We start from the raw sequence: 57,671 nt of genomic DNA, 5'->3' as shown, positions 1-57,671 counted from the left end.
GTTTGAAATGTCATCAAACATTTAGTATTCTCACGGGCACTATATTTTCAAAGTCCCAAACGTCTTTAATATCTTGGTTTTATCTCATCTTTAGATGAATAAACACCAAACATGGAATTCCATCAACTGATGTTGCAAAAGAATTGGGAGTGACCTTGAAAACAGCTTGAAGAATGGGTCATAAAATCCGAAGTGCCATTGCTAAACAAAAACCTCAATTCATTGTTGAAGGGATAGTGCAAATAGATGAAATGTATCTTTCACATATGGGTTTTAAAAAACAAGGAAGATCCTTGTTAAACAAAACCTTGATTGTTGGCATTTATCAAAAAACAACCAATAATTTAATTGTGAAAGTATTGAAAAACGCAAACAGTAAAAATCTTTTGCAGTTTGCAAGAAACCACATGTCTTCAAAGTGTGATGTACATACTGATTTGTGAAAAGGATATCGCGATTTGAAATCGGTTTTCACTAAGCATGAAACAGTTAACCATCAAAATGGCTATGTTTCAAAAACTGGTGTAAATACCAACCAAATTGAATCAGTATGAAAACATATACGAAGAACATTTAAAACACATATCAAAGTTGCAAAACATCATGTTCATTTATATGCAAAAGAATCAGCATATAAATTCAATAACATACCTAGTTTTGAAACTGTAATGCTATGTTTGATTTAAAACTGTGGGGAGAAGTCCGTAGATAGGCTTTTCTCAGCATTTATGTGATAAAATTTAATAGTACATAAAGGGAGAAAAGCCTAATTTAATATAACATAGAATGATTTTAAATAATAAATAAGTGCTTTAATCAATCTTGTAGTTGTTTTTTATCTTTATTTGTTAACAAATTAGTATTAACGGTTATTACTCTTTTTGTTGCATTAGTAATGGTAAAATTAATTTCTATGTACATATGTTGTTGTCAATTAATAGGTAGTTTATCAGGTCATTCAATAATCATAAAATTATTAGCCATGATTTCATAGTATTCTTCAAGATGGGTCACATTATTTAAACGATAAGCATCCATATGAATTAAGTTTCATTTATGTTTAGTTGCATATTGATTTCAAATAATAAAAGTCGGTGAATTAATAATATCACTAACACCAAGTTCTTCACCAATTAATTTTGTTAATTGTGTTTTTCCACTACCAAGTGTCCCGTTTAACAATAAGATTAAATTAGGTTGGGCAATATTGGCAATTATTCTTGCTAATTGTTTGGTATCTTTTAAATTATTTAAAAGATATGAATTATGGTTCATAAGTTTTATGTTGTCCTTTCTAATAACTAATTCTTAAATTGTTGTGGTGTTTCATATTTTAATATTTCGTTTTTAGTTTTTTCTGTTAATTTCTCACGACTACGAACAAAGAATCATTGATAACACCCAAAACATGAGTTACCAAGTGCTACTATTCACATAATTAACAAATTAATATCTATAGTACTATGAGCAATTCCAGAATACATTGTTATTTGCAGTATATTAACAATAATTCAAAAAATTCATTGTTCACGAAAACGCATTAACATTAAAATTTGGGCAGCAATACTCAAACCATTAGTTAAAGAATCAAGAACATGTGGTAATAATTTGGATCAGTTTTTTCCTTCAAAATCATAAGTACCTAATATAACACGAGAAAACTCGGGAATTTCAAAATAAAAGAAAACAGTTAAGATAATGGAAAAATAAATTGTTACCATACCTGTTTTTAAATTAAGACGTTTTGAAATAATGTCTTGTTGGGAATCTAAGTTAAATTTTCATAAACTATAACCAATAAATTGGAATGGTAAAAAGAAAAATAAATTTAACTGCATATCGCCAACGTAATCTCATGTTAAAGAAAATAAACCATATACGGTTACAGAAATAAATCCTCAAAAATAGTTAGATATTTTACCTAATGCTATTAAAATGACACAAATTATATTGGTAAAGGCAGCCATTCCATTTAGCATTAGTAATACTTGTTTTCAAGTTTCTTCTTGTTTATTATTAACAATTTTCCAAATTGATGGAAAATGTTTAGGGTTAAGAAAATGGTTAAAATCAAAGAATATATTTCAAACCATAAATAATCCTAAGCAAATAATGGCTACTTGAGCCGAAAAAGGAATAGATTTTAAATCACGAGGAATAGTTAATAAGAATTGCTGAATATTTTTTACTTTTTGTTTTACTATTGTTTTTTTATTTTTAAACATTTAGTTATTACCTTTACATAATTTGTGGATGGATTATTATTTTATTTAAACATAATTTGGCATAAATTGCTAGTGCTAGTGTATCATTAACGCCAACAAATTCTTTTTGATTAACAAAACTACCATTAATACCACGCTCACCTTTACTATTATCGCCAGGACCAAAATAAGTTTCTTTTAAATCCAAGTTTAAACTAGAAATATCAAGGGCATACAGATGTCATAATTTGATAGAGGTTTTATTAGCATAGTAACTACCAACAGCATAAATGTTTTCTTTAGACAGTGCTGTGATATCAATCCCTGTTTCTTCTAATACTTCATCCATAACTGTTTGTAAAACTGTTTGTTCTTTTTTACAGCCACCAGTTAAAGTTCCGTATTTAGTTTCTAATTTAGTTTCAAATAAAGGATTTTTTTCATTAATTAATAAAAATCAAGATTGATTATGTTGGAACACAAATGGTAAATATAGCTACACCTTCATTATTGCACCAAGGTTCACTAACTCCTTCCATATGACCTTTTTTAATTATTTCTAAAAATTTATGCATAATATATAACCTCCTTTTTAGTTAACTATTTATTAAATTATAACACTAACTCATTATTAAAAAACTAAAAATAATTTTACAAATTACTTTTGTGTTATCAAATTACCGTTTATTAAAAATAATTAGGATAGTTAATATACTATTCTTAATAGTTAATATATAATTATTTTACTATATAAAATTATAAGGAGGAAGCACAATGATTTATACCATTAATAATTTATTTATTAATACTAATGAAAAATCAAATCGAAAATTACCAGAACAAATAACTATTAATGGGTGAATACGATCTAATCGTAATGGTAAAAATGTTGGATTTTTAGATGTAAATGATGGTTCTTCTGTCAATAACTTACAAGCAGTTTATAATATGAAACTTGAAAATTGAAAAGCATGTACAAGCCTTACTACTGGCAGTGCTATTAGTGTTAGTGGTAACTTATTATTAACACCAGGTAAAAGCCAACCCTTTGAATTACAAGTAACTAATATTATTATTTATAATGTTGCTGATCCTAATTATCCTATTCAAAAGAAAGAACACACTAATGAGTTTTTACGAGATAATGCCCATCTCCGTGGTCGTACTAATACCTTTTTAGCAGTGTTTAAAATTCGTGACCAAGTATCGTGAGCTATTCATAAATTTTTCCATAACCAAAACTTTGTCTACTTACACAGTCCCATTATTACAGCCAATGATGCTGAAGGAGCAGGTGAAAACTTTATTGTGACAACAATTACTAATAACAAGTATCAAGATGATTTTTTTGGTCAAAAAGCGTCGTTAACTGTTAGTGGTCAGTTAAATGCAGAAGCTTATGCCCAATCATTACAAAAAGTATATACTTTTGGTCCTACTTTCCGTGCTGAAAATTCTAATACTTCACGTCATGCTGCTGAATTTTGAATGATTGAACCAGAATTTACATTTGCCAATTTACAAGATAATATTAAATTAGCCCAAGCATTAATTAAAAGTGTGATTAACGATGTGTTAGATAATTGTTTACCAGAACTAACTTGATTAAACCAAAAACAAGTAACTAAGGAGCAACCATTAATTGATAAATTAAAAGTTGTTGCTGGTGCAAAATCTGACTTTAAAGTTATTACTTATAGTGAAGTCATTGACTTACTAATTAATGCTCAAGGAGCAGGGAAAGAATTTGAGTTTAAAGATATTAAATGAGGAATTGATTTACAATCTGAACATGAAAGATATTTATGTGAAGAAATTACCAAACAACCAACATTTGTTATTAATTATCCACAATCCATTAAAGCATTTTATATGAAATTAAATGCGATGGACGTTAACCATCCTGAACAAAAAACAGTAGCTGCTATGGATTTATTAGTACCTGGGATTGGTGAGTTAATTGGTGGTTCAGTTCGTGAAGACAATTATGAACAGTTATTAAGCAATAAGAAGCAATTTAAAATAGCAGGTGATGGCTTACAATGATACTTTGATTTACGTAAGTATGGTTATGCTCCTAGTGCTGGCTTTGGTTTAGGACTAGAACGTTTACTAATGTTTATAACAGGAATTAGTAATATTAGAGACGTAATTCCTTTTCCAAGAACACCTAATAATTTATCATTTTAAAGATTAGGCTTATTTACTGAAGGTTGGGTAGTTTTTCAATATTTAAGTATCATCATATCAGTTTTCAAAATTTTTTATTTAGCAATTGAATTAATGACAAAAAAAATGAGCAATTGCTCATTTTTTAATAAAATTTGAAGATATAATTATCCCAAGTTAGGGTCGAATCTATTCTTAGCATTATTTGTTAATTCTTTTCTACGGTTATCGAATTCTTGCTTTAATTGTTAAGTCAAAGAAAGAATTTGTGTTTTCAGTAGTTTTGGCTGCGACTGTTTACTTGTTCTTTTTGCTCATCTAACGCTTTGAGATTGTCGTTTAAATGTTTTAATTTATAAAGGTATCATATAAATATTTCATTTAGTGTCTATCAACAATAAGTTTTTAATTGCTTTTAGTTTCTCTTTTTGTGTTTAAATGAATTCATATTTCCTGACTTTCCTTTTGATTATGTCCCAACCTAAGATTAAAATATAATTCAAAATAATTTGACAGAAAATTAAACAAACAAATTTTTTTACTAATAAGTGTTATAATTAAAATAAGCGGTTACTATTTTAAATGAAAAGGGAGGAAAAATAATGAATGAAAAAGTTTTTGCTTTAAAGCAAAAATTACGACCACATAAATTTTTAGGTTCACAATATTTTATTTTAACATTTTTTTGATTAATATTTATTGGTCTATTAATGACAGCTTTAATCTTATTCTTACAAGAACGAGCACAAATAAAGATTATAAGTTGGATGCTGCAAAAACTGGTTGATATCAACAATTACTAGCAATCAAATATCCTTTAATTGACTTTTCTTTATTGTCATTTCAATTTGTAAAAGGTAAAGAAACACCAATTAGTGATTATAGCGCTGCTTGAACCCAACGTGTAAATAGTGTTAATACTGCCTATTCATACATCTTTATTGCTTTAATTGGATTTGTTTATTATATTGTAGTAATTATTAAATTATACAAATGTAATCACTTTGAAAAGAAATACGGTTTAAGTACCCAATTTTCTAATGATTATCCTATCTATGATACTAAAATGTATTTAGGATTTGTTATTAATTTAGCTATTGTTTTTAGTTTCTTTAATTTTTTAACAACATTAATTGTTTTAATTTATGGTGTAGTATTAGTTTTAAATTCATATTTTTTCTGATATATCTTAAAAACTAAAACAGAAGTATTAGTAATACATAAATGATGAAAATCACCTAATTTTGTATTATTTACTACAATATAATAAACAAATCCAATTAAAGCAATCTTTGTTCAACAATTCAATGTTAACTTAGATTTAATTCTTTCTATTATTCTGCCAATTGGAACTATTACCATTGTTATTACTTTACTAATTAAAAATATGTTAGCAACACAAGTATCAGCTGTTAAAAATGCTATTAAAACGATTGGTGCTAAAGTTAGTGCTTTCCAGATTTTCTATTATACTCAAAAAGAAAAATCATTAGAAGATTATAATTTTGTTAGTGCTTTACCAACATTTGTTAAACTACCATTACAAAACAATAGTATTAATACCAAGCAGACTTTGGTTCTCATGCAAACCATCGATGAAACTGTTTTATATTTTAATAGTCATTTTACCAAACCAAAAGAATTAAATTATATGCTTTATCATTTATTTAATAATATTACTGATGTTAAAGAAATTGAGGAAATTAAAAGTAACATTGTTAAATTACCAAAAAAAGCTAATTAACTTATACTTGTTATGCTTATGCTAATATTGAATTAAGATTAGTAATAACTTTGAATATGACTAATTCGTCTTTGAATCAAACTAAATAAAATATAAATAAAAGTAAAACGTAAGATTTCAATTCCAATTAAAATAAAGAATACTTTTGTAACATTGTTATTAAAGTTAATAATATTGTTTAAATAGTCACCTGGTCGTGATAGGGTAGGATTAAAGTATAGTACTACTAATGTTAATGAAAAAGCTAAGGAAGCAACAACCGCATTTAATGGTACTAGTACTAATCCCGCACTAACTTTCTTAATAACATCAGTTTTTAAATTGTTACTCTTATTACGTAATTTAAATAAATAGTAATAAATAAAATAAAAAGAAATAATAAAGACAACATTAGCAATATCATCAAAGAAAATTTGTAATGGTGGATGGTCACCATCTAATAATAAATGTAATCACGGTTCAACAACACCAATCACTAATGTATAATAGAGACCAATGATTGGAATAGCAAAAGCAATAATTAATGAATCAAACACTCGTAATGGTAAAATTACCCCCATAAATTGAACAGGAATTTCGATTAATGATGATGCTACTGCTAAACCTAATAAAATTCCTGTTAGAGTAATTTTGAACATTTGCGCTTTGGAATTAGATTTTAATTTCTTATTACTTTTAAATTCGATTGTTTTTTTAAACTTGACACTGTTTTCCATTATACTTGCTCCTTCTAAATACTTATTTATAAAAATTATAAATTAATTTAGAAAAAATGCAAGTTATTTATCCTCTAGAGTTAATTTGCTATATTTTCTAGTTAACTCATTAGCATATTTAATTATCACTCCATCATAATGGATTTAATATTATATGTATTTCAAATATAAATACACATACTTGGACTGCCGTGTACCACATACCATATATGAATATAGAATTAATAGAACCAAAAACAGACTATTTTATTAAAAGAAAAGAATTACAAATATCTTTTTTAAAGTTTTAAAAATAATTCATAAAAATTTTAATTAATATTAAAAACTCGTTGTTGATAGACAATGAATATAAATCATTCATAATTAAATTAAATTAAGTATCATTTTTGTTTTGTGTTTGTTTTTATAATTTTTTATTTTAGTATTTGTTTGTTATTAAAATGTATGAAATTGGTGTTTAAAAAACCTAGAATTGCCGAGTTTTATATATGGATATTCAACAAGATTTTTATGTTAAAAAGATTTTTTATGCTTGTTATGTTAAGAATGTGATTTTACCTATTTCTTTTTTAAATAATATTGGGAATGTTAGGGGAAAGTCTTATGTTGGTAATAAACAAAAATTAAGAAATAATACATCTCGTACTAAGACTAATTTAATACAAAAAGCATTACATAATTTTTATGATAGTAAAATGATGAGTTTTCTTACTTTAACTTATAAAGATAATATGCAAGATATTAAAAAAGCAAAAAAAGATATTCGTTTATTTTTTCTTAAATTAAAAAAGTGATGAAATGACCCTAAACGTTCTAAATATTTAGGTGAATTAAAGTATTTTTATGTTTATGAATATCAAACTCGCGGTGCTGTACATTTTCATATTTTATTTAATAGAAAAATACCTTACAGTATGATAATTGATTGATGACCACATGCTGAGAAGCAAGGTATTAAGTTAATTGTTGTTAAAAAAGGTACAAATGAATTTGTAGTTAAATATTTAGGGAAATATGTTACAAAAGCATTAGATGATGTTAAGTCTTTAAATCAAACAGATGTAGGTGTAAAGGCTTATGCTTTTAGTCGTAATTGTAAAAATCCTATTGTAGTTCGTGGAATTAAAAACATGACAATACAAGATATAATTAAAGCAACAAATGTGTTTTATTTTAAAACGCCAAAAGATAGTGAAGGTAATACTGTTATGATTGGTGGTATTATTGAAAGTACTGTTGTAAATGATTATTTTAAAGAATATGAAGATTATGAACGTTATGGATATTTAAGTGCATTATCGCATAAGCATTATTTACGGACTAGTGAAATTGGTTATTTAATTCAAAAAGATAAAAATGTTTTGACTTTTCTTAATAAAGTTTTTGGTAATAAAGTTGAAAAAATATTTTTTCAGAAAAAAGTGTTACATTAGAAAAAAACTGATTTTTCTATATTTTTACTTATATATATAATGGTTAATGAACATTAGTAATTATGGCAATTCTTACTAGTGTTCATTTTTTTATTTTTAATTGTATTTTTATTTTTTTATGATATACGCTTATTAAGCGTAGGTTACCCTACTATGCTTAACTTATTAAATTAAATTTTAATGAATTGCCGAGGTTAAGTTTTTTTATGTTTAAAGTTCAATTAGTTAATATTGAAAAAGGGCGTATTATTCCCGATAAAAATAATAAAGGTCAAACATTAAAGTTTGATGTTTTGAAGTTTGTAGAAATAAATAGACAAACAAGCGTGCCAACTGGTCAAACACGTGATAAATGATATAATCCAGAATTTGCTAGTGATTTTAATAATTGTTTATCTACTGTTGATTTAAAAGTTGGTAATTTTTATTCACTTGAATTAGATTTAAGCGGTAATATTAAAAAACTTTCTAATTGAAAATAGTTATTTATTAAAAGGGTAATTTTAAATAATTATTTTAGGTTAGGAGAAAATTAAATTATGGCTAAAAATGATAATTGCTCATGTGAACAACCATTTCATTTAGCAATGTATATGTGTAAACTTTGTGGCCAAATTATTTGTCCTAAAAGAGTTTTACAAAATTTATATACTAGAAAATATTATTGTCCAAATTGTATATTAGATATTGCTTTAAATAAGGCAATGAGACAGCAAGAAAGTAAGTTAAATTATGAAACATAAGTGTGGTGATTGAACTTATGAACGAATATATGGTTGTGAAATGTGTTATAAAATAGCAAATGAAATGGAATGAATAAGAAAAGAGAATAAAAGAAATAAATAAAAATTTAATAAGGGGCATATATATACTTTTTAGTGTATTTTTGCCCCTTACTCTAATTAGTATAAATAAGCTCCTTATTAATAAAGTAAGGAGTTTTATTTATGCCTAATGAATTAGAACAAACTAGTAATTATACTTTAACAAAGATAGTAAAAATAGGATTAAGTCCATTAAGTGCTATGGTTGGAGTTGGTGCTTATTATGGTCAATATTTAAAAAACCCAATATTAGGCAGTATTAATTCTTTATTATTTAGTAAGAAATTAGGAATTGATATATGGAATATTAATCAAAGACCAACTACTAGAAATAAAGTTATTAATAGTTATAAAAAGATATTTTTGGGTTTAAGTACAATTGGTTTAATTAATTATGCTAAGTTTGTTCAATATGTAGATAAGTCTTTGTCTTTATTAAAAGATGAACCTTGTTTTTGACCACCTTGTCCAACTGAACCACCAAGACCAACATATCCACCATTTACAACTATTAAACCTATTATTGATGTGCCTTTTGTAGATTGAGATACTTATATATCTTTAAATAGTTTTGGTATAGCGAATGTTGTTAGTGGTTTAAGTTAATTAATACCTAATCGTTTTGAGAGTATAAGAAAGATTTGTAATTATGGCAACTGGTGGATGTTTAATTAGTAGTGGTGTAGCAATGGGTATTAATAATGCTTATGCTATTCCTACAATAATAGCGGGTGCTAGTGAAATAGTTAATACTTTATTGTTACCATTGGGAAGTACTCATAATAATACTGAGTTACAAGAAGTTTTTACTGATGAAAGAGCGGGGTTAATTAATGACAGTGTTGTTGATGATTATCAAAGTATTAATGATAGTAGCAGTAATTATAGTTTTGACGGAAGTGAACTTAATATTAATGCAAGGTTAGAATTTGATGAAAATTATTATAGATTATAGGAGATGTTTAAAATGAATAAATGTTATTGTCAACGAGATTATAGGTGTATGTGTATAGAATTAGAACAAGGATTAAATGAAAATATGAATTATGATGATTTTTTAGGGGGTAGAAAATAATGGATATGAAAGAGATAGTTAAATATTTAACGTATATGGGTGGTTTTGGTCTTATTCTTTGATTTTCTCGTAATTGAATACATGAAGGTATACAGAAATTTAAACATAAAAAACATGTAAAGGAAAATGATAGTGACCCTGATTGTTTATATTGTCGTAAAGATTTTGAAAAGAAAAAACGTAGATTGGAAATGGAAAAACAACAAAAAGAATTAGAGAAAGGGGGTGATTAATATGCCAACAGGATTAAGTGCCTTATTAACCATGATAGGTGGTGTTGGACAACAATTATTAAATGCTTTTACTTATTTTTGGTTGAGTATTTACAACTGGTGATGGTGGAACACTTACAAATTGACCAGTGCTAATTTCAATTGTATTTATGGTATTAGTGTTTATTAAACAATTTGTGGGTCATATTATTCATGGAACTCATTAGTAATTAGAAAGGAATTAAGCAATGGTAAAGTTATTTTTTAGTTTAGTTTTTGTTTTGCCTTTGTTAGGTAAACTTTTACCGACTGTTAATACATTAGTGCAAACTATTTATATGCAGTATCTAAGTTCCTTTACTGGTTTACATACTGTGACACTTTTTATTAAGTCGTTCTTTTATGATAGTTTGTATACTTTGCCTTTGCCAATTCTTGCTTTAATAAATGTTAGTTTTGTTTTTTATTTAATTTTAGGATTATTTAGATTTACAAGACATTAGGAGTGAAATTATGTTTATACCTTTTATTACAACAGTAATGAAATTATTTAGTCAAATATTTATGAAGTTTTTTAGTTTTCCAATTGGTGACTTAGGTTTTAATTTAGGTACGTTAATGGTATTTTTAATTTTTCTTAAATTTGCATTTAGAGTGATTTTACCCGAATTAATATTACCAACATTAGGATTAGGTTATGGTGTTAAGAAAATTGGTAAGGCTTCTGTTTCAGTTGGTAAAGCAATTGCTAAGGGCCATAAGCAAACACAAGATGTTAGTGGAATTAATATAGGTGATTAGTTATGTCTGATTTTGTTGTTAGTATTTTGCATTTTATTTTTATATTTTCTAATAAAGATATTTCTATGTTTTTAAATCAAACGGTTGATGTTACTAATGAAGTTTATATTTTGTTTAATTTGACTTTTTGACTTGTGTTAGGAGTATTTTTTAATTTTATTTATCGTAGTATTAAATTTGTTTTTAGGTCGTTATTTGGGTAGGTGGTATTTATGAGTGTTTGAGATATTTACAATCAAATACATCAATGTATAGTTGATTATTGAACTATGTTTTTGGGTAGTCCGGTTGATAACTTTACTGCTATTTTATGAAATTTAGTAGTTTATGGTATACAGTTTTTTATTGGATTTGTTTTATTTTATGGTTCATGGTGAATTTTAAAGTGTTTATTTGGTAAATAATTATGTGATTTAAGTTTGCTAAATTATTTTAATTGTAAATACTTCTGTTCAAGCACCTACTTCTTTGATTGTTTCAAATAACCCAAATGTTGTTAATTATGATATTACAGATGAAATGGTTAAACATGTTAAGTACCATAGTTTTGATGATTGGTCAACAATTCCATGAAATTCTGCTTATTTTGATATTGACCAACCTGATTTAAAATTAGTAAGTGGTTATTTTTATGATTATTTTCATCCTGATTATCAATATTTTTTAAATTATGTTAGTGATGTTGCAGGTGTTTTACAAAAACATGTTGATTTTACTAGTCATTTGATTTTTGATGATGAAAAAGCAATTGCAGAAATTTATAAAATTAAAAATCGTGGACACAATAAACCTTTACCAATTTTAGTTGGTAGTTGAGAACAAGCTAAATTAGTAGGAATAATCAGTGAAGATTTACAAAGATTTTTAACTACTAATTTTAAAGAAGGGAAAGTCACAGTTATTGTTGCTAAACAACCAATGTTAAATACCCCATATTGAATTACAAAATCTTCAGTTGCTTTTTCATCATAGCTTTACCAACAGATACGGTTTATGGTCTTGCTGCTAAATATAATGATGAACAGTTAAATGCTTTTTCAAGGATTATTTTTAATCATAATTTAGTACAAACTAAGCAAGATAATTATATTGAATTTGGTGGTGTTGCTGGTCAACAGAAATTTAATGTTCAGTTAGAATTTGAAATTTCTAAACCTTTAAGTTTTTATATACAAGGATTTATGTTTTATTTTAATTTTCATTATCTTGGTTCTAGTTTTAATTTTTCATTTTTAGATTATGAAGGTAATACAAAATATGTTTTTAAAGGATTAGTTAATAGTCACTCTTATTTACAAGATATGTATAATTTTATTACTATGCCGGTTCGTGTTCCTAATTTGAAGTATTTAACTATAACTTTTTCTATTAATTCTATTATTGAAAATCCACAACAGTCGGTATCAGTTAGATTTGGTCAAATTAATATTTTTTCAAGTGAAAATATAACACCAGTACCCCCAAATAGTCCTTTTAATCCTGAATATGAACGAGTTAGTTGATATGATGTTTTTGGTCATTTACGTAATGCTTTTAGATGAGTGTTATTTGGTGTAGTTGGTAAACTTTTACCAGTAGAACCATTAAGAGAATTTTTTGCTAAGATTGACGGTTTATTAAGACGTATTTTTGATGATACTATTAGTTCATTTTTAAATGTTGATTTTACTAGTGGTTTAGAACAAGTATTAACTTTATGAGTATTTTTAAAATCAGTAGGGTTTTTAATTGGTTAGGAGTGAAAGATAATGCCTTGGTATGGATATTTAATTTTAGGAATTTTGTTAGTTATAATTCTTTATCCGTTTTTAATAACTAGAAAAAATATAAAGATATTGCAACGTGTAGGTAGTTATATTATTTCAGCGCCACCACGTACTGGTAAGTCAGCATTTGCTTGTTGTTTGGCACAAAGACATGAAGGTAGAGAGTAGTTAGTCCTATTCCTATTAAAGTTCGTAATGAATACAGTTATCGCTGTTCCTATGATGATGTTTTTAAATTTAATCAATTAAATAGTAATTATGCTTTTAATGAGAATGATATGGTTGTTTTAGATGAATTAGGTTTAAAGATTAATAGTAATGATTTAGCACCGGAATTTAAAGAAACACAGGAGAGTTTGGGAATGTTTTGAAATTAATAGGTCATAATTTTAATGGAATAATGTATATGATTGAACAACACCCTGATAGAATACCAAAGCAAGCACGTGAAAAAGTAGAGTATATTGTTCAAGTTAAGAGAATGCGTATTTTATTATTTTTAGTTAAGTTTAAACTTAATATTTATACTAATGTTGATGATTATAATAAAATTGTTTTATCTAAAAGACAAACTAAGAAAATAATTAAAAAGGGTGGTTTTCCCCCAAGTTATAGTGGTGAGACTATGACTTTTAGTTTGTGATTTCCTAGGTCTTATTTACAAAAATATAATAGTCGTGCTTTGCATTATATTCATGATTTAAAAAGTGATTTGAGTAGTGTTAAAGAGTATGAACAGTCACAAGGTTTAGAATTTACTGTTGATGATATTAGAGCGGTAGGATTAGATAAGTTGGATAATATATTACAGACTGAAAAAAAAGAAACCGAAAATATTGTATGTCGTGCTTGTTATTATAGAAATAAACATTTTAAAAAAAATAAAAAAATGTTAAAATAAATTTATAAACTTAATATAAGTTTTTAACTCATTGTTTTTTTAAAACAAATGAGTTTTTTCATTTTAATAAAGGAGAAATATAATATGCCAAATATTCAAAATTATCAATCAATTAACAGCGATATTGAAAATATAAATTCAGAATCAAATATAGACATTATTTATTATAGTATTAGATGAAATGCTTTTAAAAATTTAATGAAAAATGGTAGTAGATTAGGTGTTTTGTGTTGTTTTGCAGCATTAACAGATGCCTATATTCAAAACGAATTAACTGAGGATAAATTTAGTAATTTTTCAGAATTCTTTCAAAGAACTAAAACATATCTTTCATGGGGATTAGCAGCTATAAGTTTTAGTATTCTTGTAGATAAAAGTGCTTTTCATTATGTTGATGAAGTTATTAAAGATATTAAAGAATTAATAATAGGTAAAAAATGTTTTACAAACGAAGAACAATACCAAAAAAAAGTCAAAGAATTACAAGAAAAAATTACAATTCTTCAAGAAAATCATTTGGAAAAATGTGAAGAATTAAAAGTATTTAAAGAAAATATTTTAAAAGAAATTGATGAAAAAATAAAAAATAAAAAATTTGAAGCAACCAGTGAATTTATTCATACTAAAAATTTTATTAAAGCAAATTCTAATTATAATATAGAACATATTAATAATTTTATACCTTCAAGTCAATTTGACAAACAAAAAATACATGCTGATAATGAACCTTCAACAAGTGGATATAAACCAAACTCACCAAAAATGTAAATAAACTTTATTATGGTCGGAGCCAACCAGAACCTTGATTAAGTATCACAATTGGCCGTAGTATTATTTTTATTTTTTAAAAATAATTATGATAATATTAAATAGTAATAAAATATGTAAAATTATAATAAATGTTCGGAGTTTTATATATGGAAGAAAATTTTTATATTAAAAAGACTTTTTATGGTTGTTATGTTAAAAATGTAGTACTATACCTATGTATGCTATTTTAGATAATAAACGTAATGAGAACGGTATTAAGAATTTAGGTATTAATGATACTAAGTTACGTAATAATTCTATTCGTACTAAGACTACTTTAATACATCGTGCTTATCATAATTTTTATGATAGTAAAGTTTTAAGTTTTGTTACCTTGACTTATAAGAATAATATGCACGATATTAAACAAGCAAAGCATGATATTAATTTGTTTTTTAAACGTTTAAAGCGTTTGTGAAATGACCCTAAGCGCTCTAAGTACTTAGGTAAATTAAAGTATATGTATGTTTATGAATATCAAAAACGTGGTGCTATTCATTTTCATATTTTATTTAATAGAAAAATACATAAAAGTATGTTACCACAGTGATGACCATTTGGTTTTAATGATGTAAGCGTTGTTACTAAGGGTTCTAATGAACATATTGTTAAATATTTAGCAAAGTATGTTACTAAGGTACAAAATGATTTAAAATGTCTAAATCAATTTGATTTAGGTGTTCGTGCCTATGCTTTTTCTCGTAATTGTTCTTGACCTAAAGTTATTAAGGGTCAAAAAATAATGTTGTATCAACGATTAATAGATGCTTCAATTAAAGCAATAAATTCAATGTTTTTTAAGAAAAAGATTGATAGTTTTGGTCGTACTATGCTTTTTGGTGGTAGTTTTGATACTACCATTGTTGGTGACCAGTTTAAAGATTATGAACAATATGTTTCTCTTTCAAATATTAGGTGCTTGAATGCTATTAAGCAATTTCAACCATGAGTTTATATTAAAGAAAAGATTTTAAATTTTTTAACTGGAGTTTTTGGTGATAAAGTTGAACAAATAATAATTGATAAAAGAATTCTCCATTAGTTTTAATTAGAATTTGAATTATTATTTAAGGGTGTATTTTAATCTTTTTTTTGATGATTTAAACAATAATCAGTATTATTTACTTCTTCATCATTACATTTTACAATTTTATATTTAAGGTTCATCATATGTTTTTCTTGTGGTTGTTTAGTATTGTCTATTCATGGATTTGAAAATTCTTGATATTTACATTTATTATCCATTCATTCACCTCCTTCTCTAATTATTATAAGTATTTGATATCTTAAATCAATTCTTTTTGACAATAAAATTTTAATTAAATCACTTGTATGTATGTATATATATATATATAATTGTTAATGGCACAGATATTTACCGAACATTTATATTTGTGCTTTTTTGTTGTATTTATTTATTTTTAGTGTATATTTATAATTAAGATAGTCATACCCGCTATTTTAATCTAGTTACTAATTAGTAACTTAAATGTTCGGAGGTTAAAAGCATTTATGCAAAATTTTCTATGTCAACTATCAGATTGACAAACTGACAAAATTATTAAAGATAAAAACGGTAAGGATAATAATTATACTGTCCTTACATTTTCGCCGTTTTATGAAACTGATAAAGGTATTAAAGTTTCTACTGGCGAAAAGTCAAAAGATAAATGGATTTTATTAAATAGTGCATTAGCAATAAAACTTGCTAAAATGACTATTGATGTGGGACTTTTCTATGATGTTGAAGTTTCATGAGAAGGTAAAATTATTGATATACATAATTTAAAAACTAAATAATTATTTAAAGGATTAAATTTATGTCAAAAATTAATAATTGTGCTTGTCAACAACCTTTTCATTTAGCAATGTATATGTGTAAACTTTGTGAACAAGTTATTTGTCCTAAGAAAGTTTTACAAAATTTATATACTAAACAATATTATTGTCCAAATTGTATATTAAATATTGCTTTGGTTAAACAAAAAGGACAATTACAACAAAAAGAAAATTAAAAAAACTAAATAGGGAGTATATTTATACTTTTTTGTGTACTTTACTCCCAATTATACAAATTGGTATAAATATGCTCCTTATTAATAGTAAGGAGTTTTATTTATGCCTAATGAATTAGAGCAAACTAGTAATTATACTTTATTAAAATTAATAAGAACTGGTATAAGTCCATTAAGTGCTATGGTTGGAGTTGGTGCTTATTATGGTTAATATTTAAAAGACCCAATTTTAGGAAGTATTAATTCTTTATTATTTAGTAAGAAATTAGGAATTGATATATGGAATATTAATCAAAGATCTACTACTAGAAATAAAGTTATTAATAGTTATAAAAAAATATTTTTGGGTTTGGGAACAATTGGTTTAATTAATTATGCTAAGTTTGTTCAATATGTAGATAAGTCTGTGTCTTTATTAAAAGATGAACCTTGTTTTTGACCGCCTTGTCCAACTGAACCACCAAGACCAACATATTCACCATTTACAACTATTAAACCTATTATTGATGTGCCTTTTGTGGATTGAGATACTTATGTGTCTTTAAATAGTTTTGGAATAGCAAATGTTGTTAGTGGTTTAACTGAGTTAGTACCTAATAGATTTGAAACTATTCGTAAAATAGCAAATATGGGTACTGGTGGGTTTTTAATTAGTAGTGGTGTAGCAATGGGTATTAATAATGCTTATGCTATTCCTACTATTATTGCCGGAACAAGTGAAATAATTAATACTTTATTGTTACCATTGGGAAGTACTCATAATAATACTGAGTTACAAGAAGTATTTACTGATGAAAGAGCAAGATTAATTAATGTTAGTATTAATGATTATCAAAGTACAGATGACGGTATGGTTGATGTTGATTTAAACGATAGTATGTCTGAAATTAATTTAGATAGAGCAAGTTTAAATTGGGATTATTCTTATGCTTATACGTTAGGTGGTGTTTAAAATGAAAAAGATAAAGTGAAAAAATATGTCAAGAGAGAAATTGCATAAGAAAAAAGCAAAAAGAAATTTTGAACAAAGATTAAATGAAAATATGAATTATGATGATTTTTTAGGGGGTAGAAAATAATGGATATGAAAGAGATAGTTAAATATTTAACGTATATGGGTGGTTTTGGTCTTATTCTTTGATTTTCTCGTAATTGAATACATGAAGGTATACAGAAATTTAAACATAAAAAACATGTAAAGGAAAATGATAGTGACCCTGATTGTTTATATTGTCGTAAAGATTTTGAAAAGAAAAAACGTAGATTGGAAATGGAAAAACAACAAAAAGAATTAGAGAAAGGGGGTGATTAATATGCCAACAGGATTAAGTGCCTTATTAACCATGATAGGTGGTGTTGGACAACAATTATTAAATGCTTTTACTTATTTTTGGTTGAGTATTTACAACTGGTGATGGTGGAACACTTACAAATTGACCAGTGCTAATTTCAATTGTATTTATGGTATTAGTGTTTATTAAACAATTTGTGGGTCATATTATTCATGGAACTCATTAGTAATTAGAAAGGAATTAAGCAATGGTAAAGTTATTTTTTAGTTTAGTTTTTGTTTTGCCTTTGTTAGGTAAACTTTTACCGACTGTTAATACATTAGTGCAAACTATTTATATGCAGTATCTAAGTTCCTTTACTGGTTTACATACTGTGACACTTTTTATTAAGTCGTTCTTTTATGATAGTTTGTATACTTTGCCTTTGCCAATTCTTGCTTTAATAAATGTTAGTTTTGTTTTTTATTTAATTTTAGGATTATTTAGATTTACAAGACATTAGGAGTGAAATTATGTTTATACCTTTTATTACAACAGTAATGAAATTATTTAGTCAAATATTTATGAAGTTTTTTAGTTTTCCAATTGGTGACTTAGGTTTTAATTTAGGTACATTAATGGTATTTTTAATTTTGCTTAAATTTGCATTTAGGGTTATTTTACCTGAATTAATGTTACCAACATTAGGATTAGGTTATGGTGTTAAGAAAATTGGTAAGGCCTTCTGTTTCAGTTGGTAAAGCAATTGCTAAGGGTCATAAGCAAACACAAGATGTTAGTGGAATTAATATAGGTGATTAGTTATGTCTGATTTTGTTGTTAGTATTTTGCATTTTATTTTTATATTTTCTAATAAAGATATTTCTATGTTTTTAAATCAAACGGTTGATGTTACTAATGAAGTTTATATTTTGTTTAATTTGACTTTTTGACTTGTGTTAGGAGTATTTTTTAATTTTATTTATCGTAGTATTAAATTTGTTTTTAGGTCGTTATTTGGGTAGGTGGTATTTATTAGTGTTTGAGATATTTATAATCAAATACATCAATGTATAGTTGATTATTGAACTATGTTTATAGGTAGTCCAATTGATAATTTTACTGCTATTTTATGTGATTTAGTAGTTTATGGTACACATTTTTTTATTGGATTTGTTTTATTTTATGGTTCATGGTGAATTTTAAAGTGTTTATTTGGTAAATAACTATGTGATTTAAGTTTGCTAAATTATTTTTACTTGTAAATACTTCTGTTCAAGCACCTACTTCTTTGATTGTTTCTAATGACCCTAATGTTGTTAATTATGATATTACAAAAGATATGGTTAAACATGTTAATTATCATAGTTTTGATGATTGAGCAACAATTCCATGAAATTCTGCTTATTTTGATATTGACCAACCGGATTTAAAATTAGTAAGTGGTTATTTTTATGATTATTTTCACCCTGATTATAAATATTTTTTAAATTATGTTAGTTCTGTTTCAGGTGTTTTACAAAAACATGTTGATTTTACTAGTCATTTGATTTTTGATGATGAACAGTTGATTGCTTTTTCAAGGATTATTTTTAATCATAATTTAATACAAACTAATCAAAATAATTATATTGAATTTGGTGGTGCTTCAGGGCAAGAAAAATTTAATGTTCAGTTAGAATTTGAAATTTCTAAACCTTTAAGTTTTTATATACAAGGATTTATGTTTTATTTTAATTATTTTAATTTTCATTATCTTGGTTCTAGTTTTAATTTTTCATTTTTAGATTATGAAGGTAATACAAAATATGTTTTTAAAGGGTTGGTTGATAGTCATTCTTATTTACAAGATATGTATAATTTTATTACTATGCCGGTTCGTGTTCCTAATTTGAAGTATTTAACTATAACTTTTTCTATTAATTCTGTTATTGAAAATCCACAACAGTCGGTATCAGTTAGATTTGGTCAAATTAATATTTTTTCAAGTGAAAATATAACACCAGTACCCCCAAATAGTCCGTTTAACCCTGAGTATGAACGAGTTAGTTGATATGATGTTTTTGGTCATTTACGTAATGCTTTTAGATGATTATTATTTGGTGTTGTTGGTAAACTTTTACCAGTAGAACCATTAAGAGAGTTTTTTGCTAAGATTGATGGTTTATTAAGGCATATTTTTGATGATACTATTAGTTCAGTTTTAAATGTTGATTTTATTAGTGGTTTAGAACAAGTATTAACGTTATGAGTATTTTTAAAAGCAGTAGGATTTTTAATTGGTTAGGAGTGAAAGATAATGCCTTGATATGGATATTTAATTTCTGAATTATTAAATTTAAATAAAACTAAACCTGATATGAAAGAATGACAATCGGTAATTAAAAAATTAGAAACTATGAATCATGAAGTTACTATCGGGATTATTGCTAAGTATGCTCTTGCTTGTTGTTTGGCACAAAGACATAAAGGTAGGGTATAGTTAGTCCTATTCCTATTAAAGTGCGTAATGAGTTTAGTTATCGTTGTTCTTATGATGATGTTTTTAAATTTAATCAATTAAATAGTAATTATGATTTTAATGAGAATGATATGGTTGTTTTAGATGAATTGGGGTTAAAGATTAATAGTAATGATTTATCACCGGAATTTAAAGAAACACAAGAAAGTTTAGGTATGTTTTGAAATTAATAGGTCATAATTTTAATGGAATAATGTATATGATTGAACAACACCCTGATAGAATACCAAAGCAAGCACGTGAAAAAGTAGAGTATATTGTTCAAGTTAAGAGAATGCGTATTTTATTATTTTTAGTTAAGTTTAAACTTAATATTTATACTAATGTTGATGATTATAATAAAATTGTTTTATCTAAAAGACAAACTAGGAAAATAATTAAAAAGGGTGGTTTTCCCCCAACTTATAGTGGTGAGACTATGACTTTTAGTTTGTGATTTCCTAGGTCTTATTTACAAAAATATAATAGTCGTGCTTTGCATTATATTCATGATTTAAAGAGTGAGTTGAGTAGTGTTAAAGAGTATGAACAGTCACAAGGTTTAGAATTTACTGTTGATGATATTAGAGCGGTAGGATTAGATAAGTTGGATAATATATTACAGACTGAAAAAAAAGATGTTGTTAAGGTTCGTGGTAAACGTAGTTATGATAAAAATAAAAAGTTTGCTAAGAAGTAAAATGTATATGTATTGCCGGTGCCAACCAAGAACCTTTGGTTTGGTTGGCGGGGCGTTTACGCCATTTGTCCAACTTTTTAAAAGTAGTTGGTGGGGTGTGGGTGCGTAGCACCCAAGGGGCAAAGCCCCTATATACTTGTAAACTAAATATAGTTTTTAACTCATTGTTTTATTTAAAGCAAATGGGTTTTTATTTTTTTAAAAGGAGTAGTAAAAATATGCCATTAATCAATGAAGAGCAAGAATTGCAAATAGAAATAGAAAACTTAAATGAAAAAATTAATAAATTAGACAAACTAATTTTTGGTTTTAATAAGGAAAATGACCGTTTAGATGAACAGATCTGAAACATAGAATATAAAATTGCAAATGGCTTTTATCCCTTTATGTACTTTTTTAAATTTTATCACATAAACAAGGATAAAAGCCTACCTAGGAAATTATCCCCGCATGTACTTATAGTAAGCACAACATCAGGGTTTCAAAAGTTAGAAGTTTATTAAACTTATATGCAGATTCTTTGGCATATAAGTGAATGTTTTCTTTTGAAACCCTGACATGAGTTCTGAAAGTCTTCCTCAAATGTTTTCACACTGACTCAATTTGATTTGTGTTGACACCATTTGATGACACATAACCAAATTGATGATTTACTGTTTCATGTTTAGGATAAGAAGTTTTAAAACTTTGATATCCTTTTCAAGAATCAGTAAACAATGGACAGCTAACAGAAATGTGCTGCAAAGCAAACTTCAAAAGGTTTTTCTTGTCTGCTTTTTTTAAACTTTCACAATTAAATTATTGGTTGTTTTTTCATAAATGCCAACAATCAATGTTTTATTCAACAAAGATCTCCCTTGTTTTTTTGAACCCATATGTGAAAGATACATTTCATCCATTTGTGGAATGCCATTGATAATGAGTTGTGATTCTTGTTTTGCAATTCTATTTCTGATTTCATGATCCATTCTTCAATCTGTTTTATAAGTCACACCTAATTCTTTTGTAAGATCTGTTGCAGAGGTATGCCATGCTTGGTGTTTATTCATCTAAAGATAAGATAAAATCAAAATGTCAATTTGGTTTGTGACTTATAAAAAATGGTGCCATGTAAGATGTTAAATGTTTGATGACATTTCAAACATCTTATTCTTCTAAAATCAGAAACATTTATACATTTGGTGTCACACTTGATACATTTAATTGTTTTCAAACTTGCGATATATTTTAAACAATCTTTTTCTGTTTGAAAACTGTTGTTGAACTCGTTGAGTTTCATTTTTTCCTCCACAAGTACATGCGGGGATAATTTCTTTGAAAATTTAAGACAACAAAAAAAGCAAGATGATTGACAATTAACTTTTTTAAATGTCATTACTATAGGATTGTTTAAAGTTTTCAGAAATATAAATATTAATTCACAAATTAAAACTTTAAAAATAGAAAATGAAAAAAACAAACAACCTCTCAAAGATTTAAAATCAACAATTTTAGAAAAGATTAATATTTGTTGAAAAAATTTATTTACTAAAAATGAAATTCAAGAATATCAAGAAATTAATAAAAAATTAAACTTAATTTTAGAAAATCAAAAAAATTCAAGAGTAATTGCTGGTGCCCTTGACTATCCATCAAATAAAAACCCATTTGAAGAAAAATTCTCTTCTACAACATTAATTAACAGCAGTGTTAGTGATTTACCCTTTGATAATAACAATAACAATTATCCAGAAAAATTAAATTCTTTTTCAGAATCAGATGAAGAAGATAAAAATGAATTTACTAATAAATTATCAAATAACAGCCCTGATAAAGGGATTGATACTGTTTCAATAAATAGTGATGAAAGCATTACAGTACTAAGTCGTACTAGTTCACAACAAAGTATTTCATAATAATTATAAAAAAATTAGTATGAAAACTTTATAACTTTAATAATTTACAAAATTACTGCTCAATTGAGCAGTTTTAAATAAGAGATAGCATTATTTATTCATTAAAAAATCTTTAATTGAGGCTTTCCAATTAACTGTGTAAGTTAATTTTACAAAATTACTAATTCTTGTATTATTTGTATTCATAATTGGTGTTCTCCTTTAAAATGTATTTTAAGCACTATTACAAGCTATTTATCAAACGTTTCTTTTGTGAATACATAAACTATTCATAGTTGTCAATTCGTTTGTGTTTTTTAATGCTTATCTTTGATTTTCATGTTTTTTCTTATTTGATTTTTTAGTTGTTCTTTTAATTTTAAGTTTTCTTCTTGTAAATTTTTAATTCAAACAATTAATTGTTCTTTTTGTTTTTCTACTTTTTCTAACTTATGTTGGAAAGACAAGTCTAAGGGTTTTTCAAAAATTTCTTTATGTTCCATTTCAATTATTTTCTCAAAAAAGACACTGTCTTTTTCAATAGAGACTTTACTACCTCTTTCAAACCAAAAACTATGAACATCTGTAAATAATATAGTTTTATGATAGATGGCTCTAATATGTTGTAACTTTCCATTTATTACAATTGAAAAATAAGTATCTTTACTTTTTTCGGTTGAAAATAATTGAACTTTTATATGACTAGGATATGATTTAATTATTATTCCTGGTCGTATTTTTTGCTTTCCATTTTTATCAATATCACCATTTAATTTAACTTTAATCCCAGTACCTTTTTGTAATTTTCATCATTGAGTTTGCATAAAATATATTTTGATTGAATAAAGAAAATTTATAAGTTAAACATACAACCACATATTGTTTATAGGTATATGAAAAATATGGGTTTAAAATCCAAAATTAGAACAAAGAAGTTTGATTATAGGTTAAAATCTGGCAGTTTAAGATATGATAATTTATTAGACCGTAATTTTGCAACTACTGGTTTAAATCAAAAATTAGGCACTGATATAACCTATTTACTAACTAATGGTAAAACGTATTATTTATCAATCGTTAAGGATTTTCACAATAATGAAATATTAGATTACAAAATAAGTTCAAGTTTAGATATGTCATTTGTAACAAAAAATATTATTCAAGCTTGAGTTAATGCTGGAAAGTATAAAACATGAATTTTACAATCAGATCAAGGTTTTCATTATACCAACCCTTCTTATAAAACTTTATGTGATACGTTAGGTATAAAAATATCAATGTCCAGAAGAGGAAATTCTCCAGATAATGGAGCAACAGAATCATGGTTTGGAACTATGAAAACTGAATTCTTATATCAGATTCCAAGAAAAAAACGAACTATTGAATGAATTAAAGAAAATTTACCTAAGTATATTTATTTTTACAACAATCATCTACCACAACCAAAATTAAAAGGAATGAGTCCAATTGAATATCGATTAGCTTATTCCCAAACAAATATTAAGTTTATTCCTATGAAATTAGATTTAATGTAACATTTATAATAATAATTATATAAGGTTCTTTTTATTGTCCACTTTACTTGACAAGTTCAAAGTTCACTATTTAGGTTCTTTTTTGTGTCTACTTTATTATGGGTGATCAGTTTTCTTTCTCTATTTTCAGAACTATCAATAGTATTGAATTTTTGTTTTTTTTGGTTCACTTAAAATTCTTTTTCTATTATTTTTCTCCTTACCTTTTTATCATTCACAGCCTTTAACTTTGAAGCAGAATCAGCAATATTATTCACTAGTCCATTTTGAATAGCATTTTGTCTTTGTTCACTTTTCAAATCTTTCGTATTGTTTGTTCTTCAATTTTTCCCACGAGTATAATTATCTTTTACACTAGCTTTAAATTTACTAGCTAATGAAACTGCATCCCCAACAACAGGTGTTGCTCCTATTACTGCTAGTACTTTCTTATCGGCACCTTAACATGGTCAGCATATATATACCCCTTACTACTCCACTTACTAAACCACGTGTAGCACCCCAACTAACATCCCCCACGTGTGTTTCATCAAGTAGCATCATGGCTTTTTATTAAGTTCAGGAATTGCTTACATAATAAACATAAATGTAACTACTAATTTAATAATTAAAGTGCTGCCCTAAAATTTGAATAGGTCGTACTAACAAAAAAAATAATCCTAGAACTAAAGTAAACTTAAATAAATTATATGGTAAAAAGACAATTCACAATTGATTTTTATAATCACCTTGACCATATAAATCTAGAATAAATGCTCAATTAAAAAATACATTAACCAAAGACACTAAAATACAAGTAATAATAACTACTGGTAATTCAACTATTAATAATCGTTTTCATCAATTAGTAGGTTCATCTTTTCAATATGGTAATAACTTAAACAACATATGAAAACTACAATATATTAATATTAAACTAATAGTACTCAACATATAAGATAATTCACCAATCACATTACTAGGAACAACGTGTGGAATAATTAAACGTAATCATGGCGTAATAATACCAATTAATAAACCATATGGTAACTTTAAAACTACTACTGCTAATAAATTAATAGTATTACCAAAGTCAATAGTTAAGAACCCGAAGAAAGTAGGAATTTCTAATAAACTAATTAATGTAGTTAATGCTAATAAAATACTAATCATAGCTACTTTATGAGTTGTCAACTTAAATGCACTAATAAAATATGTTTTTAATTGTTGAAGATGATTCTCATTTTTTAAATTCATGGTTACTCCTTGAAGGCAATATTTATTTTTAATTATATAGGAAAAAACGTGTTTTTATTATATAATAGAATTAATTTTAAAAGGAGATGAAAAAATAATGGCAAAAAATAACAAGAGCATTGTACAAATGGTAGTAGAAATTCCTAAAGGTTCAAGTAATAAGTATGAATTTGATGGAAAGACTAAAACAATGGTTTTAGATCGTGTTTTATATGGTGCTAACTTTTATCCTGGTGAATATGGTTATATACCTAATACTTTAGACTATGATGGTGACCCCTTGGATATTATTAGTTTAATTACTTATCCAACTTTCCCTGGCTGTTTAGTAGATGTGAGAATTTTAGGAACTATAAAAATGATTGATGGTGGTGAGATTGATACTAAAGTGTTTGGTGTTGTTGCTAGTGATCCGCGTTTTAATGATTTTAAAACTTTAGAAGATGTACCATCACATTTACGTGATGAGATTACAAATTTCTTTTTACAGTACAAAGCATTACAGAAAAAAACGGTTGTTATTGAAGGTTGAGGCAACTTAGAACATGCTATAAAAGAATTACAAGCATGTAAAGATATGTTTATAAAATATGAAAAGGAAATGTTAGATTTACCTAAAGAGCAATTAGTAGCATTATTAAATAAGAAATAATATCTTTAGAAAATGTCCAACTTAATGGTGACCAGGGAAATAAGTACTAATTACTAAGTAATATTTTTTTAATACAAGTTTTTGAAAATTAGTGGAAGTGAATCATTCATTTAAGTCAACACCCTTGTTCATAAAATATAAAAAAAGTATAACATCGTAGTTGTGCTTTTGAAAAAATTTATTTGCATAACTATTGATTCTCAAACCAATTGTATTATAACTTATATAGGTTTACATACTTTCATAGTTATATGAAAGCCCAAGTGTAGTTTTGAGGGCGAATAAAATATACGTATAGATACTTTCAATGAGAGAAATATATCTTTAATTGTTAGTGTAATTATACCATATATTATCATTCTTGTAAACAATAATATCACTTTAATTTTACTATTTTAATCTAAAAATTCCTAACTATTTAGGTAAATATTTATTTAATTTTATATTAACTAAAAACTAATATTTTGTTTATTAAGATATGCTACTCTTGCATTTAACATATTAATAAATGTTTTAGAATTATATGCTTTTGCACCATTTCCTTTTAATGACTTTACTAAATGAAAAACAGTACTTTCAGCATAACAACCAATATTTCAATCTGCTCCTTGATTAATAATACCTTGAGTATTATTTTTAAAATAATTAAATGTTTTTTCATCAACATTATTTTCTAAAATATTAATAAATTGATTATAATTACCGTTTTTAAAAGAAGCAGATGAATCTATATACTTAGTTCAATCAGTAGATTCTTTTTTCTTTCCCCTTTTACCAACAAATGATTTTCAAAGATAACTAAAAGCATGAAATTTATCTAATATATAATAACCACCTAATAATTTAGCCATTGCTCTTATTGATAATGCACCATCACCTGCAATTATTAAATTAAGATTTTGAGATTCTAAATCTTTTAAACTATTTATTTTAATATCATAATTATTATTAATAGTTTCAAAAACAAAATTATATACTTTATCTTGTGACATATTATCATCATTTTTATATAATAAAAATGCTGTTGTTTTATTTAATAATTTATTTCTATTTTTACTAATATTAATTTTATGAGTATAAAGATTAAAAATTTTAATACAATGTTTTTCTATTATTCCATAATCATTTCTTAAAAATTCATAACAATCATCAATATCAATATGAAGTTTTTGATTATCTAATACTTTAATTTTTTCTTTTAAAGGTTGAATAGTAAATTTACTATTTTTTATTATATTACTAATAGTTTGATTTGAAATAGGACAATCGGGTAACATATCTTTAATATCACATTGTCTTTTACCTTTATGTATTTGTTTTAATATAAAATTTAATAAACGATTAGTACAATTTTTATATTTTAGAATTTTAATAAAATTTTTTACTGGACATATATTTTCATTAGTTTCTAAATTTTTATATATTCTTAATGGAAGATAAGATTTTCCAAAAGGATTAATAATTAATTTTTGTCTTCTTTGTATATATTTATATTTATTTTTATCATAAGTTTTAAAATAATTATAATCATAATTTAATAAATCTTGTTCATATTCTTTTATTTTTAAATTTGTATATTTAATATCTAAACTATCATAATCATATTCATTATTAATTAAAGTCATAATATTAATTCCTTTCTTAATTATTAATCTAAAATGATTATATATAAGAATAATAGTAAATGTTATAATATACATAAGGATAAAAGGTGAATAATATGCCAAAACAAAGAAAAGAATTAGGTAATTATAAAGAAAAAATACAAGAATATTTAAGAACAAATAAAGATAATCTTAAAAAATGTACTAAACAAGAATTAAATTATATTTTAAAGGTTGATAATAAATACATATTTGATTGCCGAAGAAGACCGACAAAATGACAAAAAGATTTTATTAACGAATATGATAAAGCATGCCTTAAAATAGGCATTGCACGATTAAAAAATGTAACTAAAGTTGCACAATATGAATGATTATATTTAAGAACAAATCATAGAGATATGTTTGATGATTTAATAGATAATCAAGATGTAGAAACAAATAATAGTAATATAATTATTAATATTACTGAACCAAGAAAAATTGAAAATAATAATTAGAAAATCTATATTTAATATAGATTTTTTCTTTATTTTAAAGGGTAAAAATGATATAATTATTATGAAACATGGCGTGACTATTTGCCTAATAATAGGAATTATTATTAATAAGGAGTTTAAAATGGAAAATTTTAAATGAGATGATAAAGTAGATTATTCTAAACCAGAAAATTTACAAAGATTAGTTAAAGAACATGAAGAATTTATGGAAAATAAAATCTTAAATCCAAAACTACAAGAACAACAAACTAAATTAAAAGAATATGAAACTAAAATTAATAGTTATGAAGAGCAACAATTATTTTCTAATATTAAAGATACTAAAAAAGTAAATTTAATTAAAAATTTAATGAGTACTGATAATTATAAATCTTTATCTAAACAAGAAGCATTTAATAAAATAAATGAAGATTATAAAGAATTTCTTATTGATAAAATATCAGAATCTTTTAAACAAGAAAATAAACCTAATACAAATGATTTTAATCCTAAAACTCTTTTAGATTTACATACAAATAGTATTAATCCAGAAGAATTAGAAAGAAAATTAAATGAAAAAGCAAAAACTACAGGTATTACTGACCCTAACGAATTAGAAAAACTTGTAAATTTAGCAAGAGGAAATGCACTTAAATCTATTAAATAGAAAGAGGATAAAATGGCAATTCCACAAATACCTAAAGCATTTATTATTGGTGGTAATACACCTACTGAAAATGCTGTTTTAAGTGTACTTGAAGCACAAGTTCGTGGTGAATTAACTGCTGAAATAAGTACTTTATTTATGAGAAATACTGTTACTGCTGACCAAATAGCAAATATTAGTGGTGTCGCAATGGCAATATATAGAGCAACAGTTCGTGTATTATGAGGTTCAACATGAGATGAATTTACTGGTACTAAAAGACAAAAAGGAACAGTTAAAACAACAACATTAATTATTGATAAAGAATTAACAATTGATTTTAATATTCCAGAATTTGATATTGAAAGATTTATGACTTCACCAGCAAATGTAGCAACTCAAATTGTTTCAAATTGAACAAGTTCATTTATGAGAAATTTAAGAGAAAATTTTGAATTAATATTTTTACAAGGTACCAAAGATTATGCAATTGCTAAATCATTAGTATTACCTTTAAATTTAAATAATATGACTAAAGAACAAGCATTAAATGCTTATTATATAATTGGAGAAAGAAATAATAAATTAATTAAAAAAGTAGATGATATTACGGTTGGTATTAATAAAGCAGATTTAACTGGTGCTTGTGGTATTGATAGTAGTTTTAATTTGGCAAAAGCATTTACATTATTAAATTATGGTCAAATTGCTGCAAATACTTTAGCAACTGGTAAAAGATATACAAATCAAATTATGGGTATGGAATTTTATGAAAGTTTTTATTTAGAACAAGATTTTATTCATGATACAGTTTCTGGTATGCATTTAGAAAAAGATTATAATTTATTAAATTTATTTGGTGTAGTTTATAACAGATATATGTGAGGTATGCCTATTTCATTTACAAAAGTAAGAAATAAATTAGATAATGCAACAGATAATATTCGTATTATTGGGAAAGCATTATATGCATTACCAAGTGCAATTAGACCAGATTTAATGTATATTATTCAAGAAAAAATGCCAACAATTGATGAAATTAAAACAGCAAGAGCAAAAAATTATAAAACAGACCCAACTAATGTTAATGCTACTTATCAATCAACAGATTATGATAATATGAATATTTTAGATTTACAAAATATAATTTATTATAAAGATTTAGGAAAAATTACTATTGCTAGTGATAATCCTACTAGTGATGAATTAGATATAGCAATAGTAAAAATAGGTAATGTTGGATTTGAACCTAAAAAAGCAACATATACTAATATTACTAATACAAGTGCAACTATGACTGGTGATAATAAAGAATATTATGGAACAGTTAAATTAACATTTACTAAGGCTTAAATTATGGAATTTATATATAAATATTTTAATGATAAATCACATATTATTATAAATTCCCCAAAACCAGAAGATTTAAATAGTTCACAAGATATATTAGCAATATTACTTTATGAATTTCCAACATTAAATCCAAATTATATAAGAGTAAGTAATGTACATGATAATTTTGCTGTATGTGTTGGAGATAATGTTAATTTAAAAGGTAAAGTATTAATTCAAATTAAAAAATCTACTAAATTATTAAAAGGAGAAAATAAACATGCCACAACATGCTGAAACTATACCATTGAGTAACTATACTTTAATAAAATTAATAAGAACAGGTATAAGTCCAATTTTAGCAATGATTGGAACCAGTGCTTATTATGGACAATTAATAGGTAATCCAATATTAGGCTCAATTAATTCTTTATTATTTGGTAAAAAATTAGGTTTAGATATATGAAATTTAAATCAAAGACCTTCTTCTAAAACTAAATTTATTAATAGTAGTAAAAAAATATTATTAGGTTTAGGAACAATTAGTTTAGCAAATTATAGTAAGTTTTTAAATACTGTTATTACACCAATAGAACCTAGTACAACAATTAATCCAATAACAAGTACTATATCTCCTATAACTACTACAAGTACAACATCAACAACTGTTAATCCATTTCCAGATAATTTATTTAATAATAATTCTAATAATTTAATGGATTGAGATACTTATATTTCATTAAATGCTTATGGTATTTCAAATCTTATTAGTGGAATTACTGAATTAATACCTAATAGATTTGAACCAATAAGAAAAATAGCAAATATGGGTACTGGTGGGTGTTTAATTAGTAGTGGTGTAGCAATGGGTATTAATAATGATTTTAATAATGCTTATGCTATTCCTACAATAATAGCGGGTGCTAGTGAAATTATACATAATTTATTACCAATGAAAACAAATCATGATAGAGAAATGCAAGAAACTTCATTTATTGATAATGAAACTCAACCAATAATATCAGATGATAATAATTTTGATTGAGATAACTATGAAACAAGAGATACTATTAATGATTATGACCCTAATATTCAACGTAGTAATAGTTTATTTACTTTATAATGTTACCTTTAATTATTAGATTAATATATTCTGCATTAGCTAGTGATGATATTCGAGTATTAATTGTTAGTTTATTAAAAAATTATAGTAAAGATAATGGATTAAAATCAGTGTTAGATAGTGAAAATGTTTCTATTGAAGAATTAAATCAACCTTATTCAGTTTTTAATCCTAATATTGCTAAAAAATTATTATCTATTTTAAAACCTAATGAATTAACTATTTTAAAAACTGAATTAGATAAATTATTTGTTAATCCAATTAAAAAAGTTAATAATTTATTTAAAGATAATAAAACTAAAGATACTAAAGATTTAAATAATAAATATGTAAAAGAAACTGATAATAAAGATGATAAAGGTTGAGTAATATTATCTAGTTCATGATTAAAAAAAGGTTTATTTTATAAATCTAATAAATCACTTAAATTAGGATTATTACAAGTTTTAATACAATCTGATACATATAAAAATAAACGTTGATATGGTCCATATACTTATCCTAATGTAAATGAAGACACTTGAGAATTAATGAAAGTTCAAAAAGGTAAAAATGGTAGTGGTGCTGGAACAATATTTTGAAGATATTTTTTAAGGGGTTTTTTACCTTCACAAATACGTAAATATGTTAAGAAACAACTTAAAGAAGAGAAAGGTATTAGTAAAGGTAAACAACGCTATAATGTGCTTAAATCAACTAATATTAATGTATTAAAAACAACTGCATTTATTAATAGATTAGAACGTGGATTTTTTAAACTTAAAGAATTTAAAACTTTACCAAAAACTGAATTAGGTAGTAGAGCATGAAGAGTAGAAAGAAAAGAATATTTAAATTTTCATAAAACAAGTAGTACTACTAAAAATATAGGTATTTCTATTTATAAAAATAAAAGTAAATATAAAACATGAAAGTAGGTGATTATATGGATATAGATTTAACAAAACCTATTAAACCAATTGGTATATGAAATACTATTAATCCAATATCAAAAGATAATAAAGAATATAAAAAATTAAATAAAATTTGATTTAATAAAAATAGTACTCATATAGATAAAATCAAAATATTAATATCTAATATTTTAAAAATAACTAGTCATATTATTGGTATATTAATAACATTATTTTTTACAATAACACCATGATTACTACCTAAAATACCAATAGAAATGGGAATTGGAAGTTATACAACTCAATATAATTTTACTTGACCTGACCATTTGGTTTTAACTTTATTTCCAATGTTTAGTCATATAGGATTAAATCTAGCAACTAAATTAGGTAATTATGGAAAATTACTTAAATTTGGATTAATAATAATTCCAATTATTATTACAAGTCCTTATTTAATTTATCAATATCAACAAATTAAAAAACATAAAAAAGAATGTATTTTATGTAAAAATCATTCAAATAAAATTCAAATAGAAAAGGTGTAATAAAAAATGAATTTAACAGTATATTTATTAAGTGGAATTATAGGAGGAGCAGTTACTAGTGGTGTTATTATTACTTTTGTATTATCTATTATTTCAAAAAAAATTAAAAAAAATAAACAAGATATAGTTGCTAAAGAACTTAAATTTAATAAATTAATTGAATATATTATTTTAAATATTAAACAATTAAATGATAGATTACAATTAACAGAAACTCCTATTGCACAAAAATTAGATGCTTTTGATGTTGATGAAAAAGATTTTGAAGATTTTATTATTGCTCAAAAAGCAAAACGTCAAGAATTAACAAATAAAGATAAGAAAAAAGTAACTAAAATTAAAATTTAAAGGGTTTAAATACCCTTTATTTTTACATTAAGGAGTAAATTATGGCAATTAAAGACCCAATATTATTTATTACAGTTGAAGAATTTAAATTATCAAAATATTTTAATGAATTATTTTTTGATAAAGTAACTACTCCAGATAATGAAATTTGATTTGCAATATCTGTAGCTAGTAGTAATATTGATTATTTAAGTGGTTTTACTATTAGTAAAAAATGACCAGAAATAACACCAACAGATTTTACAAATAATGTTCAAACAGCAACTGCTAATTATGTTAGATTTTTATTAACTAAAGATGTAGATTATTTACGTGGTCAAGGTTCAATTAGTCAAGGTGGATTAACTTATAGTGAAACTAATCCAGATGACCCTTATTTTATCCCACCCGAAGTATTTAATTATTTAAGAAAAATTAAAGAATATCCAAATATTAAAGGTTTTAATTTAAAAGGAATAGAACCACAAAAAAATAATTATTTTAATAAATTTATTTCAAATTGTGGAGAAGATAGTCCATTAAATGCATATATACCATATACTAATATAAAATCATTAGATATTAGAACTAAAATTACTATTACTAATACACAAAATATGTTAAGACCAGTTGTTAATATTGATACTAGAGGTATTAATACAAGTACTACAGTACCTGAATTTAAAAGTCCAAAAAAAACTATTAATATTAAATATGATAAAGAAACTCATATAGTTAATAGTGATGTTAGTGATAAAGTAATTTATTTTGATGACCTTGATGATAAAAAAAATGCTATTGAAATTTTAAAACATACTTTAGTACCTAATTTTATATATAAATGAGTTGCTTATAAAAATTTTAATCCGTTTACAGAAGATTACTCAAGTTATTTAAATGGAACTTTAATTCCAAAAAAATATGCAGATGATAAATTATTATTAAAACAAGATAAATTAATTGCAGGTACTAATATAACTATTAAAGATAATATTATTAGTGCTACTGGTGGTAGTGAACCGCCAGATTTAACTGATTATTATAAAAAAGAAGAAACTAATAATTTATTAGATAAAAAAGAAAGTATTGAAAATCATAATAATGATATAAAATCAGTAGAATTAAAAATTAGTCAACTTCATACTGAAGTAACTAATAATATGAATATTATAGTTTTAAAACAAAATATTAAAGATGATAATTTACAAACTACTGATAAAACTATTACTGGTGCTATTAATGAATTAAATAAAAGAACTAAACCTTTAAAACTTAAATTAAGTAGTTTAGAAACTAATGAAATAGAAGAAAATTATTGAGATATTGAATTTAAAAATAATCCAAATCCTACTCCGAGAATTCCAAAATGAAAAAAAGTAGGAAAATTAATAAAAAATAACACACAAATAGAATATGAATTAAAACCTAATAAAAAATATAAATTAACTTATAATAATGTAAGTAATCTTGAACCTTATTATAGTTATGCTCCAAAATTAGAAATTATATTTACACCACAATTATTACCAGACCAAGTACCACTTACTCCAAAAATATGTCATCTTTTTGGAAGTGTTAAAGGAAATTATGGAATTACTGGTGCAATTTATTTAAATAGTATTCCAGTTGGTACACGAGAAAGAAAAATTGTTTGTGTTACTATAATTGATTTATATAATTCATCTGGTTTATATTTACTAGAAGAATTACAGGAATAATATTATGAATAAAGAATTTACTTATTTAAATGAAATTAGTTATTGATTATTAAATAAAAGTGATTTTACTCATAGTGAATATAATCTTAGTGGTAGTAGATATTCTAGTAAAACATATAGTATAGCAGAAGAATTAGCAATATTAATAGTTATATCAATTAAAGTACAAAAATCAATTGCTATTTATGCATTTAGAAAATTAAATAAAGATATTAATGATTTAGTAAAAGAAATATATAATGCTTTAATAATAATTGGATTGAATGATTATAAAGACTTTACTTTAAAATACCCTAATAAGCAAGCAGACTTTCGTTTTAAAGGTTTTAAATCATTTATTAGGGTAATGGGTGTATATAGTAATTCAAATGATAGAATACCTTTAAAAGGTCTTTCTCGTAGTGAAATAAAAGGTTTTGATTTAGCAATTGAATGATGTGAAGAAGCAAATGAATTTAGTCAACAAGAATTTCAAGCAATAACATTTGCATTAGGTAATGCTAAAAAAAGAATAAAAATAAAAAGTTGTAATCCAGATAATATTTATCAATATTATATTGAATATATGAATAAAATTGTACCTTTTAATTTAGAAATAATGAAAGAAAAAAATGAACAAATTAAATCAATATTTGATAATAATATTTTTAAATTATTTCATTATAGTAATTGAAAAGTAAATGCTCATAATCTTACATTAGATATGATTAATGATTTAGAAGAATTAAAAGTATTAGATCCAATTAAAGCACAAAGTTGATATTATGGTGTACCAAGTATTTTACAAGGTGCTATTTTTGCTAGATATTTAGATAAAGTTAATACTAAATTAGATTTTCAAGTACAAAGATTAACTGGTGGTTTAGATATAGGTATGGCAACAAGTCCAAGTGGTCATCCTACATCTGCTTCATTATGATTTATTGGTGAAAATGATAATGGTAGAAGAGCACATAAAGAAAGTGAATTTTATCATAGTAATGTTACTATGCAATATAAAGATACTGATACTTTAGCAAATGATATTATTAATTATTATATTAATGAAAGTAAACGTTATATAGCAATGTTATTTGGTTTTACTTGTTATGTTGATTATGGTAATGGTGGGTTAGTATTTATTGATGTTTTAAAAAGTTGAGTTAAAAAACGTAATATAACATGATTAAAATTTATAGCAGTAGATAAATCAATTTTATATTTAAATGATAGAATTGATTTTACAACAATTTGTATGCTTAAAAATATTATTAGTTTTAATTGAGAAAGATGTCCAGAAACTAAAAGACAATATAGTTTAATGCAATGATTAGATAAAAAGAAATTAGATACTAATAATAGTCCGAAAATGTTAGATTTACATGATGATACTTGAGATAGTGATATGTATGCATTAATGCATGAAATGAAATGATTAATTAATGGTATTAATAATAAATTATTAATTAATAAAAATAATTTTGGTGGTGATTAATATGATAAATACAATGGAATATTTAAGTTGTGATAAAAAAGATTGATATATTGATATACCAATGATTATTGCTCAAAAATCAACTAAATTATGATTAGGTAAAGGATTTTTATTTAATTCAAGTAAAAAAGAAATATTAGATTATCTTAATGAAATGAATTTAAAAGATAAATGATTAGAAAAATTTTATAAATTTGGTTTACAAAATTCACTAATGGGTAAAGTATTTATTATGATTATAATTAATGAAGATAATAGTAAATCCCTTAAAATATTACCTAATAGTTTTTGTGGTAGAGTTGCTAAATATAATGAACAAGAACAATCAGCAGAATTTTATTTTATTAATGAACAAGCTGATAGTGCTACTTTAACTTGAGTAATAATACAAAATGGAAAAGTTAAATATGAAACATATAAAGATAATAATAAAGATATTATTTTAGGTTCTACAAGAACTAAATTAAAACCAAATATAACACCATTAAAAACTTATGAAATTAAAAATTCATTTAATTATATTCCTATTTTTGAAATAACTAATTTACCAATTATTAATTTATATGGTAATACAACTACTTTAAATGCATATCCAGATTGTACAGCAGTATGAGATTTAATATGAGATTTAAATCAAGTTATTAAGAAAAAAAGATTAGAAAGAGAATTTAATGTTACTACTTTATTTGCTGTATTAGATAATGAAACAGTTAAAGAAATGCAAGAAAATGGTAATATTATTGAAAATCCTAAAAAAGATATGATAGTTAATGTTGGTAGTGCTGGATATGATAAAAATGGGAATGGTAGTATGCAAATTATACAAGGTGACCCAAAATTTAGTGAATATTGATTAGATTATAATGGTACTGCTAAAGCAATATTTAATGGTTCTGGTTATGATTATGATGAACATGGTAATGATGTTTATACTAATAAAACACAAAGTATGTTTAATAATAAATTTGATATGGAAACAACAGAAATTAAAATAGCATTTTATAGTGCTTATTTTTATCGTATATTTGATTTACTTCTTATTAGTGAAAATTTATGAAATGGTATTGGTGAAAGACCTTATTCATTTAAATTTATACCTATAGCAATGACTGACCAAATAGTACAAGACCAAATTATTAATTCAAGATTAAATAATGGTACTATGACAGTAAGTGAAGCAATTGGTGAATATGATAATATTGACCAACTTATGGCAGAAAATAAATTTGAAAATATTATTACAGAAAATAAAAAATTAAATAAAGAATTAGGAGATAGTGAAAATGAGCAATCATCAACGAATTCAATTAATGAAACACGCACATCTAAATCTAAAGAGACAACAAGCAATAATTAAACGTTTAAGTCATTGAAAAATATTTCCATTTATAATTAATAATGGAGCAATACCTTTAACTGAAACTGGTTATAAACCTATTAATAGTAAAATTAGTGATTTTGGTCAATATGAATTAATACTTTCTGGTAATACTCCAGTTGTATGTATTTGAAAAAATAGTACTAAAATCTATCAAAAAAATAAAGGTATAACAGACCCAACTACTCATAAAACTACTGGACAAGACCAATATTATACTAAACAATATAAAATTGGTGATTATTGAAATGCTTATTTAATTGATGATACAAGTGGTGTAGATTTTGGTGGTTTACCTAATAATCAATTATTTAAAACAATTTCTACAACAAGACAATATATATTAGTTATGTTTGAAGAACAAATTACAGTAGATGATTATTTACAATTTTTTTGTGTATTTAATGATAAAAATGAAAATATTGGTGGTAATACTGGTAAAAATCAAGATAGACAATTATTATATATTTCAAATGTAACTAATTATTATAGTCCTTATAATGGTGAATTTAGTATGCAAGTATTAACTTTTAGTTCAGTTAATGATAGAGCAGTAGCAAGTGGTCAAAATACGCTTGATTATGTACAATATGCAAGTCCAGGTAGTGGTTATGCTTTCCCTACTATTCAAAATAGTTTAGTAACGTTAAATCGTACTTTAATGCGTGATATTGGAGTTAGATATAGTCATAGACAATCTTATGGTTTAGAATTATTATCTAGTTGTTATTATTATGGTAGACCTATAATACAAGGTCAAGCACCTAATCAAATTAATAATAATGAAATATTTGAACAAAAAGTATTTGCTTCAAGAAGATTATTTATTGCTGGTAATAATGACCGTTCAAGTACATCAGTTAAAAATAATGGTGGTTTATTAGCAGGTATTAATGATAAAATAACTACTAATAGTCATCCAGAAACTACATTTTATAATTTAATGGATGCAAAACCTACTGGATATCTTAATTTTAAAAATTGAAAAGAATGATTATCAACTAGTTTAAATTTACAAGCAAATTTATTTGTTACAAAAGATTTTAAAGGTATGTTAGCATTTGATAAAACAAAAGCAACTAATAGTAATGGTACAGCAATTGGAGAAGCTAAATTCTTTTGAGATAGTGAATGAAATATTAATAATATCTCTGGTAATTATAATGTAGATATGTCTAGTAATTTTAAATATAAAGACCCAGATACTAATTTAATTATTGGTTCACCAACTGTAGATTATTCAAAAATAAGTCAAAAATATATGAGTGCTATATTAAATTTTAATTCAGTAGTATTTAGTAGTTTAATACAAATGCCTTATGATAGTGTACAATGATTACCTTTTGCTTTAAGTGATATACCATTAATTGGTAAATTATTAAATGTTTTAAGTTTAGGTATTCCAATTGGTTTTATTATTAATCAAAATAATCAACAATATAAAAAAATGTTATATTTTAATGGTTTCATGTCAGCATTTTTTACAAATAATTTAGAAAATATTATTGGTAATGGTGGTTTAATTCCATTAAATGCTTTTGCTAATGAAAATGCTTTTGCTAATGAAAATGCTTTTGCTATTGGTAAATTATTAGGTGCTAATGTTTCTACAACTGCTATGACTATGAAATTAACTGATAGAATATCAGTATATCCATGAGACCCTAAAACTGGTCATAAATTAAAAACAAAAGAACAAATAAGTACAGTTGATTTATCACAAAAGAAAAATAATAAAGTTTATATTTTAGCAGAAGATACTGAATTTTTAGATATAGCAAGTCCATTAACTAACTTAGACACAGAAATGCAATGAAATCCAACAAGTAATGGTGTTAGTGATGGTTCTAATTATGCATACATTATTGATACAATTGTAACTCAATCATTACATCAAGGTGAAGAAAGACATACATTTTATAGTGATAATCCATTTACTTATCAAGGTGATTATAATGAACTTTCAATAGCACAATTTAGATATAAAAATAAAGGAGCATTAACTAGTAATGCTTTTAATTGAACTACTTTATATAAATTAAATCATGATGAATATAAAGAAACTGAAGAAACTACATTTAGTTATCCAGCAAATATCTTACCACCAAGTCCACAAAATATAGCAAAACAAATAGTTATTATTCCAGAGTTAAAAATAGATATAGTAACAAATAATATACCATTAACAGATACAACAGTTATACCAGTAAAAGATAATACTAATGAGTGATTAAATGCTAATCCAAATAAATTGGTTAATTATGAAATTAATTTAAAATCTTTATTAGACCCAACATTATTAATTAATACTTTTAATGATTTACAAAGATATTATAAAAATATAACTATATATTATGATTATGATATTGAGACAAAAGAAGAAATACAAAATAAAACCCTTCATTTTCAAGGATTTGATGTAACAACTAATTTTTCTACAACAGAAAGTTTTAATCCAGCAAAAACAGAAAATACAAGTATGACTATTGATTTAAAAGATTTAATATTTAAAGATTATGTTTTACCTACTTCTTTTAAAGAATGATTTCCTATAAATACTCCTGCCCTTAATGGGCATATGGGTTATGCAAAAGCTTGTTGAAAAACAAATAATTATTATATTTTGAATAATTATGATTTTAAATTAAAACAGGATAATGATTATGGTTTTGCCAGAATTAATGCTGATTTAGTGAATAATAATTTCATTGGTTTATTAATTAAAGATAAAAAATTAGAATGAACTTTTTATTTAGAGGTTACAATTGGCAAAATAGAAGGTATAATTTATACTACATATGGTATGAGATATATAAATAGTATTAAAGCTAATATTACTAAAATAGTATTAAATCCCAGATAAATTTATTTTTTGTTATAATAAAAAATAAACACTAAGTGTTTTAAAAAACAAAAAAACAAGAAATTATAAATGAATAATTTTTTTGTTTAAATAAATTAATTATAAGAAGATTTATTAAAGCATGGATTTAGAAATTGGAGGGATACCATATTGACTATAAAAATATAACTATTAAAAAAGGAAAACAATTACAAGAAAAAGTTATAACCACACAATCTTAAATATTAATGTATAATTTAAGTAATCTATTTTTTCTTAGCAGTTTTGATAGATTAAATTTAAGATTAAAAAGTTACTAGAAATAGTAACTTTTTTTATTATATTTTTGTATTATCTATTATTCATTTTTTAAATATGTTAATATGTGAATATAAAATAATAGTTTTTGCTAAGTTATCGTTCGGATGTGATTAAAATGGAAATTAATAAAGTAAAAGGATTATGTAAAGAAATCATAAAATTTTATGATAAAGAACAAAAAAATAAGAATATACCAAAAGAAATGCAAGAAAATATTAGTAATTTAAGATTACAAAAAATCTTATTATTTCTTTATTGTTATTATTGAAAAGAACTTAAAAAAGAAATAATAAATATTAATTTTTATGCTTGAACATATGGACCAGTAGTAAAACCATTATATAATTTTTTAAAAGATTGTGGTTCTAATGGGATAGATATTTATAGATTTCAAGAATTTGAAACTCCTAAATATAATAAAAAAATATTTCAAAAAATATTAAATCATTTAAGTCAATTTTCTACAATGAGATTAGTTAGTGCTTCACATGATACAGAACCATGATTAAAAACTCCAAATTCATCTGTTATTGATAATGAATTAATTAAGAAATGATTTGAACAAGATGTCCCTGAAATCAAATAAAAATAGACAAAAATCATTAAATATAAATTATCTATATTTAGTTATTAATCTCAATCAAATTCATTATTTACTCCTTATTTTTATAATATTCTTTAATTTCTTTTACTTTATTATTAAAATCTAATTGATGTTTTTTACACATTTTAAAAAATTGAACAGAAGTATTTTCTAAATCTGTAGATTGTAATTTAATTAATACTTTACTATTACAATCTTTACAAATACATTTTAATTTAGTTTTCATTTTATTTTTTCCTTACTAAATCAAGTAATAAAACAATAAAACAACCTAAATTTATTAATGCTATTATTGTAGAATTTATAATTATTAATATTTCTCATCAAACCATTATTTCACTTCCTTATTTAAATAATATCAACCAATTAATAAACTTTCTGCTTGGTCATGGTCTTTAATTTTAATATTTCAATTATGGTTCTTAATCATGAATTGAGAAAGTTCAATTGATAACTCTTTAGTTCAAGGTTTATAATTTCAATTATATTTAATTTCATCTAAACTTTGATATCATTTTCTTCATTCACTACTACTAACTAACATATCTTTAGTTAATAATTTATTAAATTGTCCAGCAATAAAACCACGTAAATGGTCTAATGTTTCTTTACCTTTACCAAATTTTGGATTAAATATCCCACGTTCAATTACTAAATATAAACTATAATCTGTTTTATCATCAATTACACCTAAATTATTAGTTTGACATTGTAGAAAAACCATATTAATAAAATCAGTAAAATAATGATAATCTTTTTTAGAAAAATTAAGACTAGTTATTAATATTGGTATTTTATTTTCTCATAATGTAAACCCAGTATTTTTTATACTTGGGTCAATTGAAAGTAAATAATTATTCATTACTAAATACTACCTTATCTAAATTATCAATATTAGTTTGTATTTGTTCATAATTAATATTTATTTCTTCTTTTGGTTCTTCAATAGATTTTAATTTAATTTCTTTATTATCATTATTTGGATTATCAACATACATTATATTTTCATTTTCTAATACTATTGCTTGATCAATTTGCATTGCTCTATCAATAATATTTTGATTTTCTAATTTAATACTAGGGTCTTTATTAATATCTCTAATAATTGCTTTAATAACTGTTTTAAGTGCCATAGCATTAAAACTAGTAGTTCATGGACTATTACCATTTGCTTTACTATATTTTTTTCTATGTTCTTCACATTCTTGTTTAGTCATACCTTTAATAAAAGTAATTATTTTACCTAAATAATTTTTAATAGAAATCATACCATAATAACCAATAATTATTTTATTTTCAAATATTTTACTAGGGTCTAATTCTCAACGTTGAGTTTCTTTATTAAAAATATGTTTATCAGTAATAATTTCTCTTTGAAAATCAATTACACAATTTGAACGTTGTAATAAAGTTAAAAAACCATCTTCTTGTATTTGTACTTGTAATTCATTATTATAAGGTATTAATGCTATTTCTTTTTTAATTGGATTATTACTTAAATCTAATTCAAATATAGTTGCTAAAGTATTAATAACTGATTGTGGATTTAATGTTGATAATTTTTTATCATTTAATTTTGTTAATTCATAATAGTTAGTAAATTGTTGTATTTTTGATTTATCTATATTTTTAGGTAAAGTTAAATTTGCCATTAGTGATTTTCCTTTCAAAGTGCAATTGCCATTTCTCATTCATATACTAATTCATCTGTTATTTCTACTAATATTTTTTCTACATTATCTTTTTGAATTCAATAAATATAATGTGTATTTGATAAATTAAAACCATTATTTTTTAATATTCAATAATAAGCGGTTAATTGTAATATTGATTTTTCTTTATTTTCTTTATACATATTTGATAATGTTTTAAAATCAATTATTGTATATAAATTATTTTCTTTATAAATTAAATCTGGTGTTCCAGCAATAATATCATAAGTAAATACTTGTTCACATATATATTTAGTATTTACTTTAAATTCTTGTAAATTATTTAATAAATTTTCACAATATTGTAAATAATTTTTATTAAATAAATGTTGAATATTATTTAATAATTTATCTTTTATATTATTAATATTTATATTTTTAAAATATAATTCTGCTACTTTATGAACAGTTTCTCCTCTTAATCTAGCATTTTCTAATCTATCAAAAGGTATATTTTCATAAGGATTTTTATCTTCATATAAATAATATTGAATAATTTTAGAAACTGAAATTAATTCTTTATTTTTAATAAAATATTGATGTGTATCTTTTTTAAAAATTAAATTATTATTCAATTGCATTTTTAATTAAATTCCTTACAAATTTATTAATTGTAATATCTTTTTCTACACAAATTATTTTTAATTTATAATAATCAGTTTTATTAACTCAAATATGAATTTGTTTAATAATTAAATCTTCTTGATTTTTCTTATGTGCTGGCATTATTATTCAACTCCTTTAATATCTAATTCCATTACTAATATTTCATAATGTTCAATATAAGCATTTTCTAATATATGATGTTTATAATTTTTATGAAAATTAATAGCATTTTCAATTGTAGAAAATATTTTTTGTTTTCTTTTATTAGTATAATTTAATTTATATTTTAATAAATAATTATATTGCATATTATTTTTCTCCTTTAACCTTTAATAATTTTTTTATAATGAATAATTACTTGTTCTAATTTATTTATTTTTTCATATGAAAAATAATCTTTCATAATTTTTAAATCACCATCATTATCAATTTCAAATTCTAATTCTTCATATTTACTATTAAATTCTTCTTGTAATTCTTCAAATTTATCTATTAATTTTCTTGCATTTTGTAATTCTAATTGATTCATTATCTTTTCTCCTTTAAAAATTTTCTAATTGTAATTCATTAATATAATAGTTATATAAACTATCATAGTTATCACTTGTTAAATATATATCTTCTTCAATCATATTATTAATACATTTATTACAATAATAAGAATTATCTATTTCACTAATTCAAATATATTTTTTATTATGTAATTTACATTTCATTATTTTTACCTATTAATTTATAAAAACAGTTATTACATGTTCTATTAGCAAATGAAGATTTTTTATAACAAATATCACAGTTATGAGTAATAATATTTCAATTAAGCATTTATATTAATTCCTTTCTTAATATTTTAAATAAAATATTTTATTATTATGAGTTACTAAATCTTTTAATGATGTTACTATATAATTTATTACTAAATCATTATGATTATATGGATTATTTATTTTAAAACTTTTTCTATCTTTTTCTCAGGTAATATTATATTTAAAACATTCTTCATTTTTTATTTGTCCAATATAATAACCATTATATTTTTTATAAAATTCACAAGATATTAATTCATTTTCATTAGCAGTAACATTTGGAATATTTTTTATATATTTTAAAATTTCACTACCTTTAATAGTAGAAATATCATTTATAATAGATTTTTTACCTAATTTATAATCTCAATCTTCAAAAATTTTTATTAATATTTTTTTATTTTTATTATCAATATTAGTATATTGAATAGAAAATCATGTTTCATATTCACCAATTTCTAATAATATACCTTTATCTGTTTCTTTAATTTTACTTTTTAATTCTAAATTAATAGTTGTCATATATTCCTTTCTAACCTTTCTATTATGTATAAGCCTTATCACTTACAGTGATAAAGGCTTATATACTAAATATTTACTATCTACTACGTATAGGCTTATTGCTACTGTAAGTAGCAAAAGCCTCGGAGGGTAGGGGGTTCTAGGGGGAAGGGAACCAAAAAAAATATAAAGTTATAAAAGACCAACACAAAAATTACTATTAGTTATATCTGCACTATAGCCTTTAATAATTTTTATTAAGTTATGTAATAATTAATTACTTTAATAAAGTACAGATTTATCAAAATAATTAATTATAATTGTTTAACAATTAAAAATGAGAGTATTATCTCTCATTTATATTTTTATTAAATCTATACCTATTTTGGATACGCCCAATTGAAATGACTACTAACATGAAACAAATTTATTTGTTAATGTATAAAACTAATCAAAGTGATGATATGAAATATAAAGCATTTGAAACATTAGAATTAGCAACATTATTTCATTTAGGTTTTAAAGAAGTAGTTACTAAAATCGGATATCATAATCGTGAAATTATTCATTATCAAATTTTAGCAATTCCATTTAATTTAGATGAAAGTAAAATATTAAATGTAAGTAAGGAAGTGAGACAAAATGACAAGAAATGAATTTAACACAAAATATAACGAACAAGATATCAAAATTGATAGAGATTTTGATTTATCTATTGATAAATATTTTAACTTTTCTGAAATTAACATATTAGAAGAAGCAATTATTGATTATAAAAAAATAATGAATGAAATACCACAAATAGTTAAAGATTGATTATTAGGATAATAAAGAAAGGAATAATAACATGATTGAAAATGAACCTAATATACAAAATGAATTTTTAGTTGAAAATAATGCTGAACAACAACCTGATAATGAAATTAATCAAAAAATTAGTGAAGCAGAAAATAAATTAAATAAAATTAATCAAGAACTTAAAGAACAACAAATGATTAATATTTTTAATAAATATCAAATTAAACAAGAATTTCATGATTATTTGAAGTTTAAAACAAAAGATACTAAAAGTGAAGAAATAGAAAATACTATAAAACAATTTATTAAAGAACAACCAGTATTAAGAACACCACTTAATACTGGTGGTAATCAACAAACAATTATTAATAATCAAATATCAACAAAAATTAATCCGTTATTAGATTATAAAAAGAAAAATTATTTATAGAAAAGGAAAGTTAAAATGGCAGTAAATATTCAAACAAACTTAAATAATACAGAAAAATTAGTAGAAGCTCCTGAATTTATTGAATTTTTTAAACAATCAAATAGTCCCTGAGCAAGTTTTTTTCCTATTGAAATGGTTAATTCTACTAAAATTGAATTCATTATTAAATTACCAAAAGACCCAAAAATTAAAGTACTTGAGTGAAATGATAAAAGTACAAGACTTGATATTAGTTATGCTCAAACTGATAAAATTGACAAAATTATTGAAAAATTATACGTTGCAGGTGAAACTATTGCAGCTGTTGATTTATTAGCAGAAAATGGTCAAAATTTATTAGATACTATGCAATATGAAGTTGCAAATGATTTAACAGATAAATTAGCAAGTGATGACACTAATGTAATTTCACAATTTGCTACTAAGGTATTAATTAATGATACAACTTCAATTGGTTATTTAAAAGCAATATTATCGGCATGAAATACTTTATTTCAATTAAGAAATGGTGCTAATTCTCGTTTCTTTATTACTAATAATCTTTATGATAGTTTAGTTTATTTAGCAGATAATAAAGGAATAATTACTGATAATCAATTAGCACAGCAATTAAGATTAAACGGTAATGAATGATTTATATGTAAAAGGAGTATTATGTCAAATTGTACTTGATGATTATATGACATTTGCTAATGATAAAAATGAAAATGAAATTATGTCCTTTATTTTAGCAACACCAAAAGCAATGAAAAGATATATGCTAGAAAATACGGTTGTTTATGTGCAAGAGATTACTGACGGTAAAGTTGGTAGAGCATATAAAGTTGGTGGTGAAGTATTGGGTCAATCAATTCCTTATATGTCAAAAAAAGAAACAACATCTCGTTGAATGATGTGTGGTGTAATTAAAAGTGAAGTAAAAACTGACTTAAAATCTAAAATTACAAATTTAACATTAGATACTACGGCAAGAACAGATAAAAATAATAGAGATTTAGATACAAATATTTTATATACAAAAGAAATTAATGGTTTAAATCCAAGTTTAGAAACTCCTACAATTAAATATTTTAGTGATGACCAAGGTAAAAATATTATAAGTAATAATAAACAAAAAACTGGTGATTTATATGTAATTATTAGAACAAATATAAATGACCCAAATTATAAAGGTTCAACAAATCCTATTAAAATTAATCTTAAATAAGGAAAATTAATACTATGCCAATTGGTACTAATAGCACTGCTATAATTTTAAACATAAATAAACCAAAACATACTAGAATAAGTAAACAACAAGAAAATAAAAGTTGATGATTAGAAATTTTAGAAATGATTGGTGTACAAGTAATAGCAGTTGCACTTGCTCCTTTTACTGGTGGTTTAAGTGAAGAACTAGCACTTGGATTAGGTGCAAGTGACTTGCTTGCTAGTATTAGTGCAACAAGTATTGAATTTGCAACTGATTTTACTATTAATCAAGTTTATGATTATTTAAAAGGAAATGTAACAAAATTAAATACTTTTTTTAATTTATTACCAGCGTTTGCCGGACTTAATAAAATTACTCGTGGTATTCGTACTACTAAATTTATTAAACTAGCACAAAAAAATAAAATATTAGAAAAAATTGGCATTAAAGAAGCAAAAAATTTACAAGATGTTATTAATCAAGTAACGGGCAAAGAAATTTTAACAGATAAAATTATTGGTAAACAACGATATTTATTTAACTATTCAATTGCACCTAATCGTGAAACAATATTGCAAAACTTAGGTTATGTTGCAGAAAGACAATTTCATAATAATTTTAAAAAATTAGAAGAACAAGAGTTAAAAGATTACTTATTATTACAAAATACATTAATAAAGTTAAGTCCACAATTAACTCCTAAATTTAAAATTAAAGATATTGAAAAAGCAAATAATTTTTTTTAAAAAATATAATACTGATTTAAAAGAAGTATTAAAAATGAACCAACATGATTGATTAAATTTAGTTTACACAATACATACAGAAAATAGATATGGAAAAACATTAATTTTAGATTTACAAAAAATTCGTGTTAATGCTATTAAGTTCAATTTTAAAAATAGTGTTATTCATAAAGTTGTTTTAAAAACAAATCAAACTTTTAAATATTTTGATATTAGATTTTATTTTAAAAAAAGTTTAAATAAATTTTGAAAAGATACACCATATTTTGAAAAATTACGTGAAAAGATATATAAATTACAAGAAAAATTTGAACAATTAGAAGAAAAAGCAATAGCAAAAATTAATAAATTAAAAGAAAAAACAAGTGATTTATTTACTAGTGCTGAGAAAAAAGCAATTAAACATGCACAATTAATTCCATTAAATTCACCAGTATTTATGGGATGTAAAATTCAGCCATTATCACTAGATAAATGTGCTATTACTATTTATCATCGTAATCCTAAATATAAACCATTTGTTGTTATTGATACTATTATTAAAGCAGAAACTTTCGTTACACAAGTACATCCTTTTCATTGATATCGCTGAAATAGTGGTTGATATATTGGTTATGGAGTTAATACTAATAAATGATTAAAAACAATTGCATTTGCGCCACCAGTTATTCAACAGATTATAAGAGATGCTTTTAAAGTACATCGCGAAATATTAAGAATAATAAGAACTTATCATAAAGTTATTAATGTTATTAATAATCCGTTGGAAAATGTTACTAAATCTTTTAAAAGTGTTAGTTTAAAATTTGGAGTTTATACGTTGTTTGGTACTGGTTTATTACATCATTTAGAAAAATTTGCTTATAGTCAAGTGGTTGAAAAAGGTAAGAAAAAATTACAAAAAGAAATTATACATATAGCACATAGAAAAACTAAAAAACGTACTAAACATTATGAAAAAGCATTTTTTAAGGAATGATAATATGATAAAAGAACTTTGAACTGATATTAGTTTAGAAAATTATAATAAGTGATATCCATTAACTGGAACAATTAATGAAACTCCCCAACAATATGTAAATACATGACCAAATGCTAAGGAATGATTTACTACATTTGCTATTCGCGCACAAAATGATATTAATGCTTATCTTAATTTTATTTTATATAAATTTCCTTTTGGTAGTTTTAAAGATAAATTACTTCAAGAAACATTAAGAGATATGGTTTATGTAATGGTAGAACATTGAGTATTTAATCGTACTCCAATTGAATTTAATGTTGATGCTAATATTCAATTTAATAATGGTACACAATTTAGTGTTAGTAGTATTCCAACAATTAATGTGTGAGATTTAGCACCAAGTAGAATGAAAATTCTATCTCAATTAACGCAATTAAAAGAAATACTAATGAGTTATGATGAACAAGAAATTGATGTTTATAAAATTGATTTAGAAGCATTTTATACAAGAAATCAAGTAGATGAATTAATTGATAATGAAAAAGAACAAAGAATTAGTGGTGACAAAGATAATCATGATTTTATATTAACTAAACAAATAAAATTATATGATGATGTTATAACCAAAAATGAACATGAAGTATTTCGTGGAGCGGTTACTAAACTTGTAAATAAAAGTTATGTAGCAACTGAATATGACCCCGAAACTGAAACAATGGTTTTAAATTGACCAAGTGAAATTGGTACATTACCACCAGAAGCATTACAAAATAATCCACAAGAGAATGATTTTACCCATGCTGCAACTGCTGATTTTTCTGCTAAACAACAAAAAAGAATTACTAGTAATGAAAATAATATTAAATTAGCAAATAAAGAAATTGAAAGTATTAAAAATAATTGATGTAATATTGAAACAAGTCCTTTATGAAAAAAAGTAGAAAATGAAAATATATAATTAATTAGATTCCATTTTTTATGTAGATGAATTAGGTACAAAAAGATTGGAAAAAGGCGTAACAATAGCTTTTGATACAAATAATAAACAGTTTACTTCATTTGGTTATAATCACCCACAATATACACCTAATACTTGGTGCAATGATTGAAAAAATATATCAATATCAAGGTTCTGGTACTCCAACTGAACTTATAACAGAAACTAATAATAATGATAATTATGATACTTAATAAATTATTCAATTGGCATTGGTTAGTTACTCTTATTAATTTCTTACGTAACCTTGTTAACTTTTTTTTATTAATGTTCAAAAGTTATAATTCAATAAATTATAAATAACCGATAATCGTACTTAACGTGTCTAAAATACATTTTAAAGGAAAACCTAGTTTAGATTACTTATCATGATTAACTTTAGTATTCATAATTATTTCTGTGTTAGGAAAATCTCTTTTACAATGACGATCCAGGAAATTAGGAAAAGTAGCACCCATTTTCAATTTCATATTAATACAATAGTTAGTAACATCAGTTCCAGAGCCTAAAGGAATGTCATAATCAGAAAAAGTTCTAATTTTATCAATCTCTTCTAAAAATAAATAACGACTAATAATGGTACTACACATAACAGCTAAATATTTGCTTTCAGCTGTGTTAATAAATTCTACTTTATCTTTAATAACTTTATTTTTGTTAGCAGTCATATTATTGATATTGTCATAATATCTTTTTTCATTAGTATATTGGTTAATAATAATATGGTCATATGGTACTTTGTGTTGTAACATTCTTACTAATGCTTGATTTTGTCCTCAAGTTTTAATAATATCGTGACTATAACCAGCATCTGTTCATTGGTTATATTTGCGGTTATTAATAATTACTGATTCAAAAATAATTGTTTTCATAATATCAAATGCTAATTCTTTAAACTTATCTTTTGGTAAATTTTTATAGTTTTCAATATTAAATAATCGCAATTTTTCTAAATTGCTAGAACCAATGTAAGAACTAACTATTACGATTGGCCCAAAGTAATTATCAAGACCAAATTCATCATTACCAATTACTGGTCAATTATGAACATCAAAGTTTTTTAAAAAATCACGATATTGAGCAATTATGTCTTCACGTGGCCCTTGAAATGTAACTTTATTTTTAAAAAATTCAATAGTTATATCATGAAACTTAAAAAGGCTTTCACTTTTATTTTTTTCATTAATAATTTCGAAACCCTGATAGTGTTTTTTAATTAATGATTTCTGCTCTTCGTTTAAATAAAATGTCATTAATGTACCACCATCTTTAAAATGTGTGTGTTTTTAAATTTAATATCACACTTTCTTTATTATTAATTATATAATAAAATCAAGGATTTTATTATATAAACCCTTAAATTTATTTTAGGAGTTAGTAATGTATAGTGTAGGAATAGATATTATTGAAATAAAAAGATTAAAGAATGAAGTAGAATTTGTGAAACGGATTTTAAGTCCAGAAGAAATAAAACTTTATAATGAACAATCATCAATGCGCCAACAAGAATTTATTGCTGGACGGTGGGCATTAAAGGAAGCAATTTTTAAAGCACTACCCCAAGAAAAATTAATATTTCATAATATTAATATTAGTTACAATGAGTGACAACAACCAGTGGTAATAATTAAAGATTATAAGTTACTTTTATCATTATCACACAATCAAACTAGTGCTATTGCTATTGCTATTGTTATAGCATAAGTAAGTTAAAAAGATAATTCTAATAATATTATGGTAGCTAATGTTATTACTAATGTAGTAAAGAAAGTTATAAAATTTTAAATTAAAGGAGTAGTAGCGAATAAATATGTATATGATTGATTTAATTACCAAAAAAAAATTGGGACAAAGTTTAACTGCTGAAGAACTTAAATTTTTAACACAAGGAATTGCTGATAGTACGATTCCTGATTATCAAATTAGTGCTTGGGCCATGGCTGTTTATTTTCAAGGCATGTCTAATGAGGAAATAGTAGCTTATACGAAAGCTGTGATTGAAACTGGTGAAACTATGGATTTATCACAAATTACTGGTTTTACTATTGATAAGCATTCAACAGGTGGTGTTGGTGATAAAACTAGTTTAGTATTTGGGCCAATCGTTGCTGCATTAGGTTTAAAATTTGCTAAAATTTCAGGACGTGGTTTAGGTATTACCGGTGGCACAATTGATAAGTTAGAAATTATTCCCAAACTTAAATGTGATTTGGCCATTAAAGATTTTATTAAAGTCGTAAATAAAGTGGGAATGAGTATCATTAGTCAAACGGGTAATTTAGTTCCTGCTGATAAAAAATTGTATGCACTGCGTGATGTGACAGGAACAGTTGATTCTTTTCCATTAATTGCTGCTAGTGTTATGTCAAAAAAAATTGCCATGAGTGCTGATTTAATTTTATTAGATATTAAATGTGGTAAAGGTGCGTTTGTTGCTGATGTTAAAAATGCCCGTAAATTAGCACAACTGATGGTTCATATTGGTAAGTCATTTAATAAAACCGTTTATGCAATTATTAGTGACATGAATAAACCATTGGGTAAAGCCATTGGTAATGCTTTAGAATTACAAGAGGTACTATTGAGTTTACAAAATCAAGGTCCAGAAGATTTAAAAATTTTAGTTAACAATTTAGTGGGCTTAGCATTGCTGGGTGCGAAAAAAGTTTCTAGTTTAGAACAAGGAATTAAACAATCCGAACTGATGTTTGCTAATGAACAACCATTAAAGATCTTTTATGAGTTTGTAAAAGAGCAAGGTGGAGATGTTAATTATTTAAAAAATATTAATAATTTACCCCCAACAAAACATATTATTAATATTACTACTAATAAAAGTGGTTACTTAGATTTTATTAATAACTATGCATTAGGTGAATTATCAGTAATTTTAGGAGGAGGAAGAACTACTAAAACTGATGTTATTGATCCGATGGCAGGTATTTATTTAAAACAAGTACATGGTCAAAAAGTAGAAAAGGGTAGTGTGATTATGGAATTGCATACAAATAAACCAGCAGCATTACATGATAGTTTTAAACAATTAGCAAGTACTACATTTGCTGTTTATGATGTTCAAAAAGATATTAAACCAATTATTTTAGAAATTATAATGTAATTTAGATTAAAATCATTTATAATAATGTAGTATTTTATAAAAAAATAAAAAATGATTTATTATATGAGGAGTGCTGATTGTGAAATCATTATTAAAATTATTTGGAGCAATTGCTCTAACAACAACTCCAGTTGTAGCAGTTGTAGCCTGTGGTACTGAAGATACTAATATTAGTCCAATAGATATTCAAAATTCGGCTTTAGCTTTAATGCGTGATAGTGAATTTAACATGACCGATTTAGGAATTGGTGCTACTGCTGCTGATTTACTAATTTTAAGAGATAAGAGTTTCAAGTATTTTTCATCAGAAATCCAAGGTAAGATTAGCACTATTCTTGCTAATGAACTTAAAAAAAGTACTAATGAACATCCAACAAAATGATATTATGATGATGCTTCAGTAGTAGTAGATAATGGTAGTGTTGCTGCTGATAATATTTTTCAATTACCTATGTATGTTGATGGTACTCATCCAACATTTGAGGGTATTGTTAATGGTCATTTAAATGTAAGTGTAAGTGTAACATATAAAAATTTACCTCCAATTTCTAAAGATATTAAATTAACGTTTAATAATGACAAAACTAAAACTTCAGAGAAAACAGATGCTATGAAAGATTTTATTGAATATAAAATTAACACTTCTAGTAATTTTCCAAATGTTGATGTAGCAACATTACCTAATACTGATGCTACAACTGATATATTAACTGCTAGTCAAAACCTTAATAATTCGATTGTTCCACACTTAAGAATAGCAATTAAAAATTTGATTCAACACCAAGGTTTAACAGTTACTATTACACCCTATTATGATGCAGCTCCAGCAGTAACTTCATTCTTTACAATAAAACCCCCAATTTTAGTTGTCAATAAATTACAATTTAGTGGTACTCTTAAGAATATTACTATTAGTTTTAAGATTGGTGATACAAGTAGTAATTTCAAAATAGGAGATAATAAAATTACAGTTACACAAAGTCAAACTAATGCTGCCAATCAAGTTAGTGGTGCTTTCAATAATCAATCACGATTTGCTGATACTTTACCAGCAGCAACTGCTAAAGTTACAGATGTTACTGGTTTAAAAGACAAAATAATAACTGCTGCTGTAGATAGTATTAAAAAATCATATCCAGACATTGTTGCTGCTGAGATTAATATTACTAATGAAACAACTGCCACATTTACCGCTACTGATACTAAAACTGGTTACTTTATATTAAACTTTAAGGTCGAACATGATTATAGTGGTACAAAATTTACTGTTGATGCCCAAAATATTAAGGTTATTGTATCTGTAAAAACTAATACTTAATTTATAATTTTAAACCTTTATTAATTAAACCCATTTTCTTGATAAGTAGGAAAATGGGTTTTACATTGATTAAACATTATGAATGCCATTATTATTTAAGATATAATTAATATATAAAATATAATTAAAAGTTTGAGGACTATTATATGCTACAACCTGTAATTACTATTAATGATTTTCAAGGTCCCATGGACTTACTACTTCATTTAATCAAAGAAAAAAATGTTGATATTTTAAGTTTAGATTTAAATAATGTAACTACCCAATACGTGACTTTCATTAATCAACAGTTACCCCACAATATTGATGTAGTGAGCGAATATTTGCCCATTGCTGCTTATTTATTAGAATTACAATCAAAACAACTATTACCCTCCCCTGAAGTAGTAATCGACAGTGATTATGAAAATGAACTAAACCGGCAAAAATTAATTGCTCGCTTGTTAGAATACAAAAAGTTTAAAGAAATTAGTAATTATTTCAAACAGCAAGCTGTAAATAGAACACTTCTTCTAACAAAATTACCAACTGATATTAAATCCTACCTGTCTAAAGAAATTGTCCCTACTTTAGTAAAAAGTAACGTTAATAAATTAACCCAAGCCATGCTTAGTTTATTTGCTCGCTTACAAAGTGAAAATAAATTACCAGTTAATTTAGCACTAAACTTAATTTCTACTGAAGACCGTGCGCAAGAAATTAAAAAATTACTAAAAAGTCATCCCCAAACCTACTTTACATTAGAACAATTATTTTTTACTAAAACATTAACTCTCCACTATTTTATTATTACTTTTATTTCCATTTTAGACTTAGCTAGTCATCAGTACTTACATCTAGTACAAACCACCACATTTTCTGAAATTACCGTAATTTACCGAGGTGAAAATCATGAGTAAACTCAATTGAAAACCTAATGAAAAATTAGCAGTATTACAAGGCCTACTCTTTATTGCTGGTAATGATGGTCTTGACATCGTAACCCTTGCTTCACATTTAGCGTTAGAAAAAAAACCAGCAGCTGTTTTAACATTAATTGCTGAATTAGAAACTAAATTAAATCTTGATGAAAGTTGTGGATTGATGGTTATAAAAATGGGAAATATCTATAAACTAACGACCAAACCCCAACATCATGAACGTTATCAAGATTTAAACCACCAACCATTGTTACGTTTATCACCTGCTGCCTTAGAAACATTAGCAATAGTTGCTTATAATCATCCAGTGACCAAGCCCCAAATTGAAAATATTAGAGGTGTTAACTGTGATGCCATTATTTTTAAATTAAAAAGTTTAAATTTAATTGCTGAAATCGGGCGTAGTGATTTACCAGGAAAACCCATTTTATATGATTTAACTGATGAATTTATGGACCATTTTAATATTGAATCGTTAGCACAATTGCCTGCCCTACCGCAATTCAATCACCAAGATGATGAAGAAATCTACAATTTTACCAATGACTAATAGTGCTGAACGTTTACAAAAAGTAATAGCTGCTGCTGGGATTTGTTCACGCAGAAAAGCTGAGTTGCTAATTACTAATGGGCAAGTAGTTGTTAATGAACAAGTTATTACTACGTTAGGGTTTAAAGTAAATCCCCAAGATATTATTAAAGTTAATGGGCAAATTATTAACCAATCACAACACATTTATCTCGCATTCTATAAACCTCCTAACTGTTTATCAACTGTTAGTGACCCTAAGGGTCGTGCTACGGTAATGGACTATTTTCGCGATATTACAACACGAATTTATCCCATTGGTCGTTTGGATTTTGATACATCAGGTTTATTATTAATTACTAATGATGGTGAATTTACTAACGCTATTATTCATCCTCGTTATAAAGTTGATAAAATTTATCAAGTATTAGTACAAGGTATATTATCCGCTAGCGCCATTAGACAATTAGAGGCAGGTGTAGTATTAGATAGTGAGTTTACGTCATCACCTGCCACTGTTGACATCATTAGAACTGATATTCGTAAGCAAACAACCTTATTACATTTAACAATTCATGAGGGTCAAAACCAACAAGTCAAACGAATGATTAAAGCAGTGGGAAGTCGGGTTGTCCAATTAAAGCGTTTACAAGTAGGTAATATTACTTTAAAAGGATTAATGATGGGTAAATATCGTTATTTACAACCAGAAGAAGTGCAAGTTTTGTTACAGTTAAGCCAGACAGGATAAATAATTGTTATTTTTTTTTAAAAAATAACTTTTTTCAACATTTAGCGTTATAATAATATTAAAGCACAAAAACATATTGGTATAATACCTAGTTAGTAACAGTAGTTACTGATAGGTCTTTTTGTGTCTAATAATAAAAAATTAAAAAGAGAAAGAAGAGAAAAATGCCTACTACATCAACAATACTGCCTAGTAATAATGGAAGTATAAATTCAAATGAAGAACAAGATCTTATAATTATTAATATTAAAAATTTTATCGATAGGTTCAAAAATATTATTTTAGAAATTGAACATCACATTAAATTTATTAATCTTAACCAAGATAGTAATAATGAAGAAAATAAAAAACAATTATTACTATATTTAACCCAATTAAAAGAACTATATAACATTATGCCATCTACTATCAATGAAAGAGTAAGGAAAAAATGACACCCATGATTAGAAAAACTAGCATATCCAGGTGCTTTGCTACTTCTCGCATCTGGAATTGTGACAAGAGTAGCACAACGAAACTTTTCTATAGAAGTTGTATCAAATCCAAATTTACAAAA

89 protein-coding genes (1 of these 89 running past the window's edge) are annotated in these 57,671 nt (G+C 24.5%); 68 read left to right on the top strand and 21 right to left on the bottom strand.

From position 1 onward, the window contains the following. Positions 1 to 149: 149 nt before the first annotated feature. A complete protein-coding gene (locus AAHM98_RS06460) occupies positions 150 to 686 on the top strand; it encodes an IS1595 family transposase (RefSeq protein ID WP_342275883.1) in 537 nt (178 codons plus the stop codon). Positions 687 to 792: 106 nt separating this feature from the next. On the opposite strand, the gene tsaE is transcribed toward AAHM98_RS06460, so the two are convergent. From tsaE to AAHM98_RS06445, 3 genes are read right to left on the bottom strand one after another with little or no spacing between them, the layout of a single operon-like run. Continuing rightward, positions 793 to 1,275: a tRNA (adenosine(37)-N6)-threonylcarbamoyltransferase complex ATPase subunit type 1 TsaE gene (gene tsaE, locus AAHM98_RS06455; protein ID WP_342276036.1), complete on the bottom strand. Its 483-nt coding sequence runs from the start codon at positions 1,273 to 1,275 to the stop codon at positions 793 to 795. A gap of 26 nt (positions 1,276 to 1,301) precedes the next feature. Further along, positions 1,302 to 2,225: a nicotinamide riboside transporter PnuC gene (gene pnuC, locus AAHM98_RS06450; protein ID WP_342276035.1), complete on the bottom strand. Its 924-nt coding sequence runs from the start codon at positions 2,223 to 2,225 to the stop codon at positions 1,302 to 1,304. Between the two features lie 13 nt (positions 2,226 to 2,238). Further along, positions 2,239 to 2,685, bottom strand: coding sequence for a hypothetical protein (locus AAHM98_RS06445; protein WP_342276034.1), 447 nt, complete (start codon positions 2,683 to 2,685; stop codon positions 2,239 to 2,241). A gap of 293 nt (positions 2,686 to 2,978) precedes the next feature. Here AAHM98_RS06445 and asnS point away from each other — a divergent pair, with 293 nt between their 5' ends. From asnS to AAHM98_RS06425, 4 genes are all read left to right on the top strand, one after another. Next, on the top strand, positions 2,979 to 4,394 hold the full coding sequence (gene asnS, locus AAHM98_RS06440) for an asparagine--tRNA ligase (protein ID WP_342276033.1): 1,416 nt from the start codon (positions 2,979 to 2,981) through the stop codon (positions 4,392 to 4,394). Positions 4,395 to 4,975: 581 nt separating this feature from the next. Further along, positions 4,976 to 5,176 carry a hypothetical protein gene (locus AAHM98_RS06435; RefSeq protein ID WP_342276032.1) on the top strand — a complete coding sequence of 67 codons (201 nt, stop codon included), beginning with the start codon at positions 4,976 to 4,978 and terminating at the stop codon, positions 5,174 to 5,176. Beyond that, positions 5,137 to 5,640, top strand: a complete 504-nt coding sequence (locus AAHM98_RS06430; RefSeq protein ID WP_342276031.1) for a hypothetical protein — start codon at positions 5,137 to 5,139, stop codon at positions 5,638 to 5,640. Before AAHM98_RS06435 ends, AAHM98_RS06430 begins: the two co-directional genes overlap by 40 nt. Positions 5,641 to 5,760: 120 nt before the next feature. Continuing rightward, the gene (locus tag AAHM98_RS06425; RefSeq protein WP_342276030.1) at positions 5,761 to 6,117 is read left to right on the top strand and encodes a hypothetical protein; all 357 of its coding nucleotides are present in this window, start codon (positions 5,761 to 5,763) and stop codon (positions 6,115 to 6,117) included. A 38-nt stretch (positions 6,118 to 6,155) separates the two neighbouring features. Here the strand turns inward: AAHM98_RS06425 and AAHM98_RS06420 are convergent, their stop codons facing one another. Further along, positions 6,156 to 6,833: a hypothetical protein gene (locus AAHM98_RS06420; RefSeq protein WP_342276029.1), complete on the bottom strand. Its 678-nt coding sequence runs from the start codon at positions 6,831 to 6,833 to the stop codon at positions 6,156 to 6,158. 488 nt (positions 6,834 to 7,321) lie between these two features. Between AAHM98_RS06420 and AAHM98_RS06415 the strand changes: the two genes are divergently transcribed. The 17 genes from AAHM98_RS06415 to AAHM98_RS06335 all read left to right on the top strand — a co-directional run bounded on the left by AAHM98_RS06415 (position 7,322) and on the right by AAHM98_RS06335 (position 15,697). Next, positions 7,322 to 8,266, top strand: coding sequence for a rolling circle replication-associated protein (locus tag AAHM98_RS06415; protein ID WP_342276028.1), 945 nt, complete (start codon positions 7,322 to 7,324; stop codon positions 8,264 to 8,266). 206 nt (positions 8,267 to 8,472) lie between these two features. Further along, positions 8,473 to 8,748, top strand: coding sequence for a hypothetical protein (locus tag AAHM98_RS06410; RefSeq protein ID WP_342276027.1), 276 nt, complete (start codon positions 8,473 to 8,475; stop codon positions 8,746 to 8,748). A gap of 57 nt (positions 8,749 to 8,805) precedes the next feature. Then, a complete protein-coding gene (locus AAHM98_RS06405) occupies positions 8,806 to 9,009 on the top strand; it encodes a hypothetical protein (protein WP_342276026.1) in 204 nt (67 codons plus the stop codon). A gap of 204 nt (positions 9,010 to 9,213) precedes the next feature. Beyond that, positions 9,214 to 9,696, top strand: a complete 483-nt coding sequence (locus AAHM98_RS06400) for a hypothetical protein (RefSeq protein ID WP_342276025.1) — start codon at positions 9,214 to 9,216, stop codon at positions 9,694 to 9,696. A 43-nt stretch (positions 9,697 to 9,739) separates the two neighbouring features. Then, positions 9,740 to 10,045, top strand: coding sequence for a hypothetical protein (locus tag AAHM98_RS06395; protein ID WP_342276024.1), 306 nt, complete (start codon positions 9,740 to 9,742; stop codon positions 10,043 to 10,045). Between the two features lie 119 nt (positions 10,046 to 10,164). After that, the gene (locus AAHM98_RS06390; RefSeq protein WP_342276010.1) at positions 10,165 to 10,398 is read left to right on the top strand and encodes a hypothetical protein; all 234 of its coding nucleotides are present in this window, start codon (positions 10,165 to 10,167) and stop codon (positions 10,396 to 10,398) included. 62 nt (positions 10,399 to 10,460) lie between these two features. After that, a complete protein-coding gene (locus AAHM98_RS06385) occupies positions 10,461 to 10,604 on the top strand; it encodes a hypothetical protein (protein ID WP_342276009.1) in 144 nt (47 codons plus the stop codon). Between the two features lie 21 nt (positions 10,605 to 10,625). Continuing rightward, on the top strand, positions 10,626 to 10,880 hold the full coding sequence (locus AAHM98_RS06380) for a hypothetical protein (RefSeq protein WP_342276008.1): 255 nt from the start codon (positions 10,626 to 10,628) through the stop codon (positions 10,878 to 10,880). A gap of 10 nt (positions 10,881 to 10,890) precedes the next feature. Beyond that, positions 10,891 to 11,178 (top strand): hypothetical protein, encoded by a 288-nt coding sequence (locus AAHM98_RS06375; RefSeq protein WP_342276023.1) that lies wholly within the window; start codon positions 10,891 to 10,893, stop codon positions 11,176 to 11,178. 2 nt (positions 11,179 to 11,180) lie between these two features. After that, the gene (locus tag AAHM98_RS06370; protein WP_342276006.1) at positions 11,181 to 11,381 is read left to right on the top strand and encodes a hypothetical protein; all 201 of its coding nucleotides are present in this window, start codon (positions 11,181 to 11,183) and stop codon (positions 11,379 to 11,381) included. Between the two features lie 9 nt (positions 11,382 to 11,390). After that, on the top strand, positions 11,391 to 11,582 hold the full coding sequence (locus AAHM98_RS06365; protein WP_342276022.1) for a hypothetical protein: 192 nt from the start codon (positions 11,391 to 11,393) through the stop codon (positions 11,580 to 11,582). Positions 11,583 to 11,646: 64 nt separating this feature from the next. Beyond that, on the top strand, positions 11,647 to 12,150 hold the full coding sequence (locus AAHM98_RS06360; RefSeq protein ID WP_342276021.1) for a Sua5/YciO/YrdC/YwlC family protein: 504 nt from the start codon (positions 11,647 to 11,649) through the stop codon (positions 12,148 to 12,150). Then, positions 12,114 to 12,914: a hypothetical protein gene (locus AAHM98_RS06355; RefSeq protein ID WP_342276020.1), complete on the top strand. Its 801-nt coding sequence runs from the start codon at positions 12,114 to 12,116 to the stop codon at positions 12,912 to 12,914. The genes AAHM98_RS06360 and AAHM98_RS06355 overlap by 37 nt, the downstream gene beginning before the upstream one ends. Before the next feature lie 12 nt (positions 12,915 to 12,926). Next, positions 12,927 to 13,112 (top strand): hypothetical protein, encoded by a 186-nt coding sequence (locus tag AAHM98_RS06350; protein ID WP_342276019.1) that lies wholly within the window; start codon positions 12,927 to 12,929, stop codon positions 13,110 to 13,112. 199 nt (positions 13,113 to 13,311) lie between these two features. After that, positions 13,312 to 13,845 carry a hypothetical protein gene (locus AAHM98_RS06345; protein WP_342276018.1) on the top strand — a complete coding sequence of 178 codons (534 nt, stop codon included), beginning with the start codon at positions 13,312 to 13,314 and terminating at the stop codon, positions 13,843 to 13,845. An 84-nt stretch (positions 13,846 to 13,929) separates the two neighbouring features. Then, a complete protein-coding gene (locus AAHM98_RS06340) occupies positions 13,930 to 14,613 on the top strand; it encodes a hypothetical protein (RefSeq protein ID WP_342276017.1) in 684 nt (227 codons plus the stop codon). Between the two features lie 217 nt (positions 14,614 to 14,830). After that, positions 14,831 to 15,697 (top strand): rolling circle replication-associated protein, encoded by an 867-nt coding sequence (locus tag AAHM98_RS06335; RefSeq protein ID WP_342276016.1) that lies wholly within the window; start codon positions 14,831 to 14,833, stop codon positions 15,695 to 15,697. A 38-nt stretch (positions 15,698 to 15,735) separates the two neighbouring features. Here AAHM98_RS06335 and AAHM98_RS06330 read toward each other — a convergent pair whose 3' ends face one another. Beyond that, positions 15,736 to 15,900, bottom strand: coding sequence for a hypothetical protein (locus AAHM98_RS06330; protein ID WP_342276015.1), 165 nt, complete (start codon positions 15,898 to 15,900; stop codon positions 15,736 to 15,738). Between the two features lie 267 nt (positions 15,901 to 16,167). Here AAHM98_RS06330 and AAHM98_RS06325 point away from each other — a divergent pair, with 267 nt between their 5' ends. The 15 genes from AAHM98_RS06325 (at position 16,168) to AAHM98_RS06255 (ending at position 21,644) form a co-directional block, all read left to right on the top strand. Further along, positions 16,168 to 16,455, top strand: a complete 288-nt coding sequence (locus AAHM98_RS06325) for a hypothetical protein (RefSeq protein WP_342276014.1) — start codon at positions 16,168 to 16,170, stop codon at positions 16,453 to 16,455. A 20-nt stretch (positions 16,456 to 16,475) separates the two neighbouring features. Beyond that, on the top strand, positions 16,476 to 16,670 hold the full coding sequence (locus tag AAHM98_RS06320; protein ID WP_342276013.1) for a hypothetical protein: 195 nt from the start codon (positions 16,476 to 16,478) through the stop codon (positions 16,668 to 16,670). A gap of 343 nt (positions 16,671 to 17,013) precedes the next feature. After that, positions 17,014 to 17,622, top strand: a complete 609-nt coding sequence (locus AAHM98_RS06315; protein ID WP_342276012.1) for a hypothetical protein — start codon at positions 17,014 to 17,016, stop codon at positions 17,620 to 17,622. 1 nt (position 17,623) lies between these two features. Then, entirely contained in the window at positions 17,624 to 17,749 is a 126-nt protein-coding gene (locus AAHM98_RS06310; RefSeq protein ID WP_342276011.1) for a hypothetical protein, read from the top strand. Then, on the top strand, positions 17,749 to 17,982 hold the full coding sequence (locus tag AAHM98_RS06305; RefSeq protein WP_342276010.1) for a hypothetical protein: 234 nt from the start codon (positions 17,749 to 17,751) through the stop codon (positions 17,980 to 17,982). The genes AAHM98_RS06310 and AAHM98_RS06305 overlap by 1 nt, the downstream gene beginning before the upstream one ends. Before the next feature lie 62 nt (positions 17,983 to 18,044). Continuing rightward, the gene (locus AAHM98_RS06300; protein WP_342276009.1) at positions 18,045 to 18,188 is read left to right on the top strand and encodes a hypothetical protein; all 144 of its coding nucleotides are present in this window, start codon (positions 18,045 to 18,047) and stop codon (positions 18,186 to 18,188) included. 21 nt (positions 18,189 to 18,209) lie between these two features. Continuing rightward, entirely contained in the window at positions 18,210 to 18,464 is a 255-nt protein-coding gene (locus AAHM98_RS06295) for a hypothetical protein (protein WP_342276008.1), read from the top strand. A gap of 10 nt (positions 18,465 to 18,474) precedes the next feature. Next, on the top strand, positions 18,475 to 18,702 hold the full coding sequence (locus AAHM98_RS06290; RefSeq protein ID WP_342276007.1) for a hypothetical protein: 228 nt from the start codon (positions 18,475 to 18,477) through the stop codon (positions 18,700 to 18,702). Between the two features lie 63 nt (positions 18,703 to 18,765). Further along, a complete protein-coding gene (locus AAHM98_RS06285; RefSeq protein ID WP_342276006.1) occupies positions 18,766 to 18,966 on the top strand; it encodes a hypothetical protein in 201 nt (66 codons plus the stop codon). A 66-nt stretch (positions 18,967 to 19,032) separates the two neighbouring features. After that, positions 19,033 to 19,167: a hypothetical protein gene (locus tag AAHM98_RS06280; protein ID WP_342276005.1), complete on the top strand. Its 135-nt coding sequence runs from the start codon at positions 19,033 to 19,035 to the stop codon at positions 19,165 to 19,167. 2 nt (positions 19,168 to 19,169) lie between these two features. Next, a complete protein-coding gene (locus AAHM98_RS06275) occupies positions 19,170 to 20,228 on the top strand; it encodes a hypothetical protein (protein ID WP_342276004.1) in 1,059 nt (352 codons plus the stop codon). A gap of 12 nt (positions 20,229 to 20,240) precedes the next feature. After that, entirely contained in the window at positions 20,241 to 20,423 is a 183-nt protein-coding gene (locus AAHM98_RS06270; protein ID WP_342276003.1) for a hypothetical protein, read from the top strand. A gap of 20 nt (positions 20,424 to 20,443) precedes the next feature. Beyond that, complete coding sequence (locus AAHM98_RS06265; RefSeq protein WP_342276002.1) at positions 20,444 to 20,632, top strand: hypothetical protein; 189 nt, start codon at positions 20,444 to 20,446, stop codon at positions 20,630 to 20,632. Between the two features lie 23 nt (positions 20,633 to 20,655). Then, on the top strand, positions 20,656 to 21,141 hold the full coding sequence (locus tag AAHM98_RS06260; protein ID WP_342276001.1) for a hypothetical protein: 486 nt from the start codon (positions 20,656 to 20,658) through the stop codon (positions 21,139 to 21,141). 218 nt (positions 21,142 to 21,359) lie between these two features. Beyond that, on the top strand, positions 21,360 to 21,644 hold the full coding sequence (locus tag AAHM98_RS06255; protein ID WP_342276000.1) for a hypothetical protein: 285 nt from the start codon (positions 21,360 to 21,362) through the stop codon (positions 21,642 to 21,644). Here AAHM98_RS06255 and AAHM98_RS09035 read toward each other — a convergent pair. After that, entirely contained in the window at positions 21,598 to 21,885 is a 288-nt protein-coding gene (locus AAHM98_RS09035; RefSeq protein WP_425289585.1) for a transposase, read from the bottom strand. The two genes, AAHM98_RS06255 and AAHM98_RS09035, sit on opposite strands and share 47 nt — an antisense overlap. Before the next feature lie 35 nt (positions 21,886 to 21,920). Next, the gene (locus AAHM98_RS06250; RefSeq protein ID WP_342275999.1) at positions 21,921 to 22,190 is read right to left on the bottom strand and encodes a hypothetical protein; all 270 of its coding nucleotides are present in this window, start codon (positions 22,188 to 22,190) and stop codon (positions 21,921 to 21,923) included. Between the two features lie 219 nt (positions 22,191 to 22,409). Here AAHM98_RS06250 and AAHM98_RS06245 point away from each other — a divergent pair, with 219 nt between their 5' ends. After that, complete coding sequence (locus AAHM98_RS06245; RefSeq protein WP_342275998.1) at positions 22,410 to 23,036, top strand: hypothetical protein; 627 nt, start codon at positions 22,410 to 22,412, stop codon at positions 23,034 to 23,036. A 296-nt stretch (positions 23,037 to 23,332) separates the two neighbouring features. Here AAHM98_RS06245 and AAHM98_RS06240 read toward each other — a convergent pair whose 3' ends face one another. Then, complete coding sequence (locus AAHM98_RS06240) at positions 23,333 to 23,839, bottom strand: hypothetical protein (RefSeq protein WP_342275997.1); 507 nt, start codon at positions 23,837 to 23,839, stop codon at positions 23,333 to 23,335. Between AAHM98_RS06240 and AAHM98_RS06235 the strand changes: the two genes are divergently transcribed. Next, complete coding sequence (locus tag AAHM98_RS06235) at positions 23,828 to 24,550, top strand: IS3 family transposase (RefSeq protein WP_342275996.1); 723 nt, start codon at positions 23,828 to 23,830, stop codon at positions 24,548 to 24,550. The genes AAHM98_RS06240 and AAHM98_RS06235 overlap by 12 nt on opposite strands. Before the next feature lie 170 nt (positions 24,551 to 24,720). Here the strand turns inward: AAHM98_RS06235 and AAHM98_RS06230 are convergent, their stop codons facing one another. Both AAHM98_RS06230 and AAHM98_RS06225 read right to left on the bottom strand, forming a co-directional pair. Beyond that, complete coding sequence (locus AAHM98_RS06230) at positions 24,721 to 24,849, bottom strand: hypothetical protein (RefSeq protein ID WP_342275995.1); 129 nt, start codon at positions 24,847 to 24,849, stop codon at positions 24,721 to 24,723. A gap of 301 nt (positions 24,850 to 25,150) precedes the next feature. Next, positions 25,151 to 25,786 (bottom strand): ECF transporter S component, encoded by a 636-nt coding sequence (locus AAHM98_RS06225; RefSeq protein ID WP_342275994.1) that lies wholly within the window; start codon positions 25,784 to 25,786, stop codon positions 25,151 to 25,153. 97 nt (positions 25,787 to 25,883) lie between these two features. On the opposite strand from AAHM98_RS06225, the gene AAHM98_RS06220 reads away from it, so the two are divergent. Further along, positions 25,884 to 26,438 (top strand): inorganic diphosphatase, encoded by a 555-nt coding sequence (locus tag AAHM98_RS06220; RefSeq protein ID WP_342275993.1) that lies wholly within the window; start codon positions 25,884 to 25,886, stop codon positions 26,436 to 26,438. A gap of 449 nt (positions 26,439 to 26,887) precedes the next feature. On the opposite strand, the gene AAHM98_RS06215 is transcribed toward AAHM98_RS06220, so the two are convergent. Then, entirely contained in the window at positions 26,888 to 28,063 is a 1,176-nt protein-coding gene (locus AAHM98_RS06215; protein ID WP_342275992.1) for an Mbov_0401 family ICE element transposase-like protein, read from the bottom strand. A 95-nt stretch (positions 28,064 to 28,158) separates the two neighbouring features. Between AAHM98_RS06215 and AAHM98_RS06210 the strand changes: the two genes are divergently transcribed. From AAHM98_RS06210 to AAHM98_RS06150, 13 genes are all read left to right on the top strand, one after another. Then, positions 28,159 to 28,542, top strand: coding sequence for a hypothetical protein (locus tag AAHM98_RS06210; protein WP_342275810.1), 384 nt, complete (start codon positions 28,159 to 28,161; stop codon positions 28,540 to 28,542). 121 nt (positions 28,543 to 28,663) lie between these two features. Beyond that, on the top strand, positions 28,664 to 29,188 hold the full coding sequence (locus tag AAHM98_RS06205; RefSeq protein WP_342275991.1) for a hypothetical protein: 525 nt from the start codon (positions 28,664 to 28,666) through the stop codon (positions 29,186 to 29,188). Positions 29,189 to 29,200: 12 nt separating this feature from the next. After that, on the top strand, positions 29,201 to 30,520 hold the full coding sequence (locus AAHM98_RS06200; RefSeq protein WP_342275922.1) for a hypothetical protein: 1,320 nt from the start codon (positions 29,201 to 29,203) through the stop codon (positions 30,518 to 30,520). A 3-nt stretch (positions 30,521 to 30,523) separates the two neighbouring features. After that, a complete protein-coding gene (locus AAHM98_RS06195; protein ID WP_342275923.1) occupies positions 30,524 to 30,814 on the top strand; it encodes a hypothetical protein in 291 nt (96 codons plus the stop codon). Beyond that, positions 30,780 to 31,622 (top strand): hypothetical protein, encoded by an 843-nt coding sequence (locus tag AAHM98_RS06190; RefSeq protein ID WP_342275924.1) that lies wholly within the window; start codon positions 30,780 to 30,782, stop codon positions 31,620 to 31,622. Before AAHM98_RS06195 ends, AAHM98_RS06190 begins: the two co-directional genes overlap by 35 nt. Continuing rightward, positions 31,622 to 32,539: a hypothetical protein gene (locus tag AAHM98_RS06185; RefSeq protein WP_342275990.1), complete on the top strand. Its 918-nt coding sequence runs from the start codon at positions 31,622 to 31,624 to the stop codon at positions 32,537 to 32,539. The genes AAHM98_RS06190 and AAHM98_RS06185 overlap by 1 nt, the downstream gene beginning before the upstream one ends. A gap of 8 nt (positions 32,540 to 32,547) precedes the next feature. After that, a complete protein-coding gene (locus AAHM98_RS06180; protein WP_342275917.1) occupies positions 32,548 to 33,063 on the top strand; it encodes a hypothetical protein in 516 nt (171 codons plus the stop codon). 6 nt (positions 33,064 to 33,069) lie between these two features. Then, positions 33,070 to 33,411: a hypothetical protein gene (locus AAHM98_RS06175; protein WP_342275989.1), complete on the top strand. Its 342-nt coding sequence runs from the start codon at positions 33,070 to 33,072 to the stop codon at positions 33,409 to 33,411. 41 nt (positions 33,412 to 33,452) lie between these two features. Beyond that, positions 33,453 to 35,108, top strand: coding sequence for a hypothetical protein (locus AAHM98_RS06170; protein WP_342275988.1), 1,656 nt, complete (start codon positions 33,453 to 33,455; stop codon positions 35,106 to 35,108). Between the two features lie 4 nt (positions 35,109 to 35,112). Continuing rightward, positions 35,113 to 36,582 carry a hypothetical protein gene (locus AAHM98_RS06165; RefSeq protein WP_342275927.1) on the top strand — a complete coding sequence of 490 codons (1,470 nt, stop codon included), beginning with the start codon at positions 35,113 to 35,115 and terminating at the stop codon, positions 36,580 to 36,582. 1 nt (position 36,583) lies between these two features. Then, the gene (locus AAHM98_RS06160; protein WP_342275928.1) at positions 36,584 to 37,939 is read left to right on the top strand and encodes a hypothetical protein; all 1,356 of its coding nucleotides are present in this window, start codon (positions 36,584 to 36,586) and stop codon (positions 37,937 to 37,939) included. Then, on the top strand, positions 37,893 to 40,823 hold the full coding sequence (locus tag AAHM98_RS06155; RefSeq protein WP_342275987.1) for a hypothetical protein: 2,931 nt from the start codon (positions 37,893 to 37,895) through the stop codon (positions 40,821 to 40,823). Before AAHM98_RS06160 ends, AAHM98_RS06155 begins: the two co-directional genes overlap by 47 nt. Positions 40,824 to 41,238: 415 nt before the next feature. Then, positions 41,239 to 41,709 (top strand): Panacea domain-containing protein, encoded by a 471-nt coding sequence (locus AAHM98_RS06150; protein WP_342275932.1) that lies wholly within the window; start codon positions 41,239 to 41,241, stop codon positions 41,707 to 41,709. A gap of 67 nt (positions 41,710 to 41,776) precedes the next feature. Here AAHM98_RS06150 and AAHM98_RS06145 read toward each other — a convergent pair whose 3' ends face one another. From AAHM98_RS06145 to AAHM98_RS06105, 9 genes are all read right to left on the bottom strand, one after another. Further along, positions 41,777 to 41,953 (bottom strand): hypothetical protein, encoded by a 177-nt coding sequence (locus tag AAHM98_RS06145; RefSeq protein WP_342275753.1) that lies wholly within the window; start codon positions 41,951 to 41,953, stop codon positions 41,777 to 41,779. A 105-nt stretch (positions 41,954 to 42,058) separates the two neighbouring features. Continuing rightward, positions 42,059 to 42,589 (bottom strand): hypothetical protein, encoded by a 531-nt coding sequence (locus AAHM98_RS06140; RefSeq protein WP_342275933.1) that lies wholly within the window; start codon positions 42,587 to 42,589, stop codon positions 42,059 to 42,061. Next, complete coding sequence (locus AAHM98_RS06135) at positions 42,582 to 43,379, bottom strand: recombinase RecT (RefSeq protein WP_342275986.1); 798 nt, start codon at positions 43,377 to 43,379, stop codon at positions 42,582 to 42,584. Before AAHM98_RS06135 ends, AAHM98_RS06140 begins: the two co-directional genes overlap by 8 nt. Further along, positions 43,379 to 44,020, bottom strand: coding sequence for a PD-(D/E)XK nuclease family protein (locus tag AAHM98_RS06130; protein WP_342275949.1), 642 nt, complete (start codon positions 44,018 to 44,020; stop codon positions 43,379 to 43,381). The genes AAHM98_RS06135 and AAHM98_RS06130 overlap by 1 nt, the downstream gene beginning before the upstream one ends. Continuing rightward, on the bottom strand, positions 44,007 to 44,165 hold the full coding sequence (locus AAHM98_RS06125; RefSeq protein ID WP_342275895.1) for a hypothetical protein: 159 nt from the start codon (positions 44,163 to 44,165) through the stop codon (positions 44,007 to 44,009). Before AAHM98_RS06125 ends, AAHM98_RS06130 begins: the two co-directional genes overlap by 14 nt. A 2-nt stretch (positions 44,166 to 44,167) precedes the next feature. Next, positions 44,168 to 44,353, bottom strand: a complete 186-nt coding sequence (locus AAHM98_RS06120) for a hypothetical protein (protein ID WP_342275985.1) — start codon at positions 44,351 to 44,353, stop codon at positions 44,168 to 44,170. 14 nt (positions 44,354 to 44,367) lie between these two features. Beyond that, complete coding sequence (locus AAHM98_RS06115) at positions 44,368 to 44,574, bottom strand: hypothetical protein (RefSeq protein WP_342275759.1); 207 nt, start codon at positions 44,572 to 44,574, stop codon at positions 44,368 to 44,370. Positions 44,575 to 44,587: 13 nt separating this feature from the next. After that, a complete protein-coding gene (locus tag AAHM98_RS06110; protein ID WP_342275760.1) occupies positions 44,588 to 44,761 on the bottom strand; it encodes a hypothetical protein in 174 nt (57 codons plus the stop codon). A 126-nt stretch (positions 44,762 to 44,887) separates the two neighbouring features. After that, positions 44,888 to 45,373 carry a hypothetical protein gene (locus tag AAHM98_RS06105; protein ID WP_342275892.1) on the bottom strand — a complete coding sequence of 162 codons (486 nt, stop codon included), beginning with the start codon at positions 45,371 to 45,373 and terminating at the stop codon, positions 44,888 to 44,890. Between the two features lie 395 nt (positions 45,374 to 45,768). Between AAHM98_RS06105 and AAHM98_RS06100 the strand changes: the two genes are divergently transcribed. The 8 genes from AAHM98_RS06100 to AAHM98_RS06065 are packed head-to-tail and all read left to right on the top strand — an operon-like array spanning position 45,769 to position 50,440. Then, the gene (locus AAHM98_RS06100) at positions 45,769 to 46,014 is read left to right on the top strand and encodes a hypothetical protein (protein ID WP_342275984.1); all 246 of its coding nucleotides are present in this window, start codon (positions 45,769 to 45,771) and stop codon (positions 46,012 to 46,014) included. Beyond that, positions 45,995 to 46,180, top strand: a complete 186-nt coding sequence (locus AAHM98_RS06095) for a hypothetical protein (protein WP_342275983.1) — start codon at positions 45,995 to 45,997, stop codon at positions 46,178 to 46,180. The genes AAHM98_RS06100 and AAHM98_RS06095 overlap by 20 nt, the downstream gene beginning before the upstream one ends. A gap of 19 nt (positions 46,181 to 46,199) precedes the next feature. Next, the gene (locus AAHM98_RS06090; RefSeq protein WP_342275982.1) at positions 46,200 to 46,580 is read left to right on the top strand and encodes a hypothetical protein; all 381 of its coding nucleotides are present in this window, start codon (positions 46,200 to 46,202) and stop codon (positions 46,578 to 46,580) included. A gap of 15 nt (positions 46,581 to 46,595) precedes the next feature. Beyond that, a complete protein-coding gene (locus AAHM98_RS06085) occupies positions 46,596 to 47,273 on the top strand; it encodes a hypothetical protein (RefSeq protein ID WP_342275981.1) in 678 nt (225 codons plus the stop codon). Then, complete coding sequence (locus AAHM98_RS06080) at positions 47,206 to 47,787, top strand: hypothetical protein (protein ID WP_342275980.1); 582 nt, start codon at positions 47,206 to 47,208, stop codon at positions 47,785 to 47,787. The genes AAHM98_RS06085 and AAHM98_RS06080 overlap by 68 nt, the downstream gene beginning before the upstream one ends. A 14-nt stretch (positions 47,788 to 47,801) precedes the next feature. Next, the gene (locus AAHM98_RS06075) at positions 47,802 to 48,518 is read left to right on the top strand and encodes a hypothetical protein (protein ID WP_342275979.1); all 717 of its coding nucleotides are present in this window, start codon (positions 47,802 to 47,804) and stop codon (positions 48,516 to 48,518) included. After that, positions 48,493 to 49,500, top strand: a complete 1,008-nt coding sequence (locus tag AAHM98_RS06070) for a hypothetical protein (protein WP_342275978.1) — start codon at positions 48,493 to 48,495, stop codon at positions 49,498 to 49,500. The genes AAHM98_RS06075 and AAHM98_RS06070 overlap by 26 nt, the downstream gene beginning before the upstream one ends. A gap of 1 nt (position 49,501) precedes the next feature. Then, the gene (locus AAHM98_RS06065; RefSeq protein ID WP_342275977.1) at positions 49,502 to 50,440 is read left to right on the top strand and encodes a hypothetical protein; all 939 of its coding nucleotides are present in this window, start codon (positions 49,502 to 49,504) and stop codon (positions 50,438 to 50,440) included. A gap of 398 nt (positions 50,441 to 50,838) precedes the next feature. On the opposite strand, the gene AAHM98_RS06060 is transcribed toward AAHM98_RS06065, so the two are convergent. Then, positions 50,839 to 51,732 (bottom strand): hypothetical protein, encoded by an 894-nt coding sequence (locus tag AAHM98_RS06060; RefSeq protein WP_342275976.1) that lies wholly within the window; start codon positions 51,730 to 51,732, stop codon positions 50,839 to 50,841. A gap of 127 nt (positions 51,733 to 51,859) precedes the next feature. On the opposite strand from AAHM98_RS06060, the gene acpS reads away from it, so the two are divergent. From acpS to AAHM98_RS06025, 7 genes are all read left to right on the top strand, one after another. Then, positions 51,860 to 52,183, top strand: a complete 324-nt coding sequence (gene acpS, locus AAHM98_RS06055) for a holo-ACP synthase (RefSeq protein ID WP_342275975.1) — start codon at positions 51,860 to 51,862, stop codon at positions 52,181 to 52,183. Positions 52,184 to 52,289: 106 nt separating this feature from the next. Continuing rightward, a complete protein-coding gene (locus AAHM98_RS06050) occupies positions 52,290 to 53,597 on the top strand; it encodes a thymidine phosphorylase (RefSeq protein WP_342275974.1) in 1,308 nt (435 codons plus the stop codon). 79 nt (positions 53,598 to 53,676) lie between these two features. Beyond that, on the top strand, positions 53,677 to 54,915 hold the full coding sequence (locus tag AAHM98_RS06045; RefSeq protein ID WP_342275973.1) for a hypothetical protein: 1,239 nt from the start codon (positions 53,677 to 53,679) through the stop codon (positions 54,913 to 54,915). A 146-nt stretch (positions 54,916 to 55,061) separates the two neighbouring features. Next, the gene (locus AAHM98_RS06040) at positions 55,062 to 55,814 is read left to right on the top strand and encodes a segregation/condensation protein A (protein ID WP_342275972.1); all 753 of its coding nucleotides are present in this window, start codon (positions 55,062 to 55,064) and stop codon (positions 55,812 to 55,814) included. After that, complete coding sequence (gene scpB, locus AAHM98_RS06035; RefSeq protein ID WP_342275971.1) at positions 55,807 to 56,385, top strand: SMC-Scp complex subunit ScpB; 579 nt, start codon at positions 55,807 to 55,809, stop codon at positions 56,383 to 56,385. Before AAHM98_RS06040 ends, scpB begins: the two co-directional genes overlap by 8 nt. After that, positions 56,378 to 57,115, top strand: a complete 738-nt coding sequence (locus tag AAHM98_RS06030) for a pseudouridine synthase (RefSeq protein WP_342275970.1) — start codon at positions 56,378 to 56,380, stop codon at positions 57,113 to 57,115. Before scpB ends, AAHM98_RS06030 begins: the two co-directional genes overlap by 8 nt. A 164-nt stretch (positions 57,116 to 57,279) precedes the next feature. Continuing rightward, positions 57,280 to 57,671, top strand: partial view of a hypothetical protein gene (locus AAHM98_RS06025; protein WP_342275969.1) — the 5' end (the start) only. The gene runs 1,213 nt beyond the window's last position; only the first 392 of its 1,605 coding nucleotides appear in the window; it begins with the start codon at positions 57,280 to 57,282; its stop codon lies beyond the right edge, outside the window.

This window comes from Spiroplasma endosymbiont of Nebria brevicollis (genome assembly GCF_964030895.1).
In the GTDB taxonomy this organism is placed as follows: Bacteria; Bacillota_I; Bacilli_A; order Mycoplasmatales; family VBWQ01; genus Spiroplasma_E.
Note: the sequence above shows the minus strand (reverse complement) of the source record. Positions and strands in the feature narration are given on the sequence as shown.